This window comes from Leptospira sp. B5-022 (assembly GCF_000347035.1).
In the GTDB taxonomy this organism is placed as follows: Bacteria; Spirochaetota; Leptospiria; order Leptospirales; family Leptospiraceae; genus Leptospira_B; species Leptospira_B cinconiae.
The window spans coordinates 67,501-125,171 of record NZ_ANIJ01000047.1 but is presented as its reverse complement, the minus strand read 5'-3'; the positions used below and the strand labels follow the sequence as shown (position 1 = coordinate 125,171).

Below are 57,671 nucleotides of genomic sequence, written 5' to 3'. Positions count from 1 at the left end.
AATATAAAGTATTTGGAAAATTCCACCGGTCTTGCAGGGTCCATTCCCGATCGGATCACGTATCCGTTCACTACATATGTTCCTAGTAACCCTAAGACGATCAGTATCCCGCCCAAAGCGACCGCGCCTCCCGCTTGTATCGCAGGAATTGCGCTAAATACTAGTAAAAATAAAACGGATCTAACGAGTACGATGAATCGGATCTGTCCTCTGGAAAGTATGTACTGTAAGTATTCTTTAAACATCAGCTATCTATCCGTTAGGATTTAAGAAGCGGATACGATAGCAAGCAAAGTTCGTCTTCGGAATCATTCGGGAGAGATCACAAATCGGATCGGATTTCCTTTTCTGTCTTCTAAATCTTGTAAACTTTCGTTGATGTCCTCTAATTTTCTTATATCCGTAATCGATCTGCTTAGATTCAATTTTCCTTGCACATAAAGATCTATCAATTCCGGGATGGCCCTTCGATCCGAACCGTAAGAGCCCGCAATAGTGATCTGTTTTTCGATAATGGAGAACGGGATTGCAAATTTTAAAGGCTCTCTTCCAATCCCGACGAGTACCATTCTTCCTCCGGGGTTCATGGCCCGAAGTGATTCTTCTATATTTGTCATTCTTCCGGAAAAATCAGCAAGAAGGTCCACTCCACCTTTGGAAATTTCCTTTAGGGTCTTGCCCGGATTTTTTACTTCTCTCAAATTTACTATTTCATCAGCCCCATAAGCGGCGGCGTTTTCCAAGGCTCCCCTATCCACATCCAAGGCGATCACTTTACCTTTTGTCAATGCTCTTGCAATCACCACTCCATGGATCCCGAGACCACCACAACCGAAAACAGCAACCGTATCTCCGTCTTGAATCTTTCCTCTGAACTTAATCGCATTATAAGGGGTAGAAACCGCATCGGCTAAGATCGCACCTTGTTCGAAGGGAACGGAATCAGGCAGGGGATAGAGATAACGTTCTTCGACTACATTATATTCTGCGAAACTACCTTCTCGATCAAATCCGAATACTCCGATCTCTTTGCAAAGATTTTCTCTTCCTGCGAGACAATGAGAACATACTCCGCAACTGGTTCCTGCGGCGATCACGACTCGATCCCCTTTTTTGAAACGAGTGACTTTTTCTCCCACTTCTTCCACTACACCGGAAGCTTCATGTCCGGGGATCTGAGGATAATGTTTACACTTTAAGGTTCCATGTAATACTAAATGTAGATCGGAACCGCAGATGCCACAGGCTTTGATCCTTACCTTCGCTTGTTCCGGACCGAGATCGGGGATTGGAACCTCTTTGATGATCAAATTTCTTTTTCCGGACTCTAAAACAGCGGCTTTCATCGTATTCTCCTCGACGTAGTGAGATTATAAACTGCCAAGAATCGGTCAAGGGATTTGAATAGGAGTTTTAGCCTTCTCCTCATGTCAGTTCGGGAGCAAAACAAATACGCTGTTCGTTATAGTCCGATCTCGAATTTCGTTCTTGTTCGCGCGCTTTCGGATTTTTCCATGGTAGATAGAAAGAAACTAGATACAGATGACTGCGGAAGACATTTATAAACATATCAAGGCCAGCCAAAACGGACAAGATTGGCATCATAAGAATTGTTTCGGTTGCGGGCCGGAAAATAAAAGAGGCTTACACGCCAGCTTTCCTTTTCACGAACCAAGCGGAGAAGTCCGTTTTGCTTGGACCATAGAGAAAGATTTTGAGGGAGCGCCCGGTTTCGCTCATGGTGGAGCGCTCGCTACTTTATTGGACGAGGCACAAGGCGTTTTATGTTTTCACTTAGGTCATTTTGTGATGACCGACCAATTATATATGCGTTATTATAAGGCCTGTCCATTAGGCGAAGAATTAGAAGTCCGCTGTTGGGTCACCATGGTAAGACGCAGAAGACTTTACACTAAAGGGACCGTTCATCTGAAAAAGACGGGAGAACTTCTTCTTTCCTCCAAGGCTCGCTGGTATGATATGCCTGATCGTGTTTTTTCCAGAATGTTCCAAGGTACTGCATTTCCCGTGGATACTATTTTGAAAGTCTTGGAAGAGAACCAAAAAAGAGGAAAAGAAATCAGGAAACGACTCAAAAAAGAAAAACTGAGGCCCGAGTAAGCTCGTTTTTTGCTCGCATTAATCCTACTCAAGTCCGATCCTGTGCTCCGTCAATCTTTGCACCTAGGAGTGTAGAATGGAATCTTCTTGGCAGGTCTTTGCGATTGTCTCAGTAATTTTATTCCTAAAATTACTTTCCACTTCCATCGTTCAAGGTTTGGTCCGGATAAAAACCAAAACATTCCGCTGGAAAGAAGACGCGGAATTTTTCACTAATTCATTCCCAGCAACGGACGATCATACGATAGTCGCCACTGCAAACGGGGTCTTCCGAAACGACTTGGAGAATATTCCAATTTTCTTATTCTTACTGATAGGGTATATTCATACCTATAACTGGCATGAAGGGACCATCATCTATTCCGGAATATTCATAATTTCCAGGATACTGCATGCCATTTTCTATTTTTTTCATAAACAACCTTGGAGGAATATCGCTTACGATTTGGGGATCTTGAGTATGTTAGCCCTATCGGGACATATTGTACATTCCGTATTTTTTGCCTGATCACCACAGTTCTTTTTATAAAAATAAAAAGGATTTGTTCCAAAAGATTTCCACGGAGAGTCTAAAAACAAAGCCTAGATCATATCCGGACCATTCCGGCCGAATCAAAGGAGAATCATTTGATCGAGTTATACACCGCAGGGACGCCTAACGGAAAAAAAGCTTCCATCATGCTGGAAGAATTAGGGATCCCTTATACAGTACATCCAATCGACTTTAGTAAATTAGAGCAAAAAGAAGAATGGTATCTTAAGATCAACCCGAACGGAAGGATACCTGCCATCGTAGACAAAGACAACGGTGACTTTCCTGTTTTCGAATCGGGAGCGATCCTGATCTATCTAGCGGAAAAATACGGAAAATTCCTACCGAAAGATCCTAAAGAACGATCCATCGCGATCCAATGGCTCATGTTCCAAATGGGCGGGGTCGGTCCTATGCAAGGTCAGGCGAACCATTTTGTGAAGTTTGCCCCGGAAAAAATTCCATACGCAATGAATCGTTACGTGGATGAAACAAAACGCCTTTATTCCGTTTTGGAAAGACGTTTGAAAGAATCCGAATATCTCGCAGGAAAGGAATTGAGTATTGCGGATATAGCGACCTGGCCCTGGGTAAAAGCTAGATCCTATATCGATCTTTCTTTGGATGATTATCCAAAGCTCAAAGCTTGGGAAGAAAAATTAGGAGCAAGACCCGCATTCATTAAAGGAAGCGAAATTCCTAAAAAATCCTAAATAATAAAAGCCGCTTTCTAAAAAGAGTGGCTTTAATATTACACAAGCTTGTTTTTCTATAATTTCGGACGAGGATTCCGACTAAATCGGGACTTTCTCCGCTAATGGTAGATAGACCCTGAATGTAGTCCTTCCCGGCACGGAATCAAAATCTATTTTTCCTTGATGTTTCTCTACGATCTTTCTGCAAATATCCAGGCCCAAACCGCTTCCCTCCCCTTTTTCTTTTGTGGTGAAGAATGGTTCGAAAATTTTATCTTGGATCTCTTTCGGAACACCGGGACCATCGTCCGTGACGGAAACGATTAAATAATCATCTTCGATATAAGATTCAAGATCCAAGCTACCTTCGAAAGAAATAGCCTGGAAAGCGTTATTAATCAAATTAGCCCAAACCTGGGTCAATTGATCAGCTTGCCCTTTCACAAGGGAATTCTCCGCAAAATTCCTTCGGATTTCCACTCCTTGTTTTACTTTATTATAATATAGTGTTAAGACCAGATCTATCTGTTCCCGAATGTCGATCAGACTAACTCCAGCATGATCCTGGTATACGTATGTCTTTAACGCACGGATCACTCGGGCTGCCTTGGACGCGGCCTCTCTAACTACATTGCTGTATCTCAAAATACCGGAAAGATTGTAAGCATTCGAAACTAAAGTCGGAAGTTTTTCTTTTTGGATCCCTTTGACCATATCGGGGATATCTTCCACATTTATACTCAATTCAGCCAGATTTTCCGACAAGAACTCGGAAGAAGGAAATCCAAGATTTTGTAACGTTTCCCGGATGATCTTTCTATTTTTTCTTTCTTCCGAGGAATCATAAAAGTCCGGAAAAATACTTCCTTTCGTAAAAATTTTCTTCCAAGTTTCTCTTTCTTGCGGATCCAATTCCGCAAATTCGCAGAGTAATTTTTCCCAATTCTGGCGAAACACACTTTGGATCCCTTCGTTGGAAGAAATGATCGCACCTAAAGGTGTATTTACTTCATGAGCGATCCCTGCGATTAATTGTCCGAGCACAGCCATCTTTTCGGATTGGATCAGTTGCGCCTGAGTGGATTTTAATTCTTCCAATGCTAATAGCAGGTCTCTATTCGTATTTTCTAAATAAGTATTGATTGCCTTTAGCTCTTCAGTTCTGAGAACAACTTTTTGTTCCAGATCTTCGTTCAACTTTCGGATCTCTTCTTCGGCTCTTTTTCTCTCCGAAATATCCCTTACGATCGCTTGTAATAAAGCCTTTCCGTTCAGAGTAACGGAAGTGAGCGTTACCTCCGCATCAAAATTAGTTCTATCTTTTTTACAATGTAACCAATCGAAAGTCTGGGGTTTTCCGGCAAGAGCCGCTTGTATCTTTTGAAACGCCTTTTGAGAGGAAGTTGCTCCATCCGGCTGGAACTCCGGAGAAAAATCCACAGGTGAAGCACCTATTATATCTTCTCTTTTACATCCGAACATCTCTTCCGTTTTAGGATTACATTCCAAAAAAACCCGATCGTCCATGAGAAAGATTGCCTCTCCTGCGGATTCGAATAATGCCTTAAATTTGAACTCTTGCTCTTCCAATGCTTTTTGGGCGATACGAATATCCGAGAGTGTTATGGCTAATTTTTCCTCCGTCTTTTTTCTTTCCGTCAGATCCTCGAAGATCAAAGAGGCACCAAAAATACCCGAATCGTCAAAAAGTGGATTTACTCTGATACGTACTTGTAGCAACATTCCGCTGATCGTAGTGTTATAAGGCCCTTCGTAGTCGGAAGCTTCTCCTTGTAGCCCCTTGCCGATCAATGTGGAAACTGTTTTGTCTTTAAGATTGGAATAAGAAAGTCCGATGATCTTATTTCTTTCGGCCCTTAAAAAATTCAAAGAAGAATTGTTTGCTTCTATTATTCTCCCCTGCCTGTCGAAGATCATGAGTCCGATAGGAGATTGTTCGAATATATCACGATATACGTTTTCACTCTTCGGTCCGTTCATAAGGATATTGAAAAATGGAAGCTCGCACAACTCTGTAAGGTCGAATTTTCAAATCAACCTAATAATTACGGCGCAACAGGGAGGGTAACGTAGAATGTTGTACCTTCTTCAGAACTGACGAATCGAATAGACCCACCATGTTCTTCCGCTACATTTTTGCATATATCTAGTCCGAGCCCCGTACCTTCTCCGGGAGACTTAGTAGTGAAGAACGGATCGAAGATCCGGTCTCTGATCTCTATGGGAACTCCGCTGCCGGTGTCTTGGACAGAAATTTCCCAGAACCCTCCTTTTTGTTCCGCATCCAAAAATATCCTTCCGGAATAATTCATGGCGTGTAAAGCATTTGTGATCAAATTAGTCCAGATCAAGTATAATCTTTCCGGATCTCCGAGTACTCTTGCGGTTTCCGGTATATTGATATCCACAATCACTTTGTTTTTCATTTTAGAATAATATAATGTAATAATGTTCTCTATCTGCTCTTTTGGAGAAACGGACTCCGAGTGAGGTTTCCAATCACCTTCTCCGGATGCATAACTTTTTAAAGCCTGGATCACCCTGGACGCTTTGATAGAGGCATCGAGGATCAGTTGACTGGATCTGGAAATACTGGAAAGAGCCGAGGCATTATTGACGATCATCCATCCTCTTTCTCCTTTTGGGATCTTCTCCGCCAATTCCGATACCTGCTCTGGAGAAATCCCCAAATCGGTTAAGGCATCCGCCATCACTAAGGAGTTTTCTATTCCGAATTCTCTTAGTATAACTTCCGATCTTTTCCTTTTGGTTCTTTCTTCCTTGGAGTCGAAATCCGAATTAACAGTTCCTCCCTTCTTGAATAAGATCCCCCAAAATTCCCTTTCTTCCTTATTAAAGCTGGAATAATCCTTTAAAAGTTTTTCCCAAGGTTCGCTCAGGATAGAACGGATCCCTTCCGTGGAAGAGCGAATTGCGCCTAACGGAGTATTCAATTCGTGAGCAATACCCGCCATCAATCTTCCCAAAACGGCCATCTTTTCCGATCGGACCAGATTCTCTTGGGTTTTTTTGAGTTCGTCCATGGCGGTCCTGAGTTTATCGTTCGCAGCAACCAAATATGTATTAGTAGATCTTAATTCTTCCGTTCTTTCCGCAACAGTGTTCTCCAATTCTTTGTTTGCGTTCCGGATCACAAACTCGGCATTCGCCAGATCCGTCACTAGTAAACTTTGCCTAAGACTCGCAATCACTACCATGACGCCGGCACAAAACCAAATGACCAATCGGATAATCTCAGGCAGACCAGGCAGTGTTAAGGAAAGGACGATTGCGGCTGAACAAACTACTACCTCCAATAACGGAAGGATCCGTAAAAGTCCACTTTCTGTTCCGGCTTCTTTTTCACCTTCCCCGGAAGAACTAGGGACCCAAGTCAAGGATCCGTATCCTAATAATAAGAGACTGGCGGAAAATCCCGCGTTCGTTAAAGTACCGTCTTCCGGAACTTCGATCAGAAAAATGGAATTCCATTGTAACCAGCTAATTCCCATTCCAGCGAGCCCAAACACCAAACATAAAAAGGAAAAGTCAGCCTTTAAACGTAAGGAAGGTTTCATCAGCACACCGATACAAGCCGCGGAAAGTGTGAACACAGGATAAACCGACAAGGTCAATAACTGGAACCAAGGCCTATCTTCTTTTTTAGAAAGATATAATACTAAGGTAACCGCAAGGACCGCGATCGCAAGTCCCAAGGCATCCATTACGGCCACCTTCATTCTATTAGGTGGAACTCTATCTTTTAGAAATTGAGCAAAACCTATGGCAAAGAACGGTCCTATCCAAGGATAAAATAGGTCGCTAGGCGCAGGAAAACTGTAAAACTTAGAGATCGCTTGGATATCCCAAACCACCTGCCCGAAAAAATAAGAAAGCAGCCCCAAGAAAAACCAGAATCTGAATCTTTTGGTTTTTCCTTCCGCAGACTTGTAACCGAACCAAGCAGTGATCGTAGCGATCGCGATAGACGATGTCCAATGTATATTATCGTAAATCCGTAATAATTCCGTTTCATCCGTGAAATATATAAGAACAAACAGGATTAAAACGAATGCAGATCCTAGGTATATGGAGAGAAACCCTAAATTTCTATCCTTTGAGGAACGAATTTCTAGTGTGGATACCAAAGAATTCATGCGGACTAGCGGGGCAAAATCCTACACCTTCGAATATCGAAGTCCACACTTTTTTATTTCCAAAAGTCTTCCGATCTTATGATATCTCCGTTGTTGAAGATCCTACAAGCGCATTAAGATAAGGCCCTCGGCTTTAGAACAATTTAGATTTAGTATAGCGTCCTTGAACTTTTATCCGGAATATGAGGAAGGAAATTTAAGCTTACCGGAATATATCTTCCTCTTACCCAACGAAACATACTGACGGAGCTATTCCAGATCCAAGGCATCCAGGTAAAAACGTCCTCATCTTGTTTGAGTATCCTCTTTAAGGTTAAAGAGATAGGTGTACCTGAAGTAAAAATAAAAAGCCTCTCCGCATCGGAAGGTTGAAAATATGTATCGCAGGCCAGATCCACTCTGGATTGAAAGTTTGCAAACGTTTCAATGCCGGGAGGAGTGAATTCTCCCGTTCGCCAAACGGATAATATCTCCTCGGTTAGTTTGAAAAATAATGCGGCCGATCGAATTCCGCCCTTCAATCGAACTTTAGAAAACTGTAATAAGGATCTTTGGAATTCAGGCCTGGTCCCGGATAGATGTTCCGCATATTTTTTCCACAACTCGGGAGGGAATTCATTCCAATTCGGATCGAAAGAATGAAAATCGGATCCCGATTTTAGATCGGAGTGTAAAGAAGAAACTCCCTTCATAAAGAACTCCGCTGTTTCTTTATGCCTTCTCATTGTTCCGGAAACGATCTTATCGGGAAAATCTCCATTGGAAGCCATATACTTTCCTAAGGCAAAGGCTTGTTCCTTTCCCTTATCGGTCAACAGATCGTAATCTTCTCCTGTGGAATTCGCCTGTCCATGGCGAATCAGATATATTACGGACATATTTAGGATTCCGTGGTGAATCTTGGATTTACGATCTCTACTTTTTCGATCACGGACTCTTTTATATGTTTCCAGTATTCCGTATCTTCCAATGATTTTTTTTCCTTTCGAATAATATCCCGCAGCTCTTCGTTCCAAGAAGAAGTCAGATTTTTTTTCTCATTCCACGTTTTAGGAAACTCCGATTTTTTACCCAGCAAGGAAGCGAGCCTAGAGAGTTCCTTGTCCAAGGACTCTTCTCCCGAACGTATTTCCCGCGAGATCACTCCAAGCATATTCCAACTTACTAATGTTTTATATGCGAGAAGGTCCTTATCCCTAAACTCCGGTAAAACTTCCTTCATTAGAAAATCCTGGATTGCTTCCAATAATTCCGTGGCGCTTGGTTTATCCTGCATAATGATTTCCTTATTTTATGGACTCTTCTATGAGTCTCATGGCCTCGTATTCCATTTCACAGGCCCTTCTTCCTATGGACGCAAGCTCTATTCCTTTATCCTTTCCGGAAAGGTGACGTTCCGCCTGACCGATACAACCGATAGCCCAACGAAGATTTCCCATTACTTCCCAATATCTGATCTTAATCGGATCCAGTTTTACTCCTGAAGCCTTCTCATAGATCTCGTAAAACTCGGAACGATCCGCAAAACCGCCCGCTTCCTTATTCAGTTTTCCGAATCTCCAATCCCTCATACATAACCAAGTCAGATCCTCGTGACGATCTCCCCAATGCGCAAATTCCCAATCCACTATTCCTTGCAGACCCTCCGAATTCACCATGAAGTTTCCGGTTCTAAAATCTCCGTGGATCAGAACCACAGCATCACTTTCCGGAGCATTCTTCTCTAACCAATTCAAGATAATTTCCATGGCAGGATAAGCTCCGTCCATAGATTCCAATTGGGAACGTAAAGCTTGGACAGAACCTTGGGCGACTGTTTTACCGCCTACATGTTGTCCTAGATTCAAAACTTCTTTGAGTTTTTCGTCCTTACATTTTTCGGGAGTAACCGAATGAATACGCGCAAGATTTTCCGCAAGTTCCTGAGTGATCCGTTTACGGACCTTATTTAAACTTGAATCTTTTACTACGAATCTTCCGGTGGCCTTCCCTTGGATCCTTTTCATAAAGTAGAATGGATTGCCGGTGACGGATTGATCTGATTCCAGCCAAAACGGTTCAGGAGTTTTGACTCCTGCCTCAAATGCCATTCTACAAACCTTGAATTCGTTTATTCTGGACAAGGAAGCAAGTAAAGAAGCTCCCTTGTCGGTTCGGTAAACCGTTTGGTATTGGCCGGATTCAGGGCCGCCAATTACCTTAATGTCTGCGGAAAAATTTTCCTGGCAGGCTCCTCCAGAAAGAGAAACCATATTAGCGATTTCTACTGTTCCTTGAAGCCTTTTTCCTAAATATGATTCCAGCCTTTCCTTCAATTCGGAATCTTTCACGATTAGAAGTTCTCCTTTCCGGACATTAAATTCCTACCGATCACCATCTTATGGGTTTCGGTAGGACCGTCGGCAATCCTTGCGGCTCTCGCATCTCTATAAAATAATTCTAATTTAAGATAACGGCTAAAACCGTGAGAACCGCAGATCTGAATGGCTCTATCTATACATTTGTTCAATGTCTCGCTCACCTGCCATTTAGCCAAAGATACTGCTTGTCTAGCGTCCCCGTTTTTGCGAAGAATGTCCGCCGCTTTTAATGTAAGTAGAAAACCCGACTCTATTTCCAAAGCGGATTCCGCAAACATCCATTGGATCCCTTGGTGATCGGATAATTTTCCTCCGAACAATTCTCTTTTGATCGCATATTCTCTTGCGATCTCCATCGATCTTCTGGCAAGACCGATCCATCTCATACAATGAGTAAGCCTTGCAGGTCCCAATCTTTCTTGGGAAAGACGAAAACCTTCTCCAATTTTTCCTAATACTTGGGATTCATGTACTTTTACGTTTTCGAATTTTAACTCACAATGTCCACCCGGACCATGCGAACCTAAAACTCCGATCTCCTGCACCATCGTGTATCCGGGAGCATCCGTAGGTACTAGGAACATGGAAGTGCGTCGGAAACTATCGTTTACCTTGGACATCACGATCAAAAAAGAAGCACCGTTTGCACCCGTGCAGTACCATTTATGACCGTTCAGGATATAATGATCCCCATCCTTCTCCGCGTTAGTCAAAAGAGAAGTTGGATCCGAACCTGCACCCGGAGGAGGTTCCGTCATTGCGAATCCGGAGCGGATCTTTCCTTCTACAAGCGGAAGGTAATACTTCTTCTTTTGTTCCGCGTTAGCTGCCAAGTGAAGAAGGTGCATATTCCCTTCGTCGGGAGCATCACAATTACAAAGATAAGGAGCGATCGGAGAACGTCCCAGCTCGCTGAATACGAGTGCTGTGCCGACTAGATCCAGACCTAGTCCACCTTCCGACTTGGGAAGATGGGCGGTCCATAATCCTCTTTTTTTGGCTTCTTCTCGTCCTTTTTGAACGATCGGTTCGGGCATTCTGCCATGATCGTAATCGTAATGATCCTCGGCAGGAATGGCAACTTCTTCCACGAATGCCTTGGCTTTTGCCCTGATTTCTTCGACTTCCTTTGGTATGGATAAATCCATGATATATTCAATTTTCCTTATTTATTCTTTTATTAATTCAGGAGGCAGCTTAAATTTGCCTATCCTGTCGTTATGAAGACTTCCTAAATAGATATACTCCCCTTTTCTTTTTACCGAAGTAATCTCTTTCAGATGTTTTCCCTTTGGCTCCTGGAAACTGGCCTCTACGACACCGTTTTCGTCCAGAATCACTGCAAAACCGTACGGTTGCGGTTTGGGCCATAGGAATTTAGGGAGTTTAGCCACGATCGATTTTGCCCAGGGGCGTGGATGCAGGATCTTATCCACCATACTGTTGCGAACGGTGAATAACGCTAAGTAGAAGTGACCCTTTCTATCCGAAGAAATATTATCCGGAAAACCGGGAAGATTCTCCGCCCAGATCTCGCTTGTTCCGGCTTTCGGCCCTTTGATCCAATATCTATGAATTCTATACTTATATGTTTCGTTTAATACTAGGAAATCCTCGTTTTTGGAAAGAGCCACTCCGTTTGGGAAAAAAAGATCTTTCATGAGAGTTGTGGTCTTTTTTGTACGAGGATCGTATTTTAACAAACGACCGTGAGGAACAGACTCCATTAGATCATATAAATATTCTGCGGAGCCGTATTTATCGCTCGCATCCGAAAAATAGATCGTGCCGTCCTTAGCAACGTCCAAATCGTCCGTGAATTTGAAAGGTACACCTTCCGATTCCGTGCTGAGTACTTCTACTTTTCCATCCTTACCGATCTTCAAAAGACCTTTAATCGCATCCGCAACTATGATGGAACCGTCTCCTAATAATTTCATTCCAAGAGGTCGCCCACCGGTGAATGCGTGCGCCTTCATTTCTCCGTCTTTGGAAATGAGATACACTTTCCCGTCTTCACTTGCAGAGTAGATATTGCCGTCTTCATCCGGTTCGATATCTTCCGGACCATGTATCTTTCCGAGTGCGATCAATTCTGCGGATTCTAATGTATTGTTTTCCTGGAAGGCTCCGATCAAACCGGTATCGATAGGCGGTTGGTAGGCGATGGGTTGGATTGGAGAAGGTTTGAGTGCAAAACCTATTATTAAGATGATAATAAACGCTGCGGAGAGCAGGAGGATTTTTTTCGTGTTCACGATTCCCTCCTTAGGGAAAACGAATGAGACGCTACTTACGAAGGTCGGACAGTCAACGTAAAATTCTAAGGTTCTCACCTTCCTACCAGAATAATTGATTGCGGCTCCCAACCAATCGCCGATATCGTACATGAGGACTAAAATCTTTCCCGGTCCGTTTTGGCATGAAGATCTCCGAAGATATGGTAAATAAACACGGCCTCCGCTTTAAGGAATCCGCCGTAATTTTCGATGAGAACGAACCTGCAGATCAAATGTATCTGATCCTTTCCGGAAAAGTAGGGATCCATAAAAAAGTAAAAGAAGCGTTCAAACTTCTTATAGAACTGAAAGAAGGGGATATGTTCGGAGAGATGGCGCTCGTGGACCGTAAACCAAGAAGCGCAAGAGCTATCGCAAAAACCGACGTATTATTATTCGCGATCACCGAAAGTGTGTTCTATAACCTAATTCAGACTAATCCGTCTTTCTCCTTAAAAATGGTAAAAATGCTTTCTTCCAGATTAAGAGAGACCAACCAAACGATAGCCAGTCTTTTAAAGGGAGACAGAAAGAACATCGTAACTTCCGCATTGATCACTTTCGCACAAACAAGAGGAGAACAAGAAGAAGGACAATACAAGGTTCATTTGGCTGCGTTTATGAAATGGGCCATCTTAAGAGTAGGACTGGAACATGCGGATCTAGTTTCCGCGATCAATCTTTTGGTAAAAGATAAGTTGATCGAACAACCTAAAAACGATCCCAGCCATATATTGATACGGGAAACGTTTTTCAAATATACATTGGACCAGTAATTCTTGGTTGAACAAAGCTCACCGGCAAAACAAGGCAGGCTGGATTATTTAGACAATCTCAGATCGTTTGCCTTATTATTAGGATTAGCATTTCATGTGGCGATCGTATATGCCGCTATTATCATATATCCGTTAAGAAATAATGATAGATCGATCGCGTTCGATGTGTTCGGAGAATGGGTACATCTTTTCAGAATGCCCATGTTCTTTGTACTTTCAGGATATTTTACGGAAAGGATCTATCTTTCCAAAACATTAAAAGAATTCCTAAAATTAAGAGCGTTACGTATCATTCTTCCGTTGATCCCAGGGATCATATTATTCGCACCGATGCAATATTATGTGAACGCATTACAAGAAGGTTACCAAGAAAATTATTTCAAGTTTTTATGGGAAGAATTCCTGCTCAAAAATCCGGCCCCTTCCCACCTTTGGTTTATATTATATCTGGCATTATACACATTCCTATATTTGGGGATACGTCCCGTTATTCATAGGATCGGGACCTTTATACTCCCCCCTTCCAGATACGGAGAAGAAGAGCCGGAAAAAAGACCTAGCGTAAAATGGGAAACATTATTGATCGCGGGGATATGGTGCACTATCTGGACTTGCAGCATTAATTATTTTTTCCTAAAGGACGAAAAATATCTGAATATAGAGCCGGTCCAATTCGTTTACGATTTCAGCTTTTTCCTATTCGGTAGCTTTTTGATCGGAAAAGAAAGTACCATCTTAAAGGGAAAAACAAATCATTTTGAGATCGTTTTACTTGGATTTTTAGCTTTTTCATTTTTCGGATTATTTTATTGGGTCAGCACAATAGATCCTTTTTGGTCTTATTTCGGATATGCCGGATTCGGGATGAGAATACTTCACATTTTTCTAAAATGTTTAGGCGGATGGATCTGGATCGCGTTTTTTATCCGACTTTTTCAGTTATTCTTCAATAAAGCGGGCAAACTTAATTCTTATTTGAGAGAATCCAGTTTGCCTGTGTATCTGATCCACCATCCGATCTCTCTTGGAATCGGATTTTTAGTGGTAAGCACCGGCCTTTCCATTTGGATCAAATTTTCACTTCATATTCTCTTGGTATACGCCATCACATTCTTAACGTATCACTTTATCATCAGAGATTCTGACTTCTGGCTTACCGTTTTAGGAAATAAAGGGATCAGCTTTAAGCGGAATAAGGGTTAAAAATCGATTATTCGATTTTTTATATTACCTTTAAGTGACGGAGTATTTTCCCAAAGGTAAGGTTTACCAGGTTATCCGGTTTAGGTCTTTCGGACACGATCCTTACGTCCGGCAAACGAAAGTATAATTCACCATTTTTAGAATACACATTTGGAAGACCAAGTCTGCGATTTTTTTCCTGGGCCTTCTGAGTGACCCTCTCAAAGATCCGAGTAAACTCTTCGGCTTTTACCTAAAATGCAGACCTAACCTAGTATTTCTACGAATAGAAATTTATTTACTTAGAGGTCATAATTTTCCAGCAAAAAGGCAAGGAAATCATGAACCCTAATCGAAAAACTTGGATCTATATTCTTCTATTCTACACGATCGGACTGGTTGGGTGTAAAAAAGACAATAGTGGAACGGATCCGTTATTGTATTTGGTCGCACTCAATAGCCTTCCTGTTGCGGATATCGTATTCGAAAAAGGTTTTCCGGGTTCCGACAATACAGTTGCCGTAACGAATTTCACCGGGGTTGCGGGAGATTATACCGTTACGATAGGAGGGGAAGCTGCCACAGGGATCAATCTTCCGGGAGACGGAAGTTTAGAATTTATAATGCCTATCGTCTCCGGGATCAATGAAAACACCACACTTCCAATGGTGATCACTAAAAACGGAAATCCATTCCTTTCAAAAACGGTACGTTATAGGCCTATCGTAGATATAACTTTTGGGGCACCGAATAGTCACAACAGACTTGTCAGCGCTTCCGATCAAAATAGTTATCTCAGGATCACGTTAGGAAGCACAGGAGATGTTTTATTCAATATATTCGGATACTTCGGCGCAAATCTGAATTTATACTACTATAGTACTCCGACCGGTTCGAAAACCACTATCGTAGAAAACGGAAAAGTAGGAGCCCAATTCAAAAAGGTAAATCTAACCAACGGGACCTATATTATAGAAGTTCGATATACTAGCGGATTATTTCCTGCAAGTTATAGAACCAATATCGCAAACGGTCAAATTCAGGCGACCTCGGTTTCCAACCAAATGGACTATGCCAGATGTTACGACACCTTGGGAGGCGGAACCACATACGTAGGCGCTTCGAACGATTGTAACGGCTTAAATGGGGGCGCATTTACTCGCAGCGGAAGATGTACTTATCCTACTGACGGTGGAATTACAACTAGAAGTTATTATACCAGCGGAACTGGGTTTGGCGGTTTCGACCCTTGGTATGCGGAAACCACCTGCACTCAACCAGGCTACGGATCTTATAACGAATCAGAAGCAATTTACGAATTTAACTAAGGTGAAGTCCTTCATAATTTTATAATATTTCTCCGGGTTCGGAAAATTTTAAGGATTGCCATCGGTGTTATATGTTCTAAAATCCGAAAAAATGTCCGTCCGAAGCCGTCCTAAAATATTCTTAATAGACGATCATCCGATCGTTCGTTCCGGGTTGGAATCCGAGATCAAGGCTTCCGGAGATTACGAATATTGTGGCTCGGCTTCTTCCGTAAAAGAAGGCACTAAAATGATGGGTTTCGCCCGACCGGATCTCCTTATCTGCGATGTTTCGCTCCAAGAGGAGAACGGGATCAAGGAACTGGACTCTATCCGCAAAAAATTTCCGGACATGAAGATCGTATTTCTCACAATGCATAGGGATTGGTCCTATCTGCAAGAAGCGATTTCGGCAGGAGCGGACGGTTATATTCTTAAAAGCGATTCTATGGAATCCATTATGGCTTCCATTAAGAAAGTATTAAATAGAGGTCGTGTCTTCCCCGGAGAAATAGCGAACTTCAGCCACGACGAAAGACACATCAGGGAAGTGTCTGAGATCGTAAAAAAACTTACCAAAAGGGAAAGTCAGATCCTAAATTTCTTATCCAAAGGAAAATTAAACCGGGAAATCGCCGAAGAATTAAAACTTAGCGTGAGGACGGTCGAGGCACATAGGGCATCCATATTCAAAAAGTTGGAAGTGGATAATATGGTAGAATTGACAAGGATTTTAGTTCAACTCAAGTCTTTGGACCAAAATTAAGAACGAAGTAAAATAGTGAACCTTGTTCCTTTACCTTCTTCGGAAGAAACGAGTATCTCGCCTCCGTGAGCGGATACGATCTTACGTATTATGGAAAGTCCAAGTCCAGTTCCGTAAGGTTTCTTACTTCCTAAACCCGAATCGAAAATATATCTTTCCATTTCCTTGCTGAAACCTTCTCCATTATCTTCAAAGATCAGATAAACAACATTCTCCTCCCTTTCGATACGTATAGAAAATATCCCCTTCTCATCCGTAGCCTCCGCTGCGTTTTTTGCCAAATTAAAGATCAATCTGCGGATACGAAGAGGGTCTAGACGAATATTTCCTTTTGCATTTATCCTAAAAACAAGTTTCATCTTAGTGGATTGAAAGAAGGTCCCCAAATCCTCGAATATTTCCTTAAAGTATGTTTTAATATCTACGTCCTGTAGATCCAAGATGATCCTATTTTTAGAAAAATCTAATATATCTAAGGTAAGATTAGTGAGCGCGTCCACTTCTTTCTCCGCCTGAAAAAGAAGTTCCGTTTTGGATTTACCCTTTTGAGATCCAAGATTTCTTAGATTATGACGGATCATCGCGATCGGATGTCCCAGGTCATGGACGATCTCAGCGGAAAGTTCTCCGATGATAGCAAGTTTTTCCCGATCTTGCCTTGCTATATTATGAACGGAGAACGCAAGTGCATCTGCGATCCCTCGTACCCAATCCACTTGAGAATCGTCCGAATACCTCCCAAAAGGAAGATCGAAAATCAATTTATGTAGCTGTTCATCTTGGACGGATACGATCAATCTATTATTCTGGACCATCGGTCCCGTAAGCGAAGAAGGGTCCAAACCCAAAAGATCCTGCACATCGTATTTATATACCTCTACTATTTCCAAATCTCCCGAGGACGAGATAGAGTATCTTTTCCATACGGAAGAATTCGGTTCTTCCAGATACACGTAGATCGTTTGTTCTTCACCGATTTTATGCAATATCCTTAATGCTGTGTCCGCTGCCTTATCATACGAGTATGATCGCATGATCTCTCTTGTGGAAAATACGAGAGATTTCATTTTGGTTGCTAACGTATCGGAACGCTGGAATGATTCCGAGAAAATTTTGGAAATCAAAATGGAATAACCAAGTATCAGAACAACTTCTCCATATTGAATGAGATAGATACTCTTCCAAAATCCGAAAAATAAGCCGATATCATTCAAAGTGCATAAACTTAGCACAACATATCCCGCGAATAGACTAAATCCACCTTCTATTCCTCTTTTCAGGCCTACCGCAAGCAAGACGAACCAAATTGGCATTGTGACAAAAGGCATGTATAACGCGATTGGGAGAAGTGTGAGAGTGTAATATGCATTCGGAAAAAATAATACGATAAAACATGCCAAGTAATATGGGACAACAAAGTATACTCCGAATCTTCTCCAAAAATCAGTCTTACAATATCGATACAAGAATGCATATAAAGTAGGACCGGAAACATATACGCTTATATATTCCAAACGATTCGGAAGTTCCCATGAGATCCCTTGCAATAACTCGTAAGCTATCCTTGAATCGCCGATCGTCAAAGAACGGACCATTATCAGAAAACAATGAAATGCGAATAATAAGTGAGCGGATTCGTTCCTTCTAAAAAAATAAAAGAATACATTATAAAAAGACATTGTAGCCGCGATCAAGACTAAGGCCCATTCTAAGTCCCGTTTTTTTCGAACATTCTCCAGAACGTTTTCCAATTCTCCCAACTGAATAGAATTCCAGACCCCTCCCCACCTATTTTGAAAATTGGAAACATGAAACACCAATTCCAGATCTTCGGAATCCGGGACTAAGGAAATTTTTAGCTCATACTTTGCTCTTGCATCTTCCTTGGTCTTTCCAATAGAGCCCACACTTGCGATCTTCTTCCCGTTCGCGTAAAGTATATAAGAAGTTCCTAAGTCGGGGATTTTAAGAGCAAGTGCCTGCCTTCTTTTTCCCAACTTTACTTTAAGTCGATAAGTTGCGTAACCATGACCTACAGCTCCGGGATCTTTAGAAAAACTTTCCGTCCAGACCGAAGGAACTGTTACGAATTTTTTTTTGGATATAAATTTCGGATCTGAAAAGTCACCGGGAGCGATCAATTCTTCCCAATAAAATTCCCATTCTCCATCCAATGGAATGATCTTACCGTTTTCGAAAGAATGTTTGTGTAAGTCCAAAGTCCCATTCTTCGCGAAAGAATGTTCGGAGTCCGACAAGATAAAACCGCAGTGAGAAAGAAAAGAAGAGACCAGCAGGGCAAAGAAGGTTGATTTTCCGAATCTCACGCGGCAAATCTAAGTGGAATCTTGAAATCCGTAAATGCAAAACCTGTCTGTTATCCTAAAAATCCCTTGCCAGAGAATCTCGAATAAAAATCATGTCTCTTACCGGGCCTGTAGCTCAGTTGGTTAGAGCACGCGCTTGATAAGCGCGGGGTCATAAGTTCAAGTCTTATCAGGCCCAGGTACAAACGGTTTAGAAAGAGTGGATTGTTGGATTTCCGACAAACTTCCAAGCCGTTACAATTTCCACTCATCCCTGATAAAAGGGGCGTTAGCTCAGCTGGGAGAGCATCTGATTTGCATTCAGAAGGTCATCGGTTCGATCCCGATACGCTCCAATCTTCTTTCTTTTTCCTCCTGAAAAAAGCTGGATCTGTCCTGATTCGAAGTAAGAATTCGAACCATGAAACTTTCCCTTTATAAAGCTTTTCTACTTCCGTCGATCTTCTTAATATTTTTTACCATTTCCTGCGACGATATACGACGCTTATTGGTGGCCAATGTAGACGATATGGCAAAATATAAAGCGGAAGGAAAAGAATCCGGTTTGGTCGCAGTCTTCAATCAAAACGACGAAAAAAGAAAGAAGATCAAGATCAGTCTGACTACGATCGGAACAGGTTTCGAACAACCTGTGGATTTACTAATGATCCCGGGACCGGATATCTTCTTGGTCGCCGAAAAGACCGGCGCTCTAAAGTGGTTGGACCCTAAAGACGGAAGTTCAGGTATATTATTAAAACTAGATGGAATCTCCACTGACTCCGAACAAGGGCTTTTGGGAGTAGTTCTCCACCCGGAATATCCTGAAAAACCGCTTCTGTATCTGAATTACGTTGCAAAGAAGAATGGAGAAACAAGCAGAGTTTCAGAATGGACAATAGATCTTCCGAAAGATCCTAAAAAAGCGAAATTGTCTAAAGAAAGGATTTTGATGGAGGTCAAACAACCTTACGGAAATCATAACGCGGGACAATTGGCATTCGGAAAAGACGGTAAATTATACATCGCCTGGGGTGATGGAGGATGGATGGGGGATCCAAAGGGCAATGGGCAGAATCCTTCCACATTTTTAGGTTCGGTTCTTAGAATCGACGTGAACTCAAAGGATCCAGGCAAAGAATATTCCGTTCCAAAAGATAATCCTTTCTTAAATGATCCTTCCGTTAAGCCGGAAACGTTCGCTTACGGTTTTAGGAATCCATGGAGATATTCTTTCGATCCATCCGGAAGATTGATCATTGCCGATGTGGGCCAGGATCTATTCGAAGAAATTGATATAGTAGAAGCTGGAAAAAATTACGGTTGGAACAAAATGGAAGCCACTCATTGTTTCGAACCTAAAACGAACTGCGACAAAAAAGGTTTAACCGATCCGATCTACGAATATGGGAGAGAGGACGGAAGTTCCATCACCGGAGGTTACGTGGTCACTAATGATCGTATTTCGGATCTACATGGCAAATATATTTTCGGAGATTTTGTATCCGGAAGGATCTGGGCGATAGATCTGCCTAAAGACGGAAACCCGGTCAAAGAAGCCTACTCGTTAGGCAAATGGCCCGTGTTAATTTCAAGTTTTGGAAAAGATGCAAGAGGCTCCGTTTACGTTGCGGACTTCGGAGCAGGACAGATCCTAAGAATTGATCCCGGTAAATAATGTATACTCCGGAACATTTTAAATTAGAAAATCTTGATATAATCCGCGAGATCATCGGTAAATATCCGTTTGCCGTCCTAATCTCTACAACTGGAGAAGGACCGGAGGCCGCTCATATTCCTGTACTTCTTTCCAAAGACGGATCCGGATTGGTCGGCCACATGGCGTCGGGTAATCCACTCTTACGAGAGAATTCCAATGTATTATGCGTATTCCATGGTCCTCATGCCTATATTTCTCCAAGTTGGTATGAATCCGTACAAACCGTTCCGACATGGAATTATATCTCCGTTCATGTAAAAGGTACATTACATCTTCTGGATAAAGATCAAACCGAGAAAGTTTTACAAGATTCCATTCTATATTTCGAACCCGAAAATTCAGGATATAGTTACCTTTCCCCCAAACCGGAAGTCAGGAATTCTCTTTTAGGGAAAATACAAGGATTTGAGATCCGCAATTTAACGTACGAAGCAAAATTAAAACTCAGCCAAAATCATTCTTTAGAAAGAAGAAAAAAAGTGATCGATAGTTTAGAACTTTCCGAACGGGACGGAGACTTAAAATTAGCGGAATGGATGAGAAGGATCAACGATATTCAGAAATCTTAATATCTGGAAGTCGAAAATTTCCAGATATCGATCTTACCCCGGTTTTCCTTAACGAATTCCAGACTTTTTTCCGGATTCGTAAAGGTATAGACAGGGATCAGGTCACAATGAGAAACTGAAATCGGTTCTCCCAATTTTTTTCTTACGATCTTTTCATCTATACCGTCTATGATCGCAAAAGTATAAGGAGGATCTTCTCTTTCGAACCAATTTAGATTATTCTGCCAATAGAACAACATTAGATCAAATAGGTAATCGTCGGGTTCTAAACCTGTTTTAGAAAAGATCCTCATCGGTCTTACATACCAAAAACTGGCAATTCCTCTCTTCCAATTATTCTTTTCCGTCAGCTTATCCAAGCAGGCAACCTTCGCCGGGTAATAGACTATACCCAAACCTTTAGAATAAGAAGAATAGATCCCAAAAAGGATTCCAAGAGAGAACAAAACGCCCAATGCAGATCTCACGATTGGAATATCCGATATCCTTAAAATACAAACGGCTCCCGTACCTAAAAATCCCAAAAGAATCTCGCCGAAATACCTATCTATTCCCTGGATCCCGGACTTCCCGGTAAGGCCAAAAATGAATCCGTATATTAGAAAAATGAAAGGAACCAAAATCCCAAGAATGAAGAAGAGATGGACCGGTTTATCCGCATGCACTCCTTTCTCTTGTTTAGGCATAAACTTTACGATACAAAAGAATAAAATAATCAGAAGAATGTAGATCCAATTCTCCTTGCACAAGTAAGACAGAGAATGAAAGAAACTTTCCCATTTCCAAGCTGCGATCGCTTCTCCTAATTTTTTTGGCACAGCCGTCCCTGGGAAAAATACAAAATTGTTTTTACGTAAAACTTCAAAAACGATCCGTGAGAACACGATCCCTAAAAATACCGGAAAGTAAAGATAAACGATCCTCTTGATCTTATGGATCGATCTCTCCTGGACCAACCAATGGTATAGATGCAAACCTATAGCGGGGATCAGAAAATAAGGAATAAAAAGCAGATCGCTTAGAGAAAATAAAAACACCATCCCGAAAACCAGAACGAAATCCTTTTTAGAATTCGATCTTTCCCATCGGTAAAAAAATCCCCAGGCCCAACATAAGACGGTCAAATTTCCCCCATGAAATCCGGGCAAAAACACGAAGAGATCTTGTTTAAATAAAATTAATACAATTCCGACTAAAAAACCGAAAGTTAATACAAGACTTAATTTTTCGTAAGAAATTATTTCTTCCGTTAAGTTCCGTAAAAGGAATAAGATCCCTGACAGAAGAAAGATCCATTGAAATATCGAGTAAGATAAATGGGTCAGTTCCCAACCTCCATTCTCGACGGACAAAAAAATGGTCCTAAGTGCAACATACTGAACTAAATCGGGGAAAAAATATAAGGCAGGGGTCCAACCGAAACCATGCAGAGAATTTAAAAAGTTTGCTCCGGGTTTTAGAAAAAGTTCCTGGTAAATTATAGGAAAGAAAAGAGAATCAGAGTTATAAAAGAAATCAGCAAGCTTCGGATCTACTGTAACTCTTCCTAAAGAAACACAAAATCCGAAAAGGCCGAGTGTCGCAGTTATAAAAAAGAAACTCCGGTTTTTTGTATAGAACCCTTGCAAAAAATCCACCTAGCAGGAGTTTTCTTTTTAGATCCTAAGAGGCAAGCCGATTTCTAAACATCTGTCAAAGTTATGAAAGGCCTATTATCCTTTATCCCTAAATATATCGATTGGTTGAATAATAACGCTCCTACAGGAGACGCCGAAAAATATCCGGAAACGAATTCCGAATTCGAGAGTTCTATACCCGGCATCTATATCTCCGGTGATCTGACAGGTATTCCACTTTTAAAATATTCCGTACAAAGCGGGGTTTCTGCGATCCGTAATATCCTCCAAAAACCCAGAAAGAAAATCAAAGGGTACTTGGATGTTTTGATCGTAGGAGCAGGTCCTTCTGGGATCGCCGCAGGGATAGAAGCCAAGAAGAATGGTCTAGACTTTCTGATCTTAGAAGCAAACCAACCCTTTCATACAATCACAAGTTATCCAAAAGGAAAACCTATCTTTGCGGAACCTTTCGAACTGGAAGTGGAGTCTCCGATCCAGATCAAAAACACGACCAAAGAGGGTCTTTTAAAAGACCTGGAATCAGTATTAAAAAAACATAAACTCCCCATCTTAAACGGAGAGAAGGTGGATACGATCCGTCCTACTAAAGACTCGGGATTTACGATACTAACTGAGTCTGGGAAAAAATTTCATACGTCCTATGTTTTACTTGCGATCGGAAAATCAGGAGACAGTAGGCGCTTAGGAATTCCCGGAGAAGAACAAGAAAACGTTTTTCATAGACTGATCGATCCGCAAGACTTTCAAGGAGAAAACGTTTTAGTGGTCGGCGGAGGAGACAGCGCAATAGAAGCCGCGTTATCTTTAGTGGACGTTTCATCCTCCGTCACTTTATCTTATAGAGAGTCCGAAATTTCCAGACCAAAAGAAGAAAATAAGCTCAAATTCAAAAAAGCGGTCCAAGAGAATCAGATCCGATTTTTACCCAATTCAGTCCTAGAAAAATTCGGATCCAAACAAGTTCGGCTAAAACAAGGATCTAAAACAAGAACCGAAAAAATAGATTCTTCTTTGGTTCTCATCGGTTCGGAACCCCCCATCCCATTTTTAAAAAAAATAGGGATCAAGATCCGAAACTCATTCAACTCTAAGGAAATTCTCGGATTTGTTTCCTTATTCTCCTTTGCATTATTTTTATATTTCGGCAAAGCCTCCTTTTATGCCTCATACTGGTATTCCTGGGTGGCCTTAGGTTCCGGGACAGTCTTTGCGGTGTCTTCCGTTCGATTTCTATTCTCTAAAGACGTATTCTTTGGTTGGAAATGGAGAACATTCAAAAATCTTTATTTACTCTCCGCTGCACTTTATTTTTCTTTCGTGTATCTAAGCGCCAAATATATAGGACTTTATTTATTCGGAAAATATCCTAGTTTCCATTATACCGTTCTATATTCCGCGACGATTTTATTTTTCGGGATTAGAAGGATCTGGGTTAGGCCCACACAATATATAAAATTACAAACGATTACTTTAATTTTGATCCAGGTTTTCCCTCTTTTCCTATTACCCGAGATCATTCTTCCTTTTTTAGGAGAGAAATCTTTATTAGGACCTTCTAATGGATTTTTGCTGACGCAGGTTTTCCCGGATGGCGCCTATTGGAAGGCCTACGGATTTATCCTAGCTTGGCCTTTGAATATGGGAGTGTTATACGACGGAGGGATCACCACCTTCTGGTTAGTTTACGGATTCCTAATGAGTTTCGGGCTTATTCCATATTTAGTTTATAAATTCGGAAAAGGTGCCTATTGCGGATGGATCTGTTCCTGCGGCGGTTTGGCGGAAACCTTAGGCGACGAGTACAGGAACAAAATGCCTCATGGAAAATTGGCTTACAAACTGGAACATTCAGGCCAATGGATATTATTCATAGCGGCTATTCTCACAGTCGCCAAACTTATCGGAAGTTCAGGACAATTTTTCCGCCCTTTGGAATTCGGAGCGGATTCTGTAAAAGTATATTACGATTTAATTGTGGACCTAGGCCTAGGAGGAGTTGTAGGCGTCGGTGCATATTTTATGTTTTCCGGACGGATCTGGTGCAGAATGTTCTGTCCACTTTCAGCGCTCATGCATATCTACGCTAGGTTCAGTAAGTTCCGGATCTTCTCCGAGAAAAAAAGGTGTATCTCTTGCAATATTTGCACTTCTGTTTGCCACCAAGGGATCGATGTGATGAATTATGCTAACAAAGGAAGACCTATGGACAGTGTTCAATGTGTCAGATGTTCCGCTTGTGTGGTGAATTGTCCGACCCAAGTCCTTTCGTTCGGAAAATTAGAAAAGAACAAACAAGTATCGGATAGGCTAAAAGCAGTATTATAGATATTATCGGATTTTTATTCCCGAGGCTTCTTTAGTTGGATTTTTTCTTGTCAATTTATTGTACCGGGAGACAATCCCCTGCCTATGAGTTCTTTCCTTACACATGTCCAAGATAGATTAAAAGTCTGCGGTCCCTTATCTTATAAAAATATGTTCGGAGGTTTCGGGATCTATTCCGGATCACAGATCTTTGCGATGGTCATCAAGGATCGATTGTATTTCAGAGTGGGAGAATCCAACCAAGCTGAGTACGAATCTTCGGGAATGACCCCATTCACTTACACGGGTAAAGACGGAAAAATGGTCCGCGTTTCCTATTGGGAGGTTCCGGAAGAAGTTTTAGAAGACGACGAAGATCTGATTTTCTGGTTCAGAAAATCTTTGGCGGAAGCAAATAAAGCTTCTTCTTTAAAAAAGAGAACAATTCCCAAAAAGAAAAGTATTCCAAAGAAGAAGGTGACAAAATCGAAAGTCTCCTCCTCCAAGAGATCGATCACAAAGAAAAAAGCGGCTCGCAAAAAGTCAGTCAAACGTCTTGTTAAGAAGACTTCAGTTAAACGTAAAGTTGCGGCAAAAAAGAAGAAGGTCCGCTCCCGCTAAATTCTACAGATACTGATAAAAATCAAACAGGCCCGATGGGGCCTATATACGGTTTTTTCAATTTACTTTCTCGGGCCGACTGTTACTCTGGAAGAATGAAATCGAGATCCTTGAAAGTCCTGGTGGCTTGCGCCTTACTTTCTATTCTCGTGCCTGCGTTCAATTGCGGCCCTTTTTGCGAGATCGAAGCCGGTACTTCCGACTCCTCCCCTTGCCATCAGGACCAAAACCGGGACAGTGGTCCCGTATGTGATTGGGATCTTGTTTCCATCAAAAAGGAAATAGAGGACTCCCGCTCCATTCTATCCTTTCCTGTCCAAGTTTTCGAACATTTCAGAATGAGTTTAGGGGCTCTGGTGCGTATTTGGTCGTTCTTCCCCTTTCAAATCAAATTCGAAAAACTTTCCAACTCGGAAACACTTACCCATCTCTCTTACGTCAGAATTTTAATCTAGATCTCACATTATAATATTTTGTTTTTATAATGTGAGGTTATCGTGCGCTTTTCTTATATACCCGTATTTTTATCTATTTTTTGGATATTATTCCTCCCAGTTCAGGCATCGGAGAATGATCCCGGAAAAGAATTAGACTTAAATTCAATTATGACAATCGCGGAGAAAAATTCTCCTATGCTTACCGCGATCCATTCCGATTTAGAAAGCCTTTTTTATAAAAGGAAACAGGAAGGTAGGACACAAAACCCTTCCGTGTATCTCGACTACGGTCAGAGAAAGGCAGCAGACGAATCCGGTGCGGAATATGCCGTACAAATCGAGCAGCCTATTTATTTTCCAGGGAGGAAAGAGCTCAAACAACTTTTGGTGGATAATGATTCCAAGATCAAAGAGATCCAACAAATAGAAGCCTATAATTCCATCCGACTCAGCTCGATCAAATTCGCCTATCGTTACTTAGTGGCAGCGGATAAGAAAAATCACGTAAAAGAAAGACTTAAGAGACTTTCCTTGATAGAAAGTTATATCAAAGCGAGGCCCTTCTTCACTCCTCAGGCAAAAACGGACCTATTCATCATAGAAACCAAAATCCTAGCTCTGCGGAAACATTTTAACGATCTTGAATTGGGAGCCGCAAAAGATTACGAATCCTTAAACTTGTATTTAAGACAAGAATCCGTACCGAACCTGAAAATCCCATATTTTCGATCCGGAGTAAAATTCGATCGAAAGGAACTGGAAAAGAAGGCGGTTTCTCAAAATCCGTCTATTCTTGCCGCAAGAGGAGAATTGGATAAGGCCAGAACGGAACTCAGATTAGCAAACTTGGAAAAATATCCGGATTATTCCATAACCAGCCAGATCGGAGAGGATAAATCCGGGGTTGCCAACCGATTTTACGATTTCGGATTGAAATTCAGGATCCCTGTTTGGGACCAATTTCAAAATAAAGTGGCATCTGCCGAGACCAACATGAGGTCAAAGCAGGATCGACTAATATATCAGGAAAACTTAATACAAACTTCCTTTAATCAATCGTTTTTGGACTATGAACAATCCAAGATCAACTTGAGACTTTATGATCTGGCCCAATTGGATCGTATCGACCGTGATCTGAACTTCGCGGATATGGAGTTCAAAAGAGGAAGAATTCAACTTATCAGCTACTTGGAACTAGAAAACCAGTTACACGAAACACATCATGCGGTTCTTGACGCTCAAATTTCCCATTTGGAAAGCCTTCTCAACCTACTTTATATCACGAACGAAAAAGACATTTTAGGAGTAATGGGCAATGCTAGCCAGACTTTTGAATACCAGCCTAAATAACCCATTCTTATCAGTAGGACTGGTTTCGTTTTTATTAATATTCTCCTTCTATACATTAAACGAAGTGCCGATAGACGCAGTGCCGGATATCACAAATGTGCAAGTGATCGTCACTACGGATACCGGCTCCTTGGATCCGGAACAAGTGGAGAAGGTGATCACTTTTCCCCTAGAAACGGAACTTTTAGGGCTACCGAATCTGATCGACGTTCGGTCCGTATCTAAATTCGGTTTATCTAATATATCTCTGATCTTCAAGGAAACTACGGATATTTATCAAGCAAGGGCAATGGTAGCGGAAAGGATATCCAGCGCTAAGGAAAAACTTCCTCCCGGTGTAACCCCCACAATCGTTCCGAATACTACAGGGCTTGGAGAAATATTTTTTTACTCGGTAGAAGCGGTTCCGAACTCCGAACTAGACAGACTTCCCGAAGAGAAAAAACTTTTATTTTTAAGGACGGTCCAGGATTACGTGGTTCGCCCCCAGATCAAAGCGATGGTTCCCGGGATCGTGGAAGTGGATTCCAACGGTGGTTACGAAAAAGAGATCCATATAGATCTAGATCCGAACCGTATGAAACGTTGGGGACTTTCTATCGATCAGATCATACGAGACATTGCCACCATTGGAGAAAGTTTCGGCGGTGGATTTATAGAGAACTCAGGAAAGATCTCCATCGTAAGAGCTTACGGTCTTAAAAAAAATCTAAATGAAATTTCCGCCATTTCAGTCAGAAGGACTCTGACAGGCGGATCCGTAAGAGTCTCGGATATAGCTGATGTAAACGAACACGGCACACCGAGATTGGGAGGGGCAAGTTCCAACGGAAAAGAGATCGTACTCGGTACAGCCTTAATGCTAAAAGGAGAAAACAGTTATAAAGTAAACGAAGATCTCCATAAGGCAGTCTCAAATCTCAGCCTGCCGGAAAATGTGAAAGTGAGGATCCTATTGGAAAGATCCTTCTTAATACAGTCCACCATCAAAACGGTCCTAAAAAACCTGGGAGAAGGTGCGATCTTAGTAATACTTACACTTTTTCTAATATTATTCAACTTGAGAGCGTCCTTGATCGTAGCATTCATCATTCCGGGTTCTATGTTACTCGCTTCCGTTTGTATGAGATTTTTCGGGATCTCTGCCAACCTAATGAGCCTGGGAGCGATCGATTTTGGACTTTTGGTGGATGCGTCCATAGTAATTACGGAGAATGTTCTCTCCAAATTTGAGACCGGAAAATTCTCAAACAAAGAAGAAAAGAGAAAGATGATCTTAGATTCTTCTTTGGAAGTACTAAAGCCCGTATCTTTCGGGATCTTGGTGATCATGTTGGTCTATGTCCCGATCCTAACCTTGGATGGGATCCCCGGAAGAATGTTCCGGCCTATGGCGGAGACAGTCCTTCTCGCTTTAGGTTTTAGTTTATTCTTAGCAGTTTTCCTTCTTCCTCCTCTATTATACTTCTTCCTATCGCCCAAAAATTTAGGAACGCATAGTCGGAAAAAAGACAGCAAGATCGTAAATTGGTATGCCGAAAAATTACCGAAGATCTTAGACCAACCTCGTAAGATCATTCTATATTCCCTAATTTTTTTCGCTGCGACACTTCTGATATATTTCAGAATGGGAACGGTATTCCTTCCTAAATTAACGGAAGGTGATCTGATGTTGGTCATAGTCAGAAATGGGAACACGGGATTGGAAGAAAGTTTACGAGAGCAAAAAGAACTTGAACTTTTCCTAGGGAAAATGCCGGAAGTCGAAAGTGTATTTTCTAGGATCGGAACTAGTTCGGTCGCGAACGATCCGATGGGACCATTTAATGCGGATACATTCATCATTCTAAAAAAGGATATACTACCGGATCTTTTAGAAAAAAGAACTTGGGAAAAATTTTTGGATAAGATCGAAGCATCGGTAAAAGAAAAATTCCCGGAATCGGAACTGACGTTAAGCCAACCGTTAGAAGCCAGATTTAACGAATTATTGGAAGGAAGCAGAGCTGATATAAGTGTTAGGATCTTAGGAAAGGATCTGAACGTTTTGCTCAGACTCCAAGAAGAATTGAAAAATACCCTAGAAAAGATCCCCGGTGCGGCGGAAGTCGAGTTAGATCCGATCATGGCATTAAGAAAATCGAATGTAATCGATGTAATCCCGGATAGCACAAAACTAAAATATTATAATATCTCCTTACCTTTATTTAACTCAGTGTTGGAAAGTTCCATGAGCGGATTCGAGTTAGGCGGATTTTACGAGGAAGAAGTCAGATTTCCCATTAAGATCCGGCTCTCGGAAGAATTTCGGAACAGAGAATCTGAAATAGGAGATATCACCGTCGGAACGGAAGACGGAGGAACTGTGCCGATCCGACTATTGGCTTCCATCCAAAAAAAAGAGAAGGTCATGACCATTTCCAGGAATAGATCCAGAAGATTTGTGGCTGTTTCCGTAAACTTAAGAGGCAGGGACTTGGAAGGATTTTATAAGGAAGCGGTCACTCAGGTCTCCAAATTACAGATCCCTAATGGATATTCCATTTTCTGGGGAGGGCAGATAGAAAATCTTTCCCATGCAAAAGAAAAATTATCGGTAATCATTCCTGCCACATTATTCATGATCTTTACCGTTCTTTACTTGGGACTCAGATCGATCAAGCAGGCACTGCTGGTGTTTTTCTGCGTTCCTTTTGCCTTGACCGGAGGGATCTGGTTCCTATTTCTAAGGGGTATGGACTTAAGCGTATCCGCATTCGTAGGGTGTATCGCTCTTTCGGGAATTGCAGTCTTAAACGGACTCGTAAAATTATACACGATCGATCGGATCCGAGAAGAAAGTAAACTCGGAGTAAAAGAAGCGGTACTAGAAGGTGCAGTCAGTCGGATACGCCCGGTAGTCATGACTGCGTTAGTCGCTTCTTTCGGTTTTATTCCAATGGCGTTCGGAACAGGGTTAGGGGCGGAAGTCCAGAAACCTCTGGCCACAGTTGTGATAGGAGGGATTTTTTCTTCCACGATCCTAACCCTGGTATTATTACCCGCATTCTACTATTGGTTGGAAAAAGATTAAAAATGACTATACGCCGACTGCTTGCAATTTTTTCTTAAGGACTGTGGCAGCCAAGGCGTAACCTCCGCCTGCCCCATCTATAAAATGGACTTCTCTTTCCGTTCCCGCGTGTAATAGACAGGTCATCAAGGCTCTATCCGAGATATGGATCCCAAAATGTAATTTTCCCGCCTTCTCCGCCTCCGCTAAACTTGACTCTAATTTTTTTCTATCCGCGGTATCCGTAGCAAATACCATTTTGAACGTTCCGTCGAATTTCCTAAAATCGGAAGAGATAATCTGATAATTTTTCAACTTATTGAGTTTATAGTGAAACGCTTTTAAAGGGAGATTCCAACGGATCGCGAGTTCCGCACCGTAAGTTTCGAATTTAATTTTCCAAAGATACAATTTTTTTAATATACTGTTTCCTTTGGAAGAAGCGATAGCTTCCTTATTCAAAACCGAAGAAGAATGTTCTATGATCAGATTTTCTTCTCTCAAGGGATGATATTCCCTCTCGGAACCGTACAAAGAATCGATCAAGGAAAGTAAACCGGAGAGAGTTTTTGCAGCTTCCGAATCGGAAGTCGAATTGATCTTAACGATAAGAGCGACCATTTCCCCTTTTGGACTTTGGATATCTTTCCATCTACACGTAAATCCTGAAAAATCAGCGCGAATATTCGGAATATAAGAATTATCTGTTAAATACTGAGAGTCCGGTTCTTTGATCTTAATCTCAGCGTAAGCCACACCTGTTCCCCCTAAAACAGCCTGTGTATAATGTTTAGAGATCCTAAGTTTGGCCATAGTCAGACTATAACCCGCTTCGTAAATATCGGAAACAGGCACAAACCCGATCCGAAGATCCAACTTAAAATAATCTCTTACGAATTCTCTCGTATCAGCAAGAATGTCCTGGATTTCCCTTAATCTAGAACCGGGAAGCAAGATGGTCACACCGTCCCCGCCGAAAAAAAACGGAAACTCCATGTCCTTGAGAAGATTCGTGATCCCCATCAAGGTCAGTCCCCCTGCCATATTCACATCCTTATATCTGCCTTCTAAGATCGCTTCCGTGGATTTTACGATATCCGTAACGATTACGATCCAATCTTCGGGGACCTTTCTATAATGTTTACTGTCGGTAACTTCCGAAAATTGGGAAATCTCCGGAAGCTCCTTATAAAAGTTTGTGGTAGAATGTGATAGGATATTCATCGGGTTGGCCTACCGAACTTTGACTGATTTTCATCGTAAAAGGTCGTCCTTTTTTCCAACTCGTAATATTTGATTTGGGAATAGTGGATGCAAAAGCTTTTCCGAAAGGTTCGCATGGCAAAAATCCGGAGAAGAAGTTTTTTCAACCGGAACCGTCGGGATCGGAATACATTAGAATGAAGGCGACAGAAGATAACGAACACCAAACAATTCCTTCTTCCTTCGATCTGCAAGATAGGATCCTAGAAAAAGGAAGGGAATTATTTCGCCTAAGCGATGCCTACGAAGATGGTCTTTTTAGTGAATATAGACTATTCTCCAAAAGTCTTTTGTTCCTGGAAAATCGGCCACTATTAAAACTTCAGGCGTTTCGATTCGCAGATCTATTTCCGAGCCTCGGTTCTCTTTCTTCTATTGCACGTTATATCCGGATCTATTTTATCGAAACTACTACGGAACTTCCTAAATGGATAATATTACTTCTTTCCATATTTTTATCCAATCGACTCAGTTCCGTATTCGTTGCGTTAGGCGCAAAGATCGGGATTCAATTGACCGCAAAATTTTTTATCTTAGGAAGGACCTACGGCTCGGATCGTAAAAAGATCATCGATAGATACAGAAAAGGGATCTCTTCCACTATAGATATATTGGGAGAAGCTGTACTTTCCGAAAAGGAAGCGGAACGATATATCTCCGAATACTTACTTTTATTGGAAGAAGTTTCCAAGGACAAAGAACTTTCAGAAATACGAAAAAAACAATTTCCCGGAGAGCCTACCGGAAACGTTTCCGTAAAATGTTCATCTCTTTATTCCCAATTAGACCCACTCGCGCATGAATCTTCCGTGACTCATTTAATGGAGAAGTTACGGCCGATCCTGCACTCAGCAGTTACCAAAAATGTTTTTATTAATCTGGATATGGAACAGTACGAGACCAAGGATATCATAATGGATACAGCGTTCCGCATCTTTGCAGAGCCCGAGTTCCAAGAGTATCCACATTTTGGGATCGTGGTTCAAGCTTATCTGAAATCATCCCAGAAAGACCTGCAAAAAGTAATTGAATATTCCAAAAAAAGAAAATACCCGATAACCGTTCGTTTGGTCAAAGGCGCTTATTGGGAATATGAGATGACACAGTCGGCTCAAAAAGGCTGGGAACCTCCCGTTTTTCTCATAAAATCGGATACGGATAAAAACTATGAAGAATGTTCGTTACTCTTATTGAAGTCCTACCCTCATATTCGACCTGCATTCGGTTCTCATAATATAAGGAGTCTTTCATCCGCATTCGTAAGAGCGGCGGAATATTCCGTCCCGGAAAACTTTTTCGAAGTACAAATGTTATACGGAATGGGGGACTCATACAAGAAGGCGATTCGCAGTTTAGGAATCTCAGTCAGAGAATATTCCCCTATCGGAGAAGTGATCCCCGGTATGGCTTATTTGGTAAGAAGGTTACTGGAAAATTCCACTAACGAAGGTTTTCTGAAAAACATCAATGCGAACAGAAAAGATCGGGAACGATTATTGTATTTGGAGAGTCCGAGATCAAAATGAGCTTTCATCTTAATTCAAATTTTCAAAACGAGCCCCTTCGGGATTTTTCCAAAGAAGAAGAAAGAATCGTCCTAAACAAAGGATTTGTTTCTATCCGAAAAGAATTCCCGATACAAGTCTTTCCGATCATCTCCGGAAAAACAAAAAAAACTTCCGTTGTTGTTCCCGCTTTAAATCCTGCAAACACCGTTGAAAAAATCGCAGATATACATTATGCGTCTTTGAAAGATGCGGAAGACGCCGTCAAAGAATCGGTCCGATTTTTTGAAACATGGAAGAATACAAAGTCCGAAATCCGGATCGGATTCCTGAAAAAAGCAGCCGATATTCTACGCTCCCGAAAAGCGGAACTCACGGTACTAATCTCTTTAGAAGTAGGGAAAGGGATCAAAGACATTGATGCCGAAATCGCAGAGGCGATCGACTTCTGCGAATTTTATGCTAAGGAAGCGGAGAACATTTTTGAACCCAGAAAAAGAGATCTTTTGGGAGAAGAGAATATTTACACATACATACCAAGGGGTGTCACGTTGGTAGTCGCTCCTTGGAATTTTCCTTTAGCAATCCTCTGTGGAATGACAGTGGCGCCTTTGGTTACAGGAAACCCGGTGATCATGAAACCTGCAGAACAATCTTCCGCAATCGCATTCAAACTTTTTAATATATTACTCGAAGCGGGCATCCCTTCTTCCGCACTACATTTCTTACCCGGAAAAGGAGAAGAGATCGGCGCTTATTTAGTGAAACATCCTGAAGTTCACACGATTAATTTTACCGGTTCCAGAACTGTTGGGTTAGGAATGATCCGAGAAGCCGCCTCCCAAGATCTAAAATTCGTAAAGAAGGTCGTCGCGGAAATGGGAGGTAAAAACGCCATAATCGTGGACGAAGATGCGGATCTAGACGAAGCCGTGATCGCATCCTTACAATCCGCATTTGGATTCCAAGGACAAAAATGTAGTGCACTTTCACGCATTATACTTTTGGAATCCAATTACGACACGTTCAAAAACAGATTTATAGACGCCTTACAATCCTTAAAACCAGGGTTACCCGAAGATCCTTCAGTAAAAGTCGGACCAGTGATAGATTCCGAATCCAAATCAAGGTTAGATAGTATAGCCGCTCAATTCTCTTCTAAGATCCTAAGTAAACTTAATATGGGAGAAAGCCAAAAACAAACCGGCCATTTTGTGGAGCCTATCATTTTTGAAAGTGAGGATCCTAGTTCGCCACTGGGACAAACGGAATTTTTTGGACCGTACGTTACCTTATTCAGAGCAAAAAACTTTGAAGATGCGATTAAGATAGCGAATAACGTGGATTATGCTCTTACAGGCGGAGTTTTTTCCAGAAATCCTAAGAATATACGATATGCAAAAGAGAAATTCGAAGTTGGGAATCTTTACATTAACAGAGGGATCACTGGAGCTGTAGTAGACAGACAACCGTTCGGAGGTTATAAACTCTCCGGAGTAGGCGCCAAAGCCGGCGGTCCGGATTATTTAAAACAATTTTTAGAACCAATTAGCATCACCGAGAATACGATGAGAAGAGGATTTATTCCGGAAACTTAGGACCCTCTTCTTTTTTTCTTGATTCTATTCCGAATATGTTCAAAAAGAACGGACATGACCCGTTATTAATAAGAAATACGTTTATCCGGAGAAATATTAATGAAAGAAGAAATTGGAACATTCGTAAAAACGGCAGTCAAAAGTTCCGCAAAAATATTTCTACTTTCCTCTATAGCGCTCTTTTTAGGATTTATTTTTAATCTATTTCTATTAGCATTTTGTTTTCCCGAAATGAAAAGTATCGCATCCGATCTTGGGCCGATGCCAATCGCAAGAGCGGGAGGGATCGGTGCAATACTTGCTTTAATCGTAATAGTCTTGGAATTGTGGCCGATCGTTCTTTTAGTGATCGGGTTTGCCTTCGTGTTCCCTTTTCTTTATTTCATAGGGATCAAAACATTTCTTTTAGGTAGAGAATTAGGAAATCTAGTCTCAGCGAACAAAACCTGGTTCACGGAAAACGTTTCTAAAACACTTTCCGAAATGATCAAAAAGAAGGTCGGATCCGAAAAAATAGACAACTGGGGAAAGTTTATCTCTGCTAAACTCAAAGATCTACCTACGTTTTTACAGGAGAAGGAAAACTGGCCCAAGGCTCTTCGTTTCATTTTGCAGACCTTCTTAAAAAAGATCCGAATCGCGGAATTCGCAGAAGAAGTCGCAACAGTTTACGAACAAAAGGGAACACAAGATATCTCCGTTCTAGAAGAAATTATCAAAACCAGCTTAAACAAGGCGATAGATAAACAGATGGAGCCTTCTCCTCCTTTATTTTTTTATACGGTTTTCGGAGCAAATTTCGGGATATTTTTGCTCATCAAAATTTTCGTATAAATATACAACTTATAGTAACAATTTTTGAATTAGGGCGAAGTATTTTCCGCTCCTTCTCAAATATCGCTTTTATGCAAAGGTTAAATCTTTCACTCTTATTATTACTATTTATTTCTTATTGCAGTAGTTACGAAGAAATGAATCTGGAAGAAGATAAAGCCTTCCGGAAACTCAAAGAATCCGACACATTCTACCAAGAACACTTCATCCAAAACAAAAAAGAAGAAGCTGCAGTCCACTGGATCAGCACAGGTTGTAAACCCGACAAAAGTAAAGTCCTCATTTTTATTCACGGCTCCCCTGGCAGTTGGTCGAATTATCTTAGATACTTAAAAGACCCTGAATTATTAAAAATATACTGTATGCTTGGAGTAGATAGGCCAGGTTTCGGAAAATCATCCGGGGCGATTGCGGATGTAAATCTCCAAGCGGAAAAAATCCTAAACACCATGACAAAACTTCCCGAAATACAAAGAGGCATAAAATCGATCAGTATATTAGGACATTCTTATGGAGGTCCGGTTGCCGCAAGAATGGCTACACTTTACCCCGAAAAATTCCAATTCCTTTTTTTACTAGCCGCCGCTATGGACCCGGAAGCGGAAGAGATAAAATGGTACAACAAAATTGCGGACACTTGGATTATCGGCTGGATCTTACCGGAAGAATGGGCCTATAGTAATTCGGAAATGTTACCTTTGAAAAAACAGTTAAAAAGTCTGATCCCTGAATGGAAAACGATCAAGGCTAAAACAATTGTAGTCCAGGGGGAAGAAGATACACTTGTAGATCCAAAAAATCCGGAATTTGTTCGGAAATATTTTTCCACAGAGGTAAAAACATATCTCCTTCCGAAGGAAGGACATTTTTTGCCTTGGAAAAATTACGATCTAATTCATAAATTGTTAATAGAGTTCTCGGAATAAACTAAGCTTCTAAGATAGGGTTTTTCCCGAGAAATTTCGCGTATTCTTCGACCGCTTTTTTCAGTTTCTTTTTAAAATTTGCATTTAGCGATTTGTAAGGATTTATTTTCAAGATAACGTCTTCTTTTTTTAATTCTCTTTGCCAAATCCCGCTTACCCAACCGTTGATTACCAGAGTCGGTCTAAAAAGATCATCTGCCGGAGTTAAAAGTTTTTTGGCAGGGGGATCCATACAATCTTTACGATCGGTATAGGCCAGTAAAAACTCGTCAAACGCAGGCAGAAGGAATAAAGTATCGGATTTGTTTTCCACTACCTCCAACTTTTTCGGAATATAATAGGTCTGATCATCTTTTTGAAATCCGGTCAGTTTAGGACCGAGACTTTCTATACCGAGCTTTGCATCCTTTATATTCAACCCGGACCACCATACAAAGTCCGCCAAAGTAGCCGGAGCCCTAGTATCAAAATACTTTTTAGTGATTTCATAGAGGGCTTCTTCCTTCGGCTTTTTAGTTCTTTTGATCTTAGGGATCCATTCTTCGATCAATGTATAAGTAAAATCCTTGTCCCTTCTCGGACCGAAACAAATCAAACCTTCCAAGCCTGCTCTTTGTAGAATATGGGATAATCTGGTAGTGTTCGTGATAATTCCCGATTTTTCTAAAATGGAAGATATTTCCTTTCTAGTGAGAAAGTTTTGGTTCGATAGATTTTTAGAAAGAATGGAATAACATTTTTTTAATACTTTGGGATCTAACTCTATCTTTTTATAATGAGCTGCATATTTTGAAACGGTAGGAGGGCCCAATACGTCCAATAACCAATAAATATCTTTGGCGGAAACTACGTGTAATGTTCCTCTCAAAGGCCAAGACCTGATGATCTTTCTGTCTAAGAATGCGGACTCGACATCTTCTTCTTTCAAACCGGGAGCTCTAAGCCCAATAGCCCATTTAGAGGCAGCGTAGTCCTGGCCTTGGATAGCGCCCAAAGCCTCTACCACTTTTTCAGGAGTAGAATATTGGGGCGCTGAAACATGTAGATGTTTTAGTCTTGTTAATGCGATATTCACGTAAGAGAATTAAATATAGGAAATGACGATTTTCGGAAATCATTTTATTATTTCTTAAAACAGACCGACGCAAGTATTCTTATGAAATATTTACTGGATCATCGAAATTTTTCCCGATCAAATACGGAAAAATACTACCTATCCAAACCGAAAATAGGATCATAACAAAGTTTATGGCGGAAGCGCTTAAGAACTTTTACGATGACAAGGCTCTTTTAGAAATAGGGACCCAATTCTCTATAGTATTATCTCATAAACGACCGGAAGAATGGGTCCAAGAGATCAAACGTAAAGATTGGAAGAAGTTGGAACTCAAACAAAGGATCCATAGAATCGCAGAAGTACTATCAAAGTCTCTACCAAAACCATTCCCAAAAGCAGTTTCTCCTTTATTAAAAATTTCGAAAGTTCTGGAGAAAAAATTCCCGGGCACCCAAAGATTTTATATCATCTTCTTAGGAGAAACGGTTGAGATCTCAGGCACAGATCATCCGGACGAATCCTTATACTGTATGGAAAGGATCACTCAAATCATCTCCTGCGAATTTTCCATCCGAGAATTTCTGATCCGATATCCTGATATCACTTGGAAAAAAATGTTAGAATGGTCCAAACATTCACACCCGGGAACCAGGAGATTAGCGAGTGAAGGTTCCCGCCCTAGATTGCCTTGGGGGAAAGGGATTCCAGGATTAAAAAATGATCCGGAAAAGACTCTTTCCATCTTGGAAAATTTAAAGAACGATCCGGATGAGGTAGTCCGCAGAAGTGTTGCCAATCATCTCAACGATATTTCTAAAGATCACCCCGACTTAGTGATTTCTATCGCGAAAAAATGGATGGGCAAATCCGAAAATACGGATCTTTTACTAAAACATGCGCTTAGAGGTTTATTAAAACAAGGCAACTCGGATACACTTTCTATCTTTGGATTTTCCAAGAGCAAATCCGCTAAAATTTCTAACTTGGAACTCCAGCCTAAAGAAGTAGAGATCGGAAAACATCTAACTTATCGATTTGAAATGAAGTCGGAAACGAAAGAACCTACACTTTACAGATTAGAATCCAAGATCCATTACCTGAAACCTTCCGGAAAATTTTCCGTAAAAGTGTTTCAGATAGAAGAAAAAGAATTCTCTCCTAAAGAAACAAAAGTATACGAAAGAAAACAATCTTTTCAGCAGATGACCACGAGAATACATTCTCCCGGACTCCACAAATTGGAAATCATTGTAAACGGAGAAACAAAGGCAAAAGCCGAATTTAAAGTTTCTCAGCCTAAATCGGCAAAACAACGGAAACGTTAAATTCTTTCGATTCGGATTTCCAAACGACTCGTAAAAAAATCCGGGTAAACCAAGATCAACGTATGAATCTATTCTTACCCATAATCTTTGCTCTTCTGTCCGGACTTGCGATGTCCATACAACCCGGTATCAATTCCATATTAGGAAAAAATATAGAAAGCCCTTGGCTTGCTTCCACTATTTCCTTTTTCCTAGGGACCATTGCATTGGGAATCATAACTATTGCCTTAGGAGAAATGAAGTCCACTTCGTTCTTAGTAGAAACAATCAAAGAACAACCTTGGTGGATCTGGATTGGAGGATTTTTAGGAGCAATCGTAGTTACTTCGTCTTTAGTTTTCGCACCGAAACTAGGAGCCACGAGTTGGATCGCATTATTTTTATTAGGCCAAGTAATCACTTCTATCTTATTAGAAAAATGGGGAGCATTAGGATTTCCTGAAAAACCGATTTCAGCTCAAAAGATGATCGGCTTGGGGTTGTTGGTTCTTAGTGCATGGTTGGTTCGAAGAGGGTGAGTGAATTTCGAAAAATTCGTGAGAACAAAAGGAACCATTTCGTAAAGCAACCTTTGGCCAAGATTTTGTAGGAGCTCCTACAAAATTTTTAAAGAAATAGTCATTGAGGAAAATGCGAAACTATGATAGAAGGCAATTGCTTCTCCCGCGGGACCCTCCTCCACCACCCGAACCAGGGTGGGGGCCGCCTTCCACTCATGTAGGACCTCCAACAAATCCCCGATCCAGGCCAGCATTCGGCACTGCCGCGGTAGTGATGCGAAGGGCTTTAGTCCGGGCAAAAGCCCGGATGAGCGCGAATGCGCGAACCCGCAGCAGCACGACTCCCGCGAAGCGGGAGAACCGCCCAAATAAATTATAAAAAAGATAATTAGATTTTTCTAATAATCTTCGTCTGACCAGCCTACGTCCTTCAGGAAGTCGTCGTAAGTGCCGTCAAAGATCCTGATAGTGTCGTTATCAAAAACGATCAACTTGGTCGCGACGGCCCTAAGATGCATCTCGTTGTGAGTGACCATGATGACCGAACCTTCGAACTCGTCGATTGCTTCGATCAATGCATCGCAAGATTGCATATCCAAGTGGTTGGTGGGCTCATCCAAAAACAGAAGATGACAAGGGGTTACCAAAATTTTCCCAAGCATCACCCTACTTTTCTCGCCACCCGAAAGGACCTTGATCTTTTTCAAAGACATATCGTCGGAGAACATCAATCCGCCTGCGATCGTTCTCGCGAGCCACTCGGTGCAAGATTTATCCGCACTCATAATTTCTTCGGTGACGGTAGCGTTCTCGTTCAGATTTAATTTATTCGTCTGACCGAAATAACCTTCCTTCAACGCAGGATGTTTTTGGATCCTTCCGGAACTCGGTTGGAGTTCCCCGGCAAGAAGTTTCAGAAGAGTGGACTTACCCTTACCGTTTTTACCGATAATACAGATACGATCTCTCTTCCCAACACTGAGAGAAAAATCGGAGATCAAAAAAGGTTCCTGTCCCGAATAAGAGAAAGAAATATTTTCCGCAGACAACATTTGGCTCGCGGCGAAAGGTGCGGCGTTAAAATATAATTCCAAACTTTCGATCTCTTCTAAGGCTTTCATCTCGCCTTGTTTCTCCAGTTTTTTCACTCTGGATTGAGCGCGACTCGCAAAACTCGCCTTCGCTTTAAAACGTGCGATAAAGATCTCTTCTTGTTTTCTCTTTTTTGCCTCGTTCAAACGGGTCCTTTCGTAAATTTCTTCCGCCTGATTGATCTGATTATAAAGTTTATCCGTATCACCTTGGACTTTAATCGCCTTCGTCCGATGGATCGCGGCAGTGTGAGTAACAACGCTATCCATAAAACTTCTATCGTGAGTGACCAGAATGATCTCACCTTCCCACTCTCGTAAAAATTCCTCGAGCCAACGGATCGTTACGATATCTAAATAGTTATTCGGCTCGTCTAACATAAGTAAGTCGGGACTGGACACCAGAAGTTTCGCCAAATTCATCCGGATTTGATAACCACCCGAAAACTCCTCCGGACTTCTTTCCATATCCGCTTCCGAAAACCCCAGACCGGACAAAACTTTTTCAACCTGCCAAGTCTCGTATTCTTCTCCCTCAGGAAGACCAAGCGCACATTCTTCCAGCACTGTTGGCTTAGTAAATTTCAGATGTTGTTGCAAATGCCCGATCTTATAACCCTTCGGGACAGTGATAGAACCGGAATCAGGTTCCACATTCCCTATGATCATCTGGAACAAAGTGGACTTACCGTGACCGTTCCTTCCGACAAGCCCCAACTTTTCGCCCCGATTCAAACTCAGATTCAGATCATCGAATAACAAATTAGAAGTATAAGATTTATGAAGATTGGAAATTTTGATCATCTTTACGCGCGCTCTATATATAAGAGCCTGTCCCAAAAGGTCCTGGCTCTTGAAGCCTGGAAATCTTTCCCTATAGGTAAGCCTAAGTTTTGGGACGGACTATAAGCCAAGGTTTTCCAAGGGTCCCAGATTTCACCTAAAATTGACTGTAGGAATTCCAACATGTATAAAGAACAGGGCGTTTCCCGCGAGTAGGACCTCCAACAACAGAAGTCTTTCGGAGAACCTCGCGGGCCGGGCTACTTCAGGCTTCGCTTACGCTTCGGCCCCCTCGCCTTCAGCTACGGGGTCCGCGTTCCGCGCCTTTCGTATCCCTAACGCGTCCTAATTGAGAAATTGATTTCCAAAGACAAAATACAGCGGAGGTCGTTTTGAAATGGAAACAGTGATTGATCGACTGAATAAAGTTTTTTCGATCTAAATACCTATTGACTTTACATATATAGACCGGTTTATATAGTTAGGCTCCTAAACGGATTTTATATCTCACAAATCGAGGTTATATGAAACATTTGAGTATGATCGGAGCAATCTTAGGACTTCTGGTTTCCTGTGTAACCTGGACGGTAAACTCGCCTGACAAAGTCACATTCCCCGAGGCAAATCAGAAAAAGTCGATACTACATTATAGTTTGGTTTCCACAAACGCCTTAGCCCCCGTTCATGAAAAATTAAAAAACGGATTCGCGAAGGGGATCGAAGATTCTAAATTGTTTGAAAGCGCAGTCCTCCACGAAAGTTTTGAGCGATACTACCAGATCGAAAAAGGAACCGCAGATATCTTCCTCGAGGTAAGGCAAGTTGAAAGACAAGTCGGAGGGTTCGCAGGAGGAAGCATGATAACAAATGCTTTCTTTTCCGGTATTACCTTATTCATAATCCCTTTATACGTACAAAGCAAATTCGACTATGAATTCACTATTTTTTTCTTTAATGCCAAGACCAAAGGTTATGATAAAGTTAGCACCAAAACTTACAGTTTGTCAGGCCACACTATAATGGGTTGGCTAACTCTACCCTTTATCTGGATCAACCTTTTACTAAAAGGCCCGGAAGATATATCGGAAGCAATGATGGACGATTTTTTGTACCAACATTTTCCACAAAAAAAATAAGTAGGAAATCGAATCTCGAACGGAGCTCATTCCGGATAGGAATGAGCTAAGAACACTATCTCTACGTCCAACAAAAACCCTATTTGATCTAACACAGGTAACCTTTACATGTCATTGTCCGAAAAATATTTACTTTCTGCTTCATTTATATTTCTTATAATCGGTTTATTAACGGGTGTCTGGAAATATTACCGTATCGCTCGCAGCAAAAACGCAACGGCCCCTATATACATAGATATCGCTCATCGAGCTTCTCTTTTGTATTCATTTGCTTGTTTGGTATTATCTAAATTTGCTTCTCTAAGCGTCTTTATGGAAGAAGTCAACGCTTGGTCTGCGTTGGTAACGATTTTTTTCTTTGGCTTTGCAATTTCCACATATCTGATTCACGGTATATTAGAAGATACCGAAAATCAATTCAAGTCCCCGCATCTATTGGGAAAATTCCGGATCCCGAAATGGATATTTCATTCGTCTATGTTTGCCTTAATTGTAGGAGAGCTCGGAGGGACAATGATATTGGGGATCGGAGCTCTTAGATCGATTTGGTGACCCCATAACCGGTATGCCTTCAAAAATTTTAACTAAACAAAAGAAGTCTGCAAGTAAGGTTTCAGGTCGTGATAAGCTATTATTGGCTACCGGAAATCTATTACGTAAATACGGCTATTTTGGTACCGGACTTTTGCAGATCGTAAAAGAAAGTAAAACGCCAAAGGGTTCCTTGTATTTCCATTTTCCCGGCGGAAAAGAAGAATTGGCCGGCGAGGCTTTGAAATTATCCGCTCGAGAATGGTTTATACATCTTTCCGTTCCGATCCAATCGGCCAAATCCGCTTCGGAAGCCGTGAAAAAAGTTTGCGAATGGATTGCCAGGGATATCGAAAGCTCCGGATACGAACATGGATGTCCGGTGGCAACGGTCGCATTAGAAGCGGCAAATACGATCGATAGTTTACATATCATCGCAAAAGAAAATTACCAAGAATGGGAACGAACAATCGCGATGATATTACGGAAAGACAATATTCCAAATCCGACAGCATTATCCACTTTGATCCTTTCCTCTATCGAAGGGGCTATCCTATTAAGTGTATCTTATCGTAATTCAACTCCTTTAATCTCTGTAGGTAAGCTTCTATCAAAGATCATATCATCCGAAAGTGAATCGTAAATAACCTATATTCTTTTAATATTATAGATGTCTAATTTCTGCTGGTTGATTTTGCCAATTATTATGTAAACCGTCCGCATACCAAACGGGTGCTTCGATTATATCCTTAAGATCCGCATTATCTAAAGTCGAAATAGCTACGCTTACGAAAGCACCCCCAATTTCTTCAATATATCCCTTTGAGAAAGTTCTCACTCCGCAATTCTTACAGAAATGGTGTTTACTACTTTTTGTGTTAAATTCGTAAAAGTTAAGACTCTCTTCTCCGCTCAATAAATGAAAAGATTCAGGTTTAACGATAATGGACCAGTTCCGGACCTTTCTGCAAAAAGAACAATTACATCTGCTTGTACCCGCACTCAAATCCAGATCCGCTTCGTAACGGACAGCGCCACAATGACAACTTCCAGTATATTTTTTAAGGCTCATAGATAACTCCTTTTGTGGTCTAGCGAATTAAGGACCCTCGATCCGTAGACGAAAGATAAGTATACGAATTAAACATGACAAATTCTGTCATATTTAGAAATGAAGTTTTGAAAAAAATGAAATTTGTCCTTTTATATCCCTTGTATCTTGTTCGTTTGAATTTGAACAAAAACGATTATTAAAGGTTAAAATTTCTTTCTAAGGATCTTCTTCTTAGGTCCGCCTGCTCCTTGTAAGAATAGGATCCATGCCTTCTCAAAATATTTGGAACGTTTGGATTGAGAACTGAATTCTTTACTTCCCAAAAGCACCTCGTTTAAAGGATAATAGGCGATAACTTGAAGCAATTGAGTGGTCAAAAACTTTGGATCTAACTGTGCCAGCTCCTTCGATCTTTGCGCTGAGATCACAAGATTAAAGATCTTAAGATAGGAGGGATTTCCTTCACATTGTAAGTTAGCTGCGATTTTCGGTATTTGTTCCGCTTCCGAAATTGTCATCCGATAGAAATCCACTATCTCGTCTAAAACGACTAATTCCAATAATCTTCTGCAAGATTCCTGTAAAGTCCTCAAAGGACTCTCCTTATCGCATTCGATCCGATTAAGTAGATCGAAAAATTTTCTCTTTTGAAATTCCATCACGGCCAAGAACAGATCCGATTTAGATTCAAATCGCCTATAAATCGTATGTTTACCCGAGCCGCAAACTAAAGCAACCTGCTCCATAGAAGTCGCATTAAATCCTTGGCTCGAAAAAAGTCCCAAGGCGGTAGTCAATATCCGATCGGATATACCGTCTGAGATTTCCTTGGGTGGGCGCCCTGTTCTGATCTGCCGGACCTTCTTTGCCATTTTCCTTTTCCGAATATTCCATTCGGATCGGCCATAAGATCTTGTTTCATTTTTTCGGGTCAAGAATTCTTCCGGGAAACCCATCAAAAGCCTTATTTATAAATAATTTGACACAGAAAAATCAATTCCGAACTAATGGAACGATACCGTGCCGTTCTATATTGGGAGAATACATACATGGATCCGAAAGATAAAATCATATTGGTGTTAGGAGCTACCGGGCAACAAGGAGGAGAAACCGCAAAGTATCTGCTTAAAAACCGATGGAAGGTAAGGGCTTTCACCCGAAATCCTTCTTCCGAGAACTCCTTAAGGTTGAAGGACCTTGGAGCGGAAATTTTCCAAGGTGATATGGAAGACCCTTATTCTTTGGACTTAGCAATGCAAGGGGTGTACGGTGTATTCAGTGTCCAACCGTCCGAATGGGAACCGAATGAATCGACTGATGCAAACGAAGTTAAAGTTGGAAAGTTAGTCGCAGATTCCGCTAAGAATGCAAAAGTTTCCCATTTAGTTTATTCTTCCGTAATTGGAGCGGAAAAACAATCCGACTTTCGGAAACATAAATGGGAGATCGAAAAATATATACATAACTTAGGGATACCTTTCACGATACTAAGACCTACGGGTTTTATGGAAAACTTGATCCATTCCCGTTCGGGAATACCGGGAGGACGATTATACGAGACAGTCTCTCCGGACAGTCGTATTCACTTGGTTTCAGTGGAAGATATAGGAACCTTCGCCGGTTTAGCCTTCGAAAATCCTGGAAAATATTCAGGAAGGACCATCGATCTCGTAGGAGATAGCCTAACTCCATTACAAATTGTAGATATACTTTCGATAGCTTTAGATAGACGAATCGAATATATGCGGATCCCGCTCGAAACGATTTACTCACATAACAAAATTTTAGGTCTTTTGACGGAATGGATCAATCGAGAAGGTTATCCGAAAGTGGATATAGATTCCCTTCGGATAGAAAATCCCGGTCTTTTGAACTTTTCGCAGTGGTTGGAAAAAACAGGAAAGGTAAAGATCGAAGAAGCTTCTATCGGATCTTAGAGATTTCAACTTCCGAGCAGCGTTTGCTTTCATCTTCCGATCGGTTGATTCGCTCTTTAAATTCGGCTTTACCTATCTATTTTTCCCGGATTGGGATTGACCGAATCTTGTAGCAATCGTTACAATGATTCAAAAGGTAACTATTCCTCGGAAGATCGGACGAAGCCCAAGGAATAGATAAAATGTCCGGAGCAATATATCTTTTAAATTCCCTAATGAGCGGTGAAAATCCAAAGGATGGAGAAAGAAAAATCGAAAATCCAAACGATTCTATATTAGGAGAATATTATGGGGCAAGCGACATCGACGAGAGTCCAGCCAAAAATACGTAAACCGAAATTTCCTTTGGAAGATATCGCCAAAGAAAGAGGTTTCGGCAAAAAGATCCCATTCTTTACGGCATTTCTTTCCAGCTTAAGCGTATTGTTTCCGGAAGGAGAACGTTTTTTTATACGTTCCGTCAAAGCGTTTAGCGAAGAAGTTGATCCGGCTTTAAGAAACGAGATCAAAGCTTTTGCCGGACAAGAGGCGGTACATGGAAACGTTCATGATAAAATGAACGAAAGATTCGTCGAGATCGGTTTAGATTTCCGAAGCCACGAAAAAATGTTCTGCTGGTTGTTCTTCGATATATTAGAAAAGAACATTTTAAAAGTATTTCCCGTTTGGGGAAAAAGACTCGCTCTCTCCATCACCGCGGCAGCAGAACATTTCACTGCAACTCTCGGAAGATTTTTACTCTCTCTTCCCGAACAACGTGTCGCTTGGATCGATCCCATAAGTTGGAAAGTGATCGAATGGCATGCACTGGAAGAATTAGAGCACAAGGCTGTGGCGTATGATGTGTATCGTGCTTCCGGCGGCGGATATTTCACTCGTATTCTTGGAATGACGATCGCAGTACAACTACTCGGTCTTTTAGCGATCGTCGGAACGATCAGGGCTTTATTCTATTTCGGGATCCCGAATCCAAGCCAGATCGTTAGAGACCTTCGCTTCTTCTTTGGCATCCCTGGTTTTGCTTGGGCAGTGATCTTCTATATTTTGGAATATTATATTCCGGGATTCCATCCGAACGATCAAGACGATCACTTACTTTTGGAAAAGTTCGAAAAAGTTATGACAGCTCACGGATATTAAGAATATACCAGATCCTTTTCATAGGTAGGAACTCCTACGACGATCAAACTCTACTCTGATCTCGCCGGCCAAGTTAGTCTTGGCTACGCGAGTTCTCCGGATAAAGGGTTCCAAAGAATCTGTCCCAAAGAGAAGTATAAAAACCGAAATTATAATCTTCTTCCAGATGATGTCTAGCGTGAAAAGTGCTCGTCGTAAGCACGTTGAATAAATGAGAACGAAGCCATTTTTCCGACAAAGGCTCCACTCCCAAATGCCCAATCATACCAAACACAACATTTACCCCGAGATAAAAACTCATCCCAAGCCAAGAGAAATCGTAAATACGAATCACTAATAACCAAAGAGCTCCAAAACCCAGGGCTTCGAAAGGATTTAGAACAAATAGAGTTAAAGGACGAGGATTATCATATCTATGGTGGGTTCTATGAGCGAATCTATATATAAACGGAATATGAGCGATCCTATGCAGTAAATACATACCGGCATCCATAACCAAAAGAAGGATCAAAATATCAACTAATGCAAATATCCCGGTATAGCTCCTAAAATGAATAGAACCTGTTCTCCAAAGCCAAAGTCCGAGTAACGTAATAAAAGTATTTAGAAGTATAGTAGAGATCGCCAATAAGATCTCCTTCGGCTCGATTTTCGGTGGAGGGACCGGAACAATACGACGATGAGTGTAACGTTTAGCAAGCAGATTTCCAATAAACACCGAACAAGTGAAGATTAGAAGATTTTCAATCAAGAATAATAAAGCAGCCCAAGTATAAGAAATTTCTTGGAGAAATAGAATTACTTCGTTTCCAAAATCATACATAAGTTTTATTGAATTTAAAATTCCGCCTTGCACCAAATAGTCGAAAATGTTAAACTATGCCCAATTCCGGAAATTAAAAGTGAAACGCGTCTCTATCTTCTTCTATATTTTACTTATATTCTTACAAGTCCAATGCGGGACTTATTTACTTTTCGATTCATACGAAAAACATTCCAAAAGCGACAAGACAGATCTGTCTTATCTGCTCGCATTATTAGGATCCGGTGGTATTCCCCCGTTAAACGTAGAACCAATTAGTTGGGTGAATATCTCTGCGGCTTCTATCAGTTTTCCGAGCGGAGGCTCAAGTAGTTTTGCAATAAATACGGACTATCCTTTCTCCAATTGTCCAGGTGCACAATTACAACTCACCGTAACTAGCACCGGAGTCCCGATCAACTTAGGTGGTATGACAGATATCTATGAAGACGGTTGCCCTAACGACTTCAATTATACCTATAATTACGAAGTAACCGGTAATACCGCTGGGACAGGGAATATCATAGTTCGAGTTGCCCCTTACTATTACCCTCCTTCCAATTTTCCAGATTTCAAAGTGAATCAAATTGTTGGGGTGGTTGGGGTTAGAGTAAGTCCCTAAAAGAGTTTGGCGTTCCCGCGACTAAGATAAGAACACCGACAACGCAACCCCAGCTCAAATCTCGCGGGTCGGGATACTACGGACTACGCTTCGGATTTCGCGAACGACCCATAGGAAGTAAGCGAGCCCGAGATAGCCGGAGGCATGATCAAGGGCACACCAAATGAACCGCCTTCGGCTGCGAGGTCTGCCAAGCGTCAGCAGTTCTTCAACTCCGTAACTCTCCAAGCGAAGGCGAAATTCAAACCTTCGTAGTCTTCCATCCGCCTTTTCTGAATAACCAAAGAGTAAACAATCCTACGGAAGTTTCCGTAATCATACTTGCCCAAAAAACTCCGGAATATCCGTACGAAAGAACCTTCGCTAAAACGTAAGCAAAAGGAATTTGCAATATCCAAAAAAATACAAGATTAATTAACGTAGGAGTGGTAGTATCTCCCGCTCCGTTAAAGGCCTGAACGCTGACCATCCACCAAGCATATACAAAATAGGAAAAGGAAACGATCCCCAACCACTCGGAACCGATAGAGATCACTTTTGCATCTTCGGTAAAGATCGACATAAGAGATTCTCTGAAAATAAAATAACAGATGGAAACTCCGATCAGAAAGACCATATTCCATACTCCAACAATCCAAACGGATCGCTCCGCGCGATCCGGCCTCCCTGCCCCTAAATTCTGACCGACAAGAGTCGCAACCGCGTTCGACATTCCCCAAGAAGGCATCAGAGTAAACATCATGATCCGAAGAGCGATCGTTGCTCCAGCCACCGCTTCGCTTCCGAATTCAGAAATAATCCTCACAAGAAAGATCCATGAGGTCATTCCAATAATCGTTTGTCCGATCCCACCTAAGGAAGTGCGAACGATATCCGAGATGATCTTCCAGTGAATGCTGATCTGGGAACGAAGCACTCGAATATGTTTACCACCTTTCAGAAGCAGATAGAATTGAACAAGAACTCCGACCCCTCTACCGATATTCGTAGCAATTGCGGCGCCTTCGATACCCATAGCCGGGACTGGACCGAAGCCGAAGATAAAGATCGGATCCAGGATCATATTGAGACCATTAGAAATCCATAAAACTCTCATTGCGATGGCCGCGTCTCCTGCGCCTCTAAAAACCGCATTGAGACCGAACAAAAGCATGATTACGATATTTCCGCCAAAGATCCACTGAGTGTAACGAGATCCATGCTCGACAACCCAAGGATCACCACCCATGAGTAAAAGGAGGTCTTTTGCAAACCAAACGCCGAAGATCGCAAACGGTAAGGAAACAAGAATGGAAAGAAAAACGGATTGAACTGCTGCGATCCCTGCTTGCTCCTTATCCCCTTCTCCGATCCTTCTTGCAATGATCGCAGTCACGGCAGTGGATAAACCGATGGCGAGGGAATAAAGAAGAAACAAATACGTCTCCGTAAGCCCGACCGCAGCAACGGCCGAAGGACCTAAGGCGCCGACAAAATAAATATCAACGACAGCAAACGCCGACTCCATGACCAATTCCAAAACCATCGGAACAGAGAGTAAAAAAACGGCCTTGCCGAGTGAAATTTGGGTGTAATCCGCTTCCGTTCCCGTAAGCGCTTTTCTTAATTCCCCCCAAAGGGACGTCCCTTTAGATTCTAACTTTGGATCTTTTTGTATCGCTTCCATAAATATAGCCTGTGGCGATCATACTCATTACTCTCGCCGAAAAAGACAAAACATTTTGCACCTTACAACCAAAAAGCCGAAGTTTGCACCTTCGTTCAGCTTGGCATTTTAATAAATTCCAATATATGGGAGTTATCTGCTGGGCGTTCCCGCGAGTAAAAAACACCAAGAATAGCACTTTTATTGAAAACTCGCGGGCCGGGCTACTACGGACTACGCTTCGCTTCGGCCTACTCGCCTTCGGCTGCGTGGTCCGCTTACGCGTCCTGCGTATCCCTAACGCAGCGACACTAGGAGCGAGTTAACGACCGTGTAAGTGAGGCAGGGCCGTATTTTCATTATGAAGGAAATTTTCAGATCCCCCATTAAGGAATTCACATCCTGCAAAACGTCTTATTTTTCGGGTTCCACTTAAGACGAGTAATTATCTTAAAGAAGCTTAAATAAGCAAAAAGAATATTTAAGTTTACGGAGTTAAAGTTAAATAAGGACAGGGGTTTTGGAGAATAATTATTCCTCGTGAAAGGGAGCAGTGTCTAAAACTTTCATGGGTCTGATAAAAAATAAGTGAATACTATTTTTCCATTCCAGTTTTCTTTTCTAAGGAATCTACTAATTCGAAGACATTAAATAAAGGTAGAGGAGGAGCATGGACCCCTCCCTTTTGCAATAAAGATTGTATAGTTTCCCTAACATACGGTAAAATTGGAACTATCGAATTGTATTTGATAAATTTCTCCAAATCCATCTTGTCGGACTCTTTTAAATCGTATACGGCAACATATTCCACAAAACAACGAAGGCTCTCGTTTTTTGAACTTACAAGAATTCCTAAATGTTTGGCTAAAACGGTTTTATCATTATTTATCTCATCGGAAATGATCGGCTCATAAGCGATCGATTCGCCTTCCGGTAACACGGGAGTCCTGGAAAATTCGCAAACTGTCAATACGATATTCCGAAGTTGGATTTCCTTCGTTTCAATATTAGGCTGACTCATATAATTTATTCGTCCAAACTTTCTTCTCGCTTACGGATCTAGTGAGATCCTTTTCCTTTTCGGAGAAAAATTCTGCCCAGCCTAAATTCGGCTTATGATGAACGTTTGTTTCACGCTCGGAATTTTGGCGTACGGTTTCGTACCGAACGTAGTCACGGAAATAAGCAAAACCAAGCGGACAACTTTCCTGCACGTAACGTTTTCCCAATGCATACAAAACTTTGGCGACTTGTTTTACGGTCACATTTTCCGATCCTCCGAGAAGCCGAGAAATATAACCTGGAGTTACCTGTAAACGTTCTGCAAGTTCCTTTTGATTGATCCCAATCCCTTGCATTGCGTTAGAGATCAAATCTGCTGTCTTCATTACTGCATCCGTCTCGATACGCATTAACGCCAGTTTATCTAATGCCTGTTCCTCAAGACCTAACGTTAAAAAATCATAATGTTCACTCATCAATTTTCCTTCCTTTAATGAAAGAATTCTTAATCAGATTGGCTCTTTCTATTTCTTCTTTTCTTGTTCTCTGACTCTTCTTTATGAAGTGGTGAGTCAAAACGATCACACCTCTGATTTGCGGATCGTAGAAAAAAGTAACCCGTAAACCCGTCTCCTTTACCTTAAATTCAAAAATATCACCTTCCAAATACTTAAGCTGTGTTTCATTTCCCCAAGGCCCGGTTTCCGAGAAACGGCGAAAGAAATGGTCCAGTTTTGAAAAATTCGTTTTCTCTGCGGAAGTCAACGCTCCATTAATAAAACCAGCCTTTAGCACCTTAAAATACTCAAAGAATGAAGAATTTCCCGACTCTGTTAAAGCAGCAATAATACAAAACTTGCTACCCTTCTGGATTAGCCAGCCGCCATGTTCTTTTCTATTCTCGGATTCCACAATCTTGGACTTTACCTATAGGTAAACAAGCATTTTCAAGGAGGGTTTTCCCTGAATTATGTCAAGATTGCAAAATACCCTGTATTCTTGTCCCTAATTTTACCTGTACGAATTCCGGAATCTGCATTCAGAAATTTGTCCAGAGAGGGCTGATAATGCTAAATTGTATAAACCATCAACAGACAAAATGCTTTGTAAGGAAAACTTAATAAAGCCTTGCGGATGTATCGTATGAAGAAATTATAACTATTATAGAAAGAAACTCTCAGGAATCGAAGCTCAGGCTTATGGCAATTAAAAAATCGGAATTATATTCATCTCTTTGGGCAAGCTGCGACGAATTAAGAGGAGGAATGGATGCCTCCCAATACAAGGATTACGTTCTTGTAATGCTTTTCGTCAAATACATCAGTGACCGATATTCGGGCGAAAAATTCTCTCCTATTGTTATTCCAAAAGGAGCGAGTTTTCAGGATATGATCGCGCTCAAAGGCAAAAAGACCATTGGAGATGATATCAATAAAAAAATCCTTGGTCCAATTGGAGAAGCTAATCAAATCTCCGATTTTCCAGATTTTAATGATGTAAATAAACTGGGAAGCGGACAAGATATGGTAGATAAACTTACCAATCTAATCGGTATTTTCGAAAATCCAGATTTAAATTTTTCTAATAATCGAGCGGATGGGGACGATATCCTAGGGGATGCCTACGAATATCTGATGCGCCATTTTGCTACGGAGAGTGGAAAGAGCAAGGGCCAGTTCTATACTCCTTCCGAAGTGAGTCGCATTATGGCCAAAGTAATCGGAGTTTCCGCCAGCAATCGTTCCGATATTACTGCGTATGATCCGACTGCCGGGTCCGGTTCTTTACTTCTAAAGGTTGCCGATGAAGCAGGAAAAAAACTCACATTATATGGCCAAGAAATGGATGTCGCGACCGCTGCGTTAGCTCGGATGAATATGATTCTTCATGACAATCCATCTGCTCTAATCAGACAAGGGAACACACTTTCTAATCCGCTTTTTTTATCCGATAAAGGTTCTTTAAAACAATTCGACTATTTTGTATCCAATCCACCTTTTTCCTTTAAGTCTTGGAGTAATGGAGTAGATCCCGTTAATGATCCGTATGAAAGATTCAAAAACTTTGGAACTCCTCCTTCCAAAAACGGAGACTTTGCATTTTTACTCCATGCCATCCGGTCTTTGAAAAGTACAGGAAAAGGAGCAATCATTCTTCCGCATGGAGTTCTATTCAGAGGAAATACAGAAGCGGAGATTCGAAAAAATCTGATCCAAAAAGGATATATCAAAGGAATTATCGGGCTTCCAGCTAACTTATTTTACGGAACAGGAATCCCTGCCTGCATCTTAGTCATCGATAAAGAGAAAGCCGAAACAAGACAGGAACTCTTTATCATTGATGCCTCCAAAGGATTTATTAAAGACGGAAATAAAAACCGACTCCGGGAACAAGACATCCACAAGATTGTAGATATTTTTAATAAACAGATCGAACTCCCCAAATACAGCAGAAGGGTTCCCATATCCGAAATCCAAGAGAAGGAATACAATTTAAATATCCCAAGATACATTGATAGCCAGGAAGAAGAAGACATCCAAGATATAGAAGCACATCTCCAAGGAGGAATCCCAAAATCGGATATAGATGCTTTACATTCTTATTGGGAAATTTGTCCCGGACTCTCTTCTTCGTTATTTGCAAAAGACCGAAAAGGGTATATGAAATTAAAGATTCCGAAGGAAGAAATCAAAAAAACGATTTTCGCAAATCCTGAATTTTTGGCGTACGGGAAACGAGTGGGAACAATCTTTTCCAAATGGAAAGAAGAGCATCTGGAATTCTGCAAATCAATCGGGAAGACCACAAAACCGAAACTCTTTATCCAAGAACTTTCCGAATCTCTTTTAGAAGCTTTTAGCTCCATTCCTTTACTCGATAAATATGATGTTTACCAACACCTAATGACTCATTGGTTGGAATCCATGCAGGATGACGTGTATCTCATTGTAGAAGATGGCTGGAAGGTCGGCAGCGAAATAGAAACCGAGTTAGACAAGAAGGGTAAAATCCTCCGTCAGGATGGAAAGCTTATCCCAAAATCGATTATAGGCCGAATCTTTTTTCAAGAAGGACTTAACCAAATAGAAACTTTGGAGTCAGAACGCGATACTTTGGTTCAAAAATTGGAAGAACTGGAAGAAGAACATGGTGGTGAAGAAGGCCTATTGGCAGAATGCAAGTCTGAGAAAGACAGTCTTTCTGCTAAACTCGCCCTAGCCCGACTTAAAACGATACAGTCAGATCCGGATGCAAAGGAAGAAAAACAAGCGATAGAAACCTATTTGCAGTATGCGGAGAAAGAAAGTGAAACCAATCGTAAAATCAAAAATGCAGAAAAAGAATTAGAAACCAAGATCTTAGCAAAGTACAAATCCTTAAAAATCGAAGAAATCAAAACCTTGGTAGTGGAAGAAAAATGGTTCAGACAACTCTCCGAAGACATCCAGTCTGAACAAAATCGAATCAGCCAAAGACTTACCGGACGCATCCAAGAACTCGCAGAACGTTATGAAACTACTGTGAAAGAAATCCAATCAGAAGTGGAATCCTTAGAATCTAAAGTGAATTCTCATCTAGAGAAAATGGGGTTTGTATGGAAGTAAAGGAGGGATATAAGCAGACTGAAGTGGGAATCATTCCAGAGGATTGGGAGGTAGCAAGGCTTGGAAACCTCATAAATAATATCGAGTATGGGTCTTCGACCAAATCGAAATTCGTTGGTAAAATTCCAGTATTGCGAATGGGCAATATCCAAGACGGGAAGATCGATTGGGATAATCTTGTCTTCACAGACAATGAAACAGAGATTCAAAAGTATTTATTAAATAAAGGCAATGTACTTTTCAATAGGACCAATACAATCGACCTTGTAGGAAAAACAGCGATTTATAATGGCGAACGTCCCGCAATTTTCGCGGGATATCTAATTCGCATAAAAGTTTCAGATTCCCTACTTAATGCTGAATACTTAAATTATTTCCTTAATACAAAACCTGCAAAAAAACACGGTAGGTTAGTTTTAAGTATTGCGGTAGGCCAAGCAAATATCAATGGGCAAAAATTAAAAAATTATCCAATCCCCCTCCCTCCCAAGCTCGCCGAACAAGAAGCGATTGCCACAGTCCTCTCTGATACCGACGCTCTGATCTCTAGCTTAGAAACTCTTCTCTCTAAAAAACGACAGATCAAACTTGGAACAATGCAGGAACTTCTGACAGGAAAGCGAAGATTGCCTGGGTTTACTGGAGAATGGGAAACAAAAAATCTTGCTGAAGTATGCAATAAAATTACCACAGGAAAATTAGACGCAAATGCCATGTCAGAAACTGGCGAATATAGATTTTATACATGCGCGAAAGAATATTATTATATAGATTACTACGCTTTTAATACCGAGGCCTTGCTTATTTCTGGAAATGGCGCTAATGTGGGATATATTCATTATTTTAAAGGGAAGTTCAACGCTTATCAAAGAACTTATGTTTTAACCGATTTCACAGCAAATCCGATTTATTTAAAAATATATTTGGAATCAAACTTCAAAAATCGAATCAATACAGAAGTCAATGCTGGAAACACTCCGTACATTAAAATGAATACGATTTCAGAGATGGAAATATCCCTTCCGCCCACTCTCGCCGAACAAACCGCAATCGCCTCCGTCCTCTCCGATATGGATTCCGAAATCGAAGTCTTAGAAAAAAAAATCTCCAAATACAAACAGATAAAACAAGGAATGATGCAAAAGCTCCTTACAGGAGAAATTCGCCTGATATGAAACAATATATCCGTATCATGTTGGGAAGAAAGAGTATTTATGCAGATCAATGTATACGTGAAGGATTCATCGGCTGTGATTTCGATATCTATGAGGATCTGACAAGTAAACTTCCGGAAAACTGGAAAGAGTTCAATCGGAAATACATTCCAGTTTATCTAAAAGCCAATCCGGAAAAAGGAAAAGTTTCCGCCGGACTTGCCTGCGGAGCCTTGTATACAATTGCCAAAGGAATCCAGATTGGAGATATCGTTCTCTCTCCGAATGGCTTTGGAGGATATGCAATTGGGGAAGTAACGGAAAATTATTGGTATGAACCAGGAGCCATTCTCCCCCATCGTAGGAAAGTCCATTGGTACCAAAGAGTCATAGATCGAAGGGAAATGAGCCAGGAATTGCGAAATTCTTCCGGATCCATCGGAACTGTGAGCGATGTTTCTCGTTATGCGCCGGAAATCGAATCCTTTTTGGTCGGCTCTAAACTTCCCACCTTATATTCCACGGATGAAACAGTAGAGGATCCGAATGTTTTCGCATTAGAAAAACATTTAGAAGATTTTTTAGTAGCCAATTGGACTCAAACGGAACTGGGAAAGGAATATGATATTTTTGAAGATGAAGGAGAACCTGTTGGTCAACAATATCGGGTAGATAGTGGGAATATCGATATTTTAGCTATTAGCAAAGATAAAAAAGAACTCCTGGTCGTCGAACTCAAAAAGGGAAGAGCCAGTGACTCTGTAGTTGGACAAATCCAACGTTATATGGGCTTTGTCCTACAAGAATTAGCCGAAGAAAACCAAACCGTAAAAGGAATTATCATTGCTTTAGAAGATGATCCTAAAATAAAAAGAGCGCTTGCAGTAACTCAAAATATCGAGTTCTATCGTTACCAAATCCAATTCAAGTTGCTCAAAAGTTAATATGGACAAGATCGGACAATCGGAGAAAACCACCCAGGATAGGATCGTTCGCCTTTTCCAGGAAGAGTTAGGGTATTCTTTCCTAGGAAACTGGAAATCCCGAAGCAATTCCAATATCGAATCCGCTTTGTTGACCGCGTATTTGAAAAGATGCGAAATCCCGGACACTCAGATCGATCGCACTTTAGACGTTCTGAAAAGAACTGCAACAAATTACGAAAAGACTCTATATGAGAAAAACAAGGAATTCTATTCTTTACTTCGGTATGGGATCCCGGTCAAGGAAGAAGTGGGTGAGAATACGCTTACCATTCCAGTCATTGATTGGGAACATCCTACGCGGAACGATTTTGCCATTGCAGAAGAAGTGACAGTCTATGGCCGAGCAGAAAAAAGACCGGACTTAGTATTGTATGTAAATGGAATTGCATTGGCGGTCATCGAGCTTAAGAGCAGTACCCATTCCATCGGGGAAGGAATTCGCCAAAGCATCCTAAATCAAAGACCAGAATTCATTCAGGATTTTTTCTCTACAGTTCAGTTTATCTTTGCCGGAAACGACACCGAAGGATTGCGGTATGGAACGATCGAAACCAAGGAAAAATATTTTCTAAAATGGAAAGAGGATATCGAAGACGTATCCAGACTCCAAATCGATAAGTATTTTCTTAAACTATGCAATAAGGAAAGATTTTTAGAGATTATTCATAATTTCACCATATTCGACGGAGGTACTAGAAAGCTTCCTCGCCCTCATCAGTATTTCGCAATTAAAGCCGCCCAAAAATTTGTAGAACGAAAAGAAGGGGGGATTATCTGGCATACCCAAGGTAGTGGCAAAAGTATTTTGATGGTATTCCTCGCAAAATGGATCTTGGAACACAATCCGAAAGCAAGGGTCGCAATCATTACGGATCGCGAAGAGTTGGATAAGCAGATCAAAAAAGTGTTCGAGCAGGCTGGCGAAAAAATATATCGAACAAGTAGCGGTCAGGACTTATTAAAACAATTAAGCCAACCAA

The 57,671-nt window shown here is 41.3% G+C and carries 52 protein-coding genes and 2 tRNA genes (2 of these 54 only partly in view); 33 read left to right on the top strand and 21 right to left on the bottom strand.

The features are described from left to right. Positions 1–245, bottom strand: the 5' end (the start) of a protein-coding gene (locus tag LEP1GSC192_RS16825) for a hypothetical protein (protein WP_020771120.1). It extends 490 nt beyond the left edge of the window; the window shows 245 of its 735 coding nt (coding positions 1–245); it begins with the start codon at positions 243–245; its stop codon lies beyond the left edge, outside the window. 63 nt (positions 246–308) lie between these two features. Next, entirely contained in the window at positions 309–1,346 is a 1,038-nt protein-coding gene (locus LEP1GSC192_RS16820; RefSeq protein ID WP_020771283.1) for a zinc-binding dehydrogenase, read from the bottom strand. A 196-nt stretch (positions 1,347–1,542) separates the two neighbouring features. Here LEP1GSC192_RS16820 and LEP1GSC192_RS16815 point away from each other — a divergent pair, with 196 nt between their 5' ends. The 3 genes from LEP1GSC192_RS16815 (at position 1,543) to LEP1GSC192_RS16805 (ending at position 3,366) form a co-directional block, all read left to right on the top strand. After that, positions 1,543–2,121 (top strand): PaaI family thioesterase, encoded by a 579-nt coding sequence (locus tag LEP1GSC192_RS16815; protein WP_020771089.1) that lies wholly within the window; start codon positions 1,543–1,545, stop codon positions 2,119–2,121. Positions 2,122–2,197: 76 nt separating this feature from the next. Then, a complete protein-coding gene (locus LEP1GSC192_RS16810; protein ID WP_020771374.1) occupies positions 2,198–2,629 on the top strand; it encodes an MAPEG family protein in 432 nt (143 codons plus the stop codon). A gap of 119 nt (positions 2,630–2,748) precedes the next feature. Then, positions 2,749–3,366: a glutathione S-transferase family protein gene (locus tag LEP1GSC192_RS16805; RefSeq protein ID WP_020771388.1), complete on the top strand. Its 618-nt coding sequence runs from the start codon at positions 2,749–2,751 to the stop codon at positions 3,364–3,366. Positions 3,367–3,447: 81 nt separating this feature from the next. On the opposite strand, the gene LEP1GSC192_RS16800 is transcribed toward LEP1GSC192_RS16805, so the two are convergent. From LEP1GSC192_RS16800 to LEP1GSC192_RS16770, 7 genes are all read right to left on the bottom strand, one after another. Beyond that, a complete protein-coding gene (locus LEP1GSC192_RS16800; RefSeq protein WP_020771117.1) occupies positions 3,448–5,349 on the bottom strand; it encodes a PAS domain-containing sensor histidine kinase in 1,902 nt (633 codons plus the stop codon). Between the two features lie 65 nt (positions 5,350–5,414). After that, positions 5,415–7,526: an ATP-binding protein gene (locus LEP1GSC192_RS16795; RefSeq protein ID WP_020771246.1), complete on the bottom strand. Its 2,112-nt coding sequence runs from the start codon at positions 7,524–7,526 to the stop codon at positions 5,415–5,417. A gap of 149 nt (positions 7,527–7,675) precedes the next feature. Continuing rightward, complete coding sequence (locus tag LEP1GSC192_RS16790; RefSeq protein WP_020771297.1) at positions 7,676–8,404, bottom strand: histidine phosphatase family protein; 729 nt, start codon at positions 8,402–8,404, stop codon at positions 7,676–7,678. Between the two features lie 2 nt (positions 8,405–8,406). After that, positions 8,407–8,802, bottom strand: a complete 396-nt coding sequence (locus LEP1GSC192_RS16785; protein ID WP_020771129.1) for a DUF6285 domain-containing protein — start codon at positions 8,800–8,802, stop codon at positions 8,407–8,409. Positions 8,803–8,812: 10 nt separating this feature from the next. Continuing rightward, positions 8,813–9,856 (bottom strand): phosphotransferase family protein, encoded by a 1,044-nt coding sequence (locus tag LEP1GSC192_RS16780; protein ID WP_020771195.1) that lies wholly within the window; start codon positions 9,854–9,856, stop codon positions 8,813–8,815. 2 nt (positions 9,857–9,858) lie between these two features. Next, on the bottom strand, positions 9,859–11,034 hold the full coding sequence (locus LEP1GSC192_RS16775; protein ID WP_020771484.1) for an acyl-CoA dehydrogenase family protein: 1,176 nt from the start codon (positions 11,032–11,034) through the stop codon (positions 9,859–9,861). Positions 11,035–11,055: 21 nt separating this feature from the next. Continuing rightward, the gene (locus tag LEP1GSC192_RS16770; RefSeq protein ID WP_036090792.1) at positions 11,056–12,276 is read right to left on the bottom strand and encodes an SMP-30/gluconolactonase/LRE family protein; all 1,221 of its coding nucleotides are present in this window, start codon (positions 12,274–12,276) and stop codon (positions 11,056–11,058) included. A 32-nt stretch (positions 12,277–12,308) separates the two neighbouring features. On the opposite strand from LEP1GSC192_RS16770, the gene LEP1GSC192_RS16765 reads away from it, so the two are divergent. The 4 genes from LEP1GSC192_RS16765 to LEP1GSC192_RS16750 all read left to right on the top strand — a co-directional run bounded on the left by LEP1GSC192_RS16765 (position 12,309) and on the right by LEP1GSC192_RS16750 (position 16,196). Further along, positions 12,309–12,941: a Crp/Fnr family transcriptional regulator gene (locus LEP1GSC192_RS16765; protein ID WP_020771226.1), complete on the top strand. Its 633-nt coding sequence runs from the start codon at positions 12,309–12,311 to the stop codon at positions 12,939–12,941. A 3-nt stretch (positions 12,942–12,944) separates the two neighbouring features. Next, the gene (locus LEP1GSC192_RS16760) at positions 12,945–14,144 is read left to right on the top strand and encodes an acyltransferase family protein (protein WP_036090789.1); all 1,200 of its coding nucleotides are present in this window, start codon (positions 12,945–12,947) and stop codon (positions 14,142–14,144) included. Between the two features lie 320 nt (positions 14,145–14,464). Continuing rightward, entirely contained in the window at positions 14,465–15,451 is a 987-nt protein-coding gene (locus LEP1GSC192_RS16755) for a hypothetical protein (RefSeq protein ID WP_020771235.1), read from the top strand. A 64-nt stretch (positions 15,452–15,515) separates the two neighbouring features. Further along, entirely contained in the window at positions 15,516–16,196 is a 681-nt protein-coding gene (locus LEP1GSC192_RS16750) for a response regulator transcription factor (protein WP_020771458.1), read from the top strand. Here LEP1GSC192_RS16750 and LEP1GSC192_RS16745 read toward each other — a convergent pair. Then, positions 16,193–18,454, bottom strand: coding sequence for a sensor histidine kinase (locus tag LEP1GSC192_RS16745; protein WP_232421085.1), 2,262 nt, complete (start codon positions 18,452–18,454; stop codon positions 16,193–16,195). The two genes, LEP1GSC192_RS16750 and LEP1GSC192_RS16745, sit on opposite strands and share 4 nt — an antisense overlap. A gap of 173 nt (positions 18,455–18,627) precedes the next feature. Here LEP1GSC192_RS16745 and LEP1GSC192_RS16740 point away from each other — a divergent pair. The 4 genes from LEP1GSC192_RS16740 to LEP1GSC192_RS16725 all read left to right on the top strand — a co-directional run bounded on the left by LEP1GSC192_RS16740 (position 18,628) and on the right by LEP1GSC192_RS16725 (position 20,791). Next, a tRNA-Ile gene (locus tag LEP1GSC192_RS16740) sits at positions 18,628–18,701 on the top strand. Positions 18,702–18,785: 84 nt separating this feature from the next. Then, positions 18,786–18,858, top strand: a tRNA-Ala gene (locus LEP1GSC192_RS16735). A 65-nt stretch (positions 18,859–18,923) separates the two neighbouring features. Then, complete coding sequence (locus LEP1GSC192_RS16730; protein ID WP_020771356.1) at positions 18,924–20,180, top strand: sorbosone dehydrogenase family protein; 1,257 nt, start codon at positions 18,924–18,926, stop codon at positions 20,178–20,180. Then, positions 20,180–20,791 carry an FMN-binding negative transcriptional regulator gene (locus LEP1GSC192_RS16725; RefSeq protein WP_020771511.1) on the top strand — a complete coding sequence of 204 codons (612 nt, stop codon included), beginning with the start codon at positions 20,180–20,182 and terminating at the stop codon, positions 20,789–20,791. The genes LEP1GSC192_RS16730 and LEP1GSC192_RS16725 overlap by 1 nt, the downstream gene beginning before the upstream one ends. On the opposite strand, the gene LEP1GSC192_RS16720 is transcribed toward LEP1GSC192_RS16725, so the two are convergent. Then, entirely contained in the window at positions 20,788–22,143 is a 1,356-nt protein-coding gene (locus tag LEP1GSC192_RS16720) for a hypothetical protein (protein WP_232421083.1), read from the bottom strand. The two genes, LEP1GSC192_RS16725 and LEP1GSC192_RS16720, sit on opposite strands and share 4 nt — an antisense overlap. Positions 22,144–22,491: 348 nt before the next feature. Here LEP1GSC192_RS16720 and LEP1GSC192_RS16715 point away from each other — a divergent pair, with 348 nt between their 5' ends. The 5 genes from LEP1GSC192_RS16715 (at position 22,492) to LEP1GSC192_RS16695 (ending at position 30,216) form a co-directional block, all read left to right on the top strand. Next, positions 22,492–24,756 carry an NAD(P)-binding domain-containing protein gene (locus LEP1GSC192_RS16715; protein WP_020771282.1) on the top strand — a complete coding sequence of 755 codons (2,265 nt, stop codon included), beginning with the start codon at positions 22,492–22,494 and terminating at the stop codon, positions 24,754–24,756. A gap of 84 nt (positions 24,757–24,840) precedes the next feature. Beyond that, positions 24,841–25,356, top strand: a complete 516-nt coding sequence (locus LEP1GSC192_RS16710) for a TfoX/Sxy family protein (protein WP_020771363.1) — start codon at positions 24,841–24,843, stop codon at positions 25,354–25,356. 95 nt (positions 25,357–25,451) lie between these two features. Further along, a complete protein-coding gene (locus LEP1GSC192_RS16705) occupies positions 25,452–25,811 on the top strand; it encodes a hypothetical protein (RefSeq protein WP_232421081.1) in 360 nt (119 codons plus the stop codon). Between the two features lie 147 nt (positions 25,812–25,958). After that, positions 25,959–27,143 (top strand): TolC family protein, encoded by a 1,185-nt coding sequence (locus LEP1GSC192_RS16700; protein ID WP_369750281.1) that lies wholly within the window; start codon positions 25,959–25,961, stop codon positions 27,141–27,143. Further along, positions 27,109–30,216 (top strand): efflux RND transporter permease subunit, encoded by a 3,108-nt coding sequence (locus LEP1GSC192_RS16695; protein WP_020771504.1) that lies wholly within the window; start codon positions 27,109–27,111, stop codon positions 30,214–30,216. Before LEP1GSC192_RS16700 ends, LEP1GSC192_RS16695 begins: the two co-directional genes overlap by 35 nt. A gap of 6 nt (positions 30,217–30,222) precedes the next feature. Here LEP1GSC192_RS16695 and LEP1GSC192_RS16690 read toward each other — a convergent pair whose 3' ends face one another. After that, positions 30,223–31,419 (bottom strand): DUF3095 domain-containing protein, encoded by a 1,197-nt coding sequence (locus LEP1GSC192_RS16690; RefSeq protein ID WP_020771315.1) that lies wholly within the window; start codon positions 31,417–31,419, stop codon positions 30,223–30,225. A gap of 176 nt (positions 31,420–31,595) precedes the next feature. On the opposite strand from LEP1GSC192_RS16690, the gene LEP1GSC192_RS16685 reads away from it, so the two are divergent. From LEP1GSC192_RS16685 to LEP1GSC192_RS16670, 4 genes are all read left to right on the top strand, one after another. Beyond that, positions 31,596–32,984 carry a proline dehydrogenase family protein gene (locus LEP1GSC192_RS16685; RefSeq protein WP_036090987.1) on the top strand — a complete coding sequence of 463 codons (1,389 nt, stop codon included), beginning with the start codon at positions 31,596–31,598 and terminating at the stop codon, positions 32,982–32,984. Continuing rightward, on the top strand, positions 32,981–34,561 hold the full coding sequence (locus tag LEP1GSC192_RS16680; protein WP_020771256.1) for an aldehyde dehydrogenase family protein: 1,581 nt from the start codon (positions 32,981–32,983) through the stop codon (positions 34,559–34,561). Before LEP1GSC192_RS16685 ends, LEP1GSC192_RS16680 begins: the two co-directional genes overlap by 4 nt. A 99-nt stretch (positions 34,562–34,660) precedes the next feature. Further along, on the top strand, positions 34,661–35,395 hold the full coding sequence (locus tag LEP1GSC192_RS16675) for a hypothetical protein (RefSeq protein WP_020771135.1): 735 nt from the start codon (positions 34,661–34,663) through the stop codon (positions 35,393–35,395). Positions 35,396–35,466: 71 nt separating this feature from the next. Further along, positions 35,467–36,321, top strand: coding sequence for an alpha/beta fold hydrolase (locus tag LEP1GSC192_RS16670; protein ID WP_020771496.1), 855 nt, complete (start codon positions 35,467–35,469; stop codon positions 36,319–36,321). A 1-nt stretch (position 36,322) separates the two neighbouring features. Here LEP1GSC192_RS16670 and LEP1GSC192_RS16665 read toward each other — a convergent pair whose 3' ends face one another. Continuing rightward, positions 36,323–37,396 carry a winged helix DNA-binding domain-containing protein gene (locus tag LEP1GSC192_RS16665; protein ID WP_020771505.1) on the bottom strand — a complete coding sequence of 358 codons (1,074 nt, stop codon included), beginning with the start codon at positions 37,394–37,396 and terminating at the stop codon, positions 36,323–36,325. A 173-nt stretch (positions 37,397–37,569) separates the two neighbouring features. On the opposite strand from LEP1GSC192_RS16665, the gene LEP1GSC192_RS16660 reads away from it, so the two are divergent. Together LEP1GSC192_RS16660 and LEP1GSC192_RS16655 are read left to right on the top strand one after the other, a co-directional pair. Continuing rightward, positions 37,570–38,703: a DNA alkylation repair protein gene (locus LEP1GSC192_RS16660; RefSeq protein ID WP_020771417.1), complete on the top strand. Its 1,134-nt coding sequence runs from the start codon at positions 37,570–37,572 to the stop codon at positions 38,701–38,703. Between the two features lie 62 nt (positions 38,704–38,765). Further along, on the top strand, positions 38,766–39,221 hold the full coding sequence (locus LEP1GSC192_RS16655; RefSeq protein WP_036090782.1) for a DMT family transporter: 456 nt from the start codon (positions 38,766–38,768) through the stop codon (positions 39,219–39,221). A gap of 380 nt (positions 39,222–39,601) precedes the next feature. Here the strand turns inward: LEP1GSC192_RS16655 and LEP1GSC192_RS16650 are convergent, their stop codons facing one another. Beyond that, on the bottom strand, positions 39,602–41,098 hold the full coding sequence (locus LEP1GSC192_RS16650; RefSeq protein WP_020771290.1) for an ABC-F family ATP-binding cassette domain-containing protein: 1,497 nt from the start codon (positions 41,096–41,098) through the stop codon (positions 39,602–39,604). 503 nt (positions 41,099–41,601) lie between these two features. On the opposite strand from LEP1GSC192_RS16650, the gene LEP1GSC192_RS16645 reads away from it, so the two are divergent. The 3 genes from LEP1GSC192_RS16645 to LEP1GSC192_RS16635 all read left to right on the top strand — a co-directional run bounded on the left by LEP1GSC192_RS16645 (position 41,602) and on the right by LEP1GSC192_RS16635 (position 43,387). Beyond that, positions 41,602–42,213 (top strand): hypothetical protein, encoded by a 612-nt coding sequence (locus tag LEP1GSC192_RS16645; RefSeq protein WP_020771338.1) that lies wholly within the window; start codon positions 41,602–41,604, stop codon positions 42,211–42,213. 108 nt (positions 42,214–42,321) lie between these two features. Next, complete coding sequence (locus tag LEP1GSC192_RS16640; RefSeq protein ID WP_020771228.1) at positions 42,322–42,765, top strand: hypothetical protein; 444 nt, start codon at positions 42,322–42,324, stop codon at positions 42,763–42,765. Between the two features lie 13 nt (positions 42,766–42,778). Next, the gene (locus tag LEP1GSC192_RS16635) at positions 42,779–43,387 is read left to right on the top strand and encodes a TetR/AcrR family transcriptional regulator (protein WP_020771188.1); all 609 of its coding nucleotides are present in this window, start codon (positions 42,779–42,781) and stop codon (positions 43,385–43,387) included. Positions 43,388–43,408: 21 nt separating this feature from the next. Here the strand turns inward: LEP1GSC192_RS16635 and LEP1GSC192_RS16630 are convergent, their stop codons facing one another. Further along, positions 43,409–43,816 (bottom strand): GFA family protein, encoded by a 408-nt coding sequence (locus tag LEP1GSC192_RS16630; RefSeq protein WP_036090779.1) that lies wholly within the window; start codon positions 43,814–43,816, stop codon positions 43,409–43,411. Between the two features lie 185 nt (positions 43,817–44,001). Beyond that, the gene (locus LEP1GSC192_RS16625; protein ID WP_085988922.1) at positions 44,002–44,670 is read right to left on the bottom strand and encodes a TetR/AcrR family transcriptional regulator; all 669 of its coding nucleotides are present in this window, start codon (positions 44,668–44,670) and stop codon (positions 44,002–44,004) included. Between the two features lie 135 nt (positions 44,671–44,805). Between LEP1GSC192_RS16625 and LEP1GSC192_RS16620 the strand changes: the two genes are divergently transcribed. From LEP1GSC192_RS16620 to LEP1GSC192_RS16615, 3 genes are all read left to right on the top strand, one after another. Then, the gene (locus LEP1GSC192_RS16620) at positions 44,806–45,735 is read left to right on the top strand and encodes an NmrA/HSCARG family protein (protein ID WP_052005249.1); all 930 of its coding nucleotides are present in this window, start codon (positions 44,806–44,808) and stop codon (positions 45,733–45,735) included. Positions 45,736–45,917: 182 nt separating this feature from the next. Continuing rightward, on the top strand, positions 45,918–46,067 hold the full coding sequence (locus LEP1GSC192_RS19980) for a hypothetical protein (RefSeq protein ID WP_020771285.1): 150 nt from the start codon (positions 45,918–45,920) through the stop codon (positions 46,065–46,067). A gap of 13 nt (positions 46,068–46,080) precedes the next feature. Beyond that, entirely contained in the window at positions 46,081–46,875 is a 795-nt protein-coding gene (locus LEP1GSC192_RS16615) for a metal-dependent hydrolase (protein WP_232421079.1), read from the top strand. Between the two features lie 73 nt (positions 46,876–46,948). Here the strand turns inward: LEP1GSC192_RS16615 and LEP1GSC192_RS16610 are convergent, their stop codons facing one another. After that, positions 46,949–47,698: a sterol desaturase family protein gene (locus tag LEP1GSC192_RS16610; protein WP_020771522.1), complete on the bottom strand. Its 750-nt coding sequence runs from the start codon at positions 47,696–47,698 to the stop codon at positions 46,949–46,951. 79 nt (positions 47,699–47,777) lie between these two features. On the opposite strand from LEP1GSC192_RS16610, the gene LEP1GSC192_RS16605 reads away from it, so the two are divergent. Then, complete coding sequence (locus tag LEP1GSC192_RS16605) at positions 47,778–48,299, top strand: hypothetical protein (protein WP_020771429.1); 522 nt, start codon at positions 47,778–47,780, stop codon at positions 48,297–48,299. Positions 48,300–48,540: 241 nt separating this feature from the next. On the opposite strand, the gene LEP1GSC192_RS16600 is transcribed toward LEP1GSC192_RS16605, so the two are convergent. The 4 genes from LEP1GSC192_RS16600 to LEP1GSC192_RS16585 all read right to left on the bottom strand — a co-directional run bounded on the left by LEP1GSC192_RS16600 (position 48,541) and on the right by LEP1GSC192_RS16585 (position 51,858). Next, entirely contained in the window at positions 48,541–49,965 is a 1,425-nt protein-coding gene (locus tag LEP1GSC192_RS16600; RefSeq protein WP_020771364.1) for an MATE family efflux transporter, read from the bottom strand. A gap of 574 nt (positions 49,966–50,539) precedes the next feature. Further along, the gene (locus LEP1GSC192_RS16595; RefSeq protein ID WP_020771491.1) at positions 50,540–50,965 is read right to left on the bottom strand and encodes a protein-export chaperone SecB; all 426 of its coding nucleotides are present in this window, start codon (positions 50,963–50,965) and stop codon (positions 50,540–50,542) included. After that, positions 50,952–51,422 carry a helix-turn-helix domain-containing protein gene (locus LEP1GSC192_RS16590; protein ID WP_020771094.1) on the bottom strand — a complete coding sequence of 157 codons (471 nt, stop codon included), beginning with the start codon at positions 51,420–51,422 and terminating at the stop codon, positions 50,952–50,954. The genes LEP1GSC192_RS16595 and LEP1GSC192_RS16590 overlap by 14 nt, the downstream gene beginning before the upstream one ends. Then, positions 51,415–51,858 (bottom strand): type II toxin-antitoxin system RelE/ParE family toxin, encoded by a 444-nt coding sequence (locus LEP1GSC192_RS16585; RefSeq protein ID WP_020771245.1) that lies wholly within the window; start codon positions 51,856–51,858, stop codon positions 51,415–51,417. Before LEP1GSC192_RS16585 ends, LEP1GSC192_RS16590 begins: the two co-directional genes overlap by 8 nt. Before the next feature lie 287 nt (positions 51,859–52,145). Between LEP1GSC192_RS16585 and LEP1GSC192_RS16580 the strand changes: the two genes are divergently transcribed. The 4 genes in view from LEP1GSC192_RS16580 to LEP1GSC192_RS16565 are tightly spaced (at most 1 nt apart) and all read left to right on the top strand, a layout consistent with a single transcriptional unit that may run on beyond the window. Then, positions 52,146–54,551 carry a type I restriction-modification system subunit M gene (locus LEP1GSC192_RS16580; RefSeq protein ID WP_020771389.1) on the top strand — a complete coding sequence of 802 codons (2,406 nt, stop codon included), beginning with the start codon at positions 52,146–52,148 and terminating at the stop codon, positions 54,549–54,551. Beyond that, positions 54,542–55,726 (top strand): restriction endonuclease subunit S, encoded by a 1,185-nt coding sequence (locus LEP1GSC192_RS16575; protein ID WP_052005247.1) that lies wholly within the window; start codon positions 54,542–54,544, stop codon positions 55,724–55,726. Before LEP1GSC192_RS16580 ends, LEP1GSC192_RS16575 begins: the two co-directional genes overlap by 10 nt. After that, positions 55,723–56,649, top strand: coding sequence for an endonuclease NucS domain-containing protein (locus LEP1GSC192_RS16570; RefSeq protein WP_020771252.1), 927 nt, complete (start codon positions 55,723–55,725; stop codon positions 56,647–56,649). Before LEP1GSC192_RS16575 ends, LEP1GSC192_RS16570 begins: the two co-directional genes overlap by 4 nt. A 1-nt stretch (position 56,650) precedes the next feature. After that, positions 56,651–57,671, top strand: the 5' portion of a protein-coding gene (locus LEP1GSC192_RS16565; protein ID WP_020771401.1) for a type I restriction endonuclease subunit R. 2,015 nt of this gene lie beyond the right edge of the window; only the first 1,021 of its 3,036 coding nucleotides appear in the window; it begins with the start codon at positions 56,651–56,653; its stop codon lies beyond the right edge, outside the window.

Bases quoted from the DNA above. Each gene is read 5' to 3' on its own strand.
- LEP1GSC192_RS19980 (WP_020771285.1), top strand. From the start codon at position 45,918: ATGTCCGGAGCAATATATCTTTTAAATTCCCTAATGAGCGGTGAAAAT.
- LEP1GSC192_RS16635 (WP_020771188.1), top strand. From the start codon at position 42,779: ATGCCTTCAAAAATTTTAACTAAACAAAAGAAGTCTGCAAGTAAGGTT.
- LEP1GSC192_RS16570 (WP_020771252.1), top strand. From the start codon at position 55,723: ATGAAACAATATATCCGTATCATGTTGGGAAGAAAGAGTATTTATGCA.
- LEP1GSC192_RS16810 (WP_020771374.1), top strand. From the start codon at position 2,198: ATGGAATCTTCTTGGCAGGTCTTTGCGATTGTCTCAGTAATTTTATTC.
- LEP1GSC192_RS16660 (WP_020771417.1), top strand. From the start codon at position 37,570: ATGGCGGAAGCGCTTAAGAACTTTTACGATGACAAGGCTCTTTTAGAA.
- LEP1GSC192_RS16630 (WP_036090779.1), bottom strand. From the start codon at position 43,816: ATGAGCCTTAAAAAATATACTGGAAGTTGTCATTGTGGCGCTGTCCGT.
- LEP1GSC192_RS16575 (WP_052005247.1), top strand. From the start codon at position 54,542: ATGGAAGTAAAGGAGGGATATAAGCAGACTGAAGTGGGAATCATTCCA.
- LEP1GSC192_RS16705 (WP_232421081.1), top strand. From the start codon at position 25,452: ATGAAATCGAGATCCTTGAAAGTCCTGGTGGCTTGCGCCTTACTTTCT.
- LEP1GSC192_RS16610 (WP_020771522.1), bottom strand. From the start codon at position 47,698: ATGTATGATTTTGGAAACGAAGTAATTCTATTTCTCCAAGAAATTTCT.
- LEP1GSC192_RS16675 (WP_020771135.1), top strand. From the start codon at position 34,661: ATGAAAGAAGAAATTGGAACATTCGTAAAAACGGCAGTCAAAAGTTCC.
- LEP1GSC192_RS16580 (WP_020771389.1), top strand. From the start codon at position 52,146: ATGGCAATTAAAAAATCGGAATTATATTCATCTCTTTGGGCAAGCTGC.
- LEP1GSC192_RS16680 (WP_020771256.1), top strand. From the start codon at position 32,981: ATGAGCTTTCATCTTAATTCAAATTTTCAAAACGAGCCCCTTCGGGAT.
- LEP1GSC192_RS16640 (WP_020771228.1), top strand. From the start codon at position 42,322: ATGTCATTGTCCGAAAAATATTTACTTTCTGCTTCATTTATATTTCTT.
- LEP1GSC192_RS16620 (WP_052005249.1), top strand. From the start codon at position 44,806: ATGGAACGATACCGTGCCGTTCTATATTGGGAGAATACATACATGGAT.
- LEP1GSC192_RS16600 (WP_020771364.1), bottom strand. From the start codon at position 49,965: ATGGAAGCGATACAAAAAGATCCAAAGTTAGAATCTAAAGGGACGTCC.
- LEP1GSC192_RS16595 (WP_020771491.1), bottom strand. From the start codon at position 50,965: ATGAGTCAGCCTAATATTGAAACGAAGGAAATCCAACTTCGGAATATC.
- LEP1GSC192_RS16790 (WP_020771297.1), bottom strand. From the start codon at position 8,404: ATGTCCGTAATATATCTGATTCGCCATGGACAGGCGAATTCCACAGGA.
- LEP1GSC192_RS16800 (WP_020771117.1), bottom strand. From the start codon at position 5,349: ATGAACGGACCGAAGAGTGAAAACGTATATCGTGATATATTCGAACAA.
- LEP1GSC192_RS16625 (WP_085988922.1), bottom strand. From the start codon at position 44,670: ATGGCAAAGAAGGTCCGGCAGATCAGAACAGGGCGCCCACCCAAGGAA.
- LEP1GSC192_RS16655 (WP_036090782.1), top strand. From the start codon at position 38,766: ATGAATCTATTCTTACCCATAATCTTTGCTCTTCTGTCCGGACTTGCG.
- LEP1GSC192_RS16795 (WP_020771246.1), bottom strand. From the start codon at position 7,526: ATGAATTCTTTGGTATCCACACTAGAAATTCGTTCCTCAAAGGATAGA.
- LEP1GSC192_RS16685 (WP_036090987.1), top strand. From the start codon at position 31,596: ATGAAGGCGACAGAAGATAACGAACACCAAACAATTCCTTCTTCCTTC.
- LEP1GSC192_RS16775 (WP_020771484.1), bottom strand. From the start codon at position 11,034: ATGGATTTATCCATACCAAAGGAAGTCGAAGAAATCAGGGCAAAAGCC.
- LEP1GSC192_RS16650 (WP_020771290.1), bottom strand. From the start codon at position 41,098: ATGATCAAAATTTCCAATCTTCATAAATCTTATACTTCTAATTTGTTA.
- LEP1GSC192_RS16725 (WP_020771511.1), top strand. From the start codon at position 20,180: ATGTATACTCCGGAACATTTTAAATTAGAAAATCTTGATATAATCCGC.
- LEP1GSC192_RS16785 (WP_020771129.1), bottom strand. From the start codon at position 8,802: ATGCAGGATAAACCAAGCGCCACGGAATTATTGGAAGCAATCCAGGAT.
- LEP1GSC192_RS16755 (WP_020771235.1), top strand. From the start codon at position 14,465: ATGAACCCTAATCGAAAAACTTGGATCTATATTCTTCTATTCTACACG.
- LEP1GSC192_RS16770 (WP_036090792.1), bottom strand. From the start codon at position 12,276: ATGTACGATATCGGCGATTGGTTGGGAGCCGCAATCAATTATTCTGGT.
- LEP1GSC192_RS16645 (WP_020771338.1), top strand. From the start codon at position 41,602: ATGAAACATTTGAGTATGATCGGAGCAATCTTAGGACTTCTGGTTTCC.
- LEP1GSC192_RS16590 (WP_020771094.1), bottom strand. From the start codon at position 51,422: ATGAGTGAACATTATGATTTTTTAACGTTAGGTCTTGAGGAACAGGCA.
- LEP1GSC192_RS16820 (WP_020771283.1), bottom strand. From the start codon at position 1,346: ATGAAAGCCGCTGTTTTAGAGTCCGGAAAAAGAAATTTGATCATCAAA.
- LEP1GSC192_RS16715 (WP_020771282.1), top strand. From the start codon at position 22,492: ATGAAAGGCCTATTATCCTTTATCCCTAAATATATCGATTGGTTGAAT.
- LEP1GSC192_RS16730 (WP_020771356.1), top strand. From the start codon at position 18,924: ATGAAACTTTCCCTTTATAAAGCTTTTCTACTTCCGTCGATCTTCTTA.
- LEP1GSC192_RS16815 (WP_020771089.1), top strand. From the start codon at position 1,543: ATGACTGCGGAAGACATTTATAAACATATCAAGGCCAGCCAAAACGGA.
- LEP1GSC192_RS16695 (WP_020771504.1), top strand. From the start codon at position 27,109: ATGCTAGCCAGACTTTTGAATACCAGCCTAAATAACCCATTCTTATCA.
- LEP1GSC192_RS16710 (WP_020771363.1), top strand. From the start codon at position 24,841: ATGAGTTCTTTCCTTACACATGTCCAAGATAGATTAAAAGTCTGCGGT.
- LEP1GSC192_RS16765 (WP_020771226.1), top strand. From the start codon at position 12,309: ATGAAGATCTCCGAAGATATGGTAAATAAACACGGCCTCCGCTTTAAG.
- LEP1GSC192_RS16670 (WP_020771496.1), top strand. From the start codon at position 35,467: ATGCAAAGGTTAAATCTTTCACTCTTATTATTACTATTTATTTCTTAT.
- LEP1GSC192_RS16690 (WP_020771315.1), bottom strand. From the start codon at position 31,419: ATGAATATCCTATCACATTCTACCACAAACTTTTATAAGGAGCTTCCG.